52 protein-coding genes and 1 pseudogene (2 of these 53 cut by a window edge) are annotated in these 57,671 nt (G+C 42.1%); 27 read left to right on the forward strand and 26 right to left on the reverse strand.

The features are described 5' to 3' along the window. Positions 1–668 carry the 5' portion of an EamA family transporter gene (locus RR876_RS07480; RefSeq protein ID WP_332476415.1) on the reverse strand. It extends 208 nt beyond the left edge of the window, so 668 of the gene's 876 nt are visible here — the first part of the coding sequence; it begins with the start codon at positions 666–668; its stop codon lies off the left edge, out of view. A 138-nt stretch (positions 669–806) separates the two neighbouring features. Further along, positions 807–2,039, reverse strand: a complete 1,233-nt coding sequence (serA, locus tag RR876_RS07485) for a phosphoglycerate dehydrogenase (RefSeq protein ID WP_094148681.1) — start codon at positions 2,037–2,039, stop codon at positions 807–809. Between the two features lie 364 nt (positions 2,040–2,403). Between serA and RR876_RS07490 the strand changes: the two genes are divergently transcribed. The 5 genes from RR876_RS07490 (at position 2,404) to RR876_RS07510 (ending at position 7,713) form a co-directional block, all read left to right on the forward strand. Then, positions 2,404–3,813, forward strand: a complete 1,410-nt coding sequence (locus RR876_RS07490) for an FAD-binding oxidoreductase (protein WP_332476416.1) — start codon at positions 2,404–2,406, stop codon at positions 3,811–3,813. A 140-nt stretch (positions 3,814–3,953) separates the two neighbouring features. Next, positions 3,954–4,325, forward strand: a complete 372-nt coding sequence (locus RR876_RS07495) for a hypothetical protein (RefSeq protein ID WP_078389157.1) — start codon at positions 3,954–3,956, stop codon at positions 4,323–4,325. A gap of 227 nt (positions 4,326–4,552) precedes the next feature. Next, positions 4,553–5,320, forward strand: a complete 768-nt coding sequence (locus RR876_RS07500) for a nucleotidyltransferase domain-containing protein (protein ID WP_332476418.1) — start codon at positions 4,553–4,555, stop codon at positions 5,318–5,320. 23 nt (positions 5,321–5,343) lie between these two features. Then, complete coding sequence (locus tag RR876_RS07505) at positions 5,344–6,234, forward strand: pirin family protein (protein WP_332476419.1); 891 nt, start codon at positions 5,344–5,346, stop codon at positions 6,232–6,234. A gap of 249 nt (positions 6,235–6,483) precedes the next feature. Beyond that, the gene (locus RR876_RS07510; protein ID WP_332476420.1) at positions 6,484–7,713 is read left to right on the forward strand and encodes an MFS transporter; all 1,230 of its coding nucleotides are present in this window, start codon (positions 6,484–6,486) and stop codon (positions 7,711–7,713) included. A gap of 103 nt (positions 7,714–7,816) precedes the next feature. Here RR876_RS07510 and RR876_RS07515 read toward each other — a convergent pair whose 3' ends face one another. The 5 genes from RR876_RS07515 to RR876_RS07535 all read right to left on the reverse strand — a co-directional run bounded on the left by RR876_RS07515 (position 7,817) and on the right by RR876_RS07535 (position 13,199). Then, on the reverse strand, positions 7,817–8,116 hold the full coding sequence (locus tag RR876_RS07515) for a DUF3817 domain-containing protein (RefSeq protein WP_004977999.1): 300 nt from the start codon (positions 8,114–8,116) through the stop codon (positions 7,817–7,819). Positions 8,117–8,230: 114 nt separating this feature from the next. Then, positions 8,231–10,381, reverse strand: coding sequence for a YccS family putative transporter (yccS, locus tag RR876_RS07520; protein ID WP_332476421.1), 2,151 nt, complete (start codon positions 10,379–10,381; stop codon positions 8,231–8,233). A gap of 217 nt (positions 10,382–10,598) precedes the next feature. Next, positions 10,599–11,150 (reverse strand): superoxide dismutase [Cu-Zn] SodC, encoded by a 552-nt coding sequence (gene sodC, locus RR876_RS07525; protein ID WP_332476422.1) that lies wholly within the window; start codon positions 11,148–11,150, stop codon positions 10,599–10,601. Positions 11,151–11,295: 145 nt separating this feature from the next. Next, positions 11,296–12,417, reverse strand: coding sequence for an AI-2E family transporter (locus RR876_RS07530; protein ID WP_332476485.1), 1,122 nt, complete (start codon positions 12,415–12,417; stop codon positions 11,296–11,298). A 137-nt stretch (positions 12,418–12,554) separates the two neighbouring features. After that, positions 12,555–13,199 carry a ParA family protein gene (locus RR876_RS07535; protein WP_004977991.1) on the reverse strand — a complete coding sequence of 215 codons (645 nt, stop codon included), beginning with the start codon at positions 13,197–13,199 and terminating at the stop codon, positions 12,555–12,557. 123 nt (positions 13,200–13,322) lie between these two features. On the opposite strand from RR876_RS07535, the gene RR876_RS07540 reads away from it, so the two are divergent. Continuing rightward, a complete protein-coding gene (locus tag RR876_RS07540) occupies positions 13,323–13,796 on the forward strand; it encodes a Holliday junction resolvase-like protein (protein WP_004691414.1) in 474 nt (157 codons plus the stop codon). A 64-nt stretch (positions 13,797–13,860) separates the two neighbouring features. Here RR876_RS07540 and RR876_RS07545 read toward each other — a convergent pair whose 3' ends face one another. After that, the gene (locus tag RR876_RS07545; RefSeq protein WP_332476423.1) at positions 13,861–14,502 is read right to left on the reverse strand and encodes a class I SAM-dependent methyltransferase; all 642 of its coding nucleotides are present in this window, start codon (positions 14,500–14,502) and stop codon (positions 13,861–13,863) included. Between the two features lie 173 nt (positions 14,503–14,675). Here RR876_RS07545 and RR876_RS07550 point away from each other — a divergent pair, with 173 nt between their 5' ends. Beyond that, positions 14,676–15,236, forward strand: a complete 561-nt coding sequence (locus RR876_RS07550) for a hypothetical protein (protein ID WP_332476424.1) — start codon at positions 14,676–14,678, stop codon at positions 15,234–15,236. Between the two features lie 218 nt (positions 15,237–15,454). On the opposite strand, the gene RR876_RS07555 is transcribed toward RR876_RS07550, so the two are convergent. After that, positions 15,455–15,787 carry a HopJ type III effector protein gene (locus RR876_RS07555; RefSeq protein ID WP_004691410.1) on the reverse strand — a complete coding sequence of 111 codons (333 nt, stop codon included), beginning with the start codon at positions 15,785–15,787 and terminating at the stop codon, positions 15,455–15,457. A gap of 388 nt (positions 15,788–16,175) precedes the next feature. Here RR876_RS07555 and crcB point away from each other — a divergent pair, with 388 nt between their 5' ends. Continuing rightward, entirely contained in the window at positions 16,176–16,553 is a 378-nt protein-coding gene (gene crcB / locus RR876_RS07560) for a fluoride efflux transporter CrcB (RefSeq protein ID WP_332476425.1), read from the forward strand. Positions 16,554–16,675: 122 nt separating this feature from the next. Here the strand turns inward: crcB and RR876_RS07565 are convergent, their stop codons facing one another. Together RR876_RS07565 and RR876_RS07570 are read right to left on the reverse strand one after the other, a co-directional pair. Next, entirely contained in the window at positions 16,676–16,930 is a 255-nt protein-coding gene (locus RR876_RS07565) for a type B 50S ribosomal protein L31 (protein WP_332476426.1), read from the reverse strand. Between the two features lie 129 nt (positions 16,931–17,059). Then, positions 17,060–18,358 (reverse strand): AarF/ABC1/UbiB kinase family protein, encoded by a 1,299-nt coding sequence (locus RR876_RS07570; RefSeq protein ID WP_332476427.1) that lies wholly within the window; start codon positions 18,356–18,358, stop codon positions 17,060–17,062. A gap of 192 nt (positions 18,359–18,550) precedes the next feature. Here RR876_RS07570 and RR876_RS07575 point away from each other — a divergent pair, with 192 nt between their 5' ends. Continuing rightward, entirely contained in the window at positions 18,551–18,760 is a 210-nt protein-coding gene (locus tag RR876_RS07575) for a DUF1737 domain-containing protein (RefSeq protein ID WP_004691402.1), read from the forward strand. Between the two features lie 55 nt (positions 18,761–18,815). On the opposite strand, the gene RR876_RS07580 is transcribed toward RR876_RS07575, so the two are convergent. Both RR876_RS07580 and RR876_RS07585 read right to left on the reverse strand, forming a co-directional pair. Next, entirely contained in the window at positions 18,816–20,177 is a 1,362-nt protein-coding gene (locus RR876_RS07580; protein ID WP_332476428.1) for an MATE family efflux transporter, read from the reverse strand. A 41-nt stretch (positions 20,178–20,218) separates the two neighbouring features. After that, positions 20,219–20,680, reverse strand: a complete 462-nt coding sequence (locus RR876_RS07585; protein WP_035326225.1) for a DMT family transporter — start codon at positions 20,678–20,680, stop codon at positions 20,219–20,221. Between the two features lie 124 nt (positions 20,681–20,804). Between RR876_RS07585 and hemW the strand changes: the two genes are divergently transcribed. Further along, positions 20,805–21,959, forward strand: coding sequence for a radical SAM family heme chaperone HemW (gene hemW / locus RR876_RS07590; RefSeq protein ID WP_332476429.1), 1,155 nt, complete (start codon positions 20,805–20,807; stop codon positions 21,957–21,959). A gap of 252 nt (positions 21,960–22,211) precedes the next feature. Here the strand turns inward: hemW and RR876_RS07595 are convergent, their stop codons facing one another. Further along, positions 22,212–22,589, reverse strand: coding sequence for a hypothetical protein (locus RR876_RS07595; RefSeq protein WP_332476430.1), 378 nt, complete (start codon positions 22,587–22,589; stop codon positions 22,212–22,214). A 501-nt stretch (positions 22,590–23,090) separates the two neighbouring features. On the opposite strand from RR876_RS07595, the gene hchA reads away from it, so the two are divergent. Next, entirely contained in the window at positions 23,091–23,960 is an 870-nt protein-coding gene (hchA, locus tag RR876_RS07600) for a glyoxalase III HchA (RefSeq protein ID WP_332476431.1), read from the forward strand. A 124-nt stretch (positions 23,961–24,084) separates the two neighbouring features. Here hchA and RR876_RS07605 read toward each other — a convergent pair whose 3' ends face one another. Continuing rightward, positions 24,085–24,846: a substrate-binding domain-containing protein gene (locus tag RR876_RS07605; protein WP_332476432.1), complete on the reverse strand. Its 762-nt coding sequence runs from the start codon at positions 24,844–24,846 to the stop codon at positions 24,085–24,087. Positions 24,847–26,351: 1,505 nt separating this feature from the next. Between RR876_RS07605 and RR876_RS07610 the strand changes: the two genes are divergently transcribed. The 3 genes from RR876_RS07610 to RR876_RS07620 all read left to right on the forward strand — a co-directional run bounded on the left by RR876_RS07610 (position 26,352) and on the right by RR876_RS07620 (position 28,880). Next, positions 26,352–26,732, forward strand: coding sequence for a hypothetical protein (locus tag RR876_RS07610; RefSeq protein WP_151836644.1), 381 nt, complete (start codon positions 26,352–26,354; stop codon positions 26,730–26,732). Next, positions 26,726–27,949: a CsgG/HfaB family protein gene (locus RR876_RS07615; protein WP_332476433.1), complete on the forward strand. Its 1,224-nt coding sequence runs from the start codon at positions 26,726–26,728 to the stop codon at positions 27,947–27,949. The genes RR876_RS07610 and RR876_RS07615 overlap by 7 nt, the downstream gene beginning before the upstream one ends. 121 nt (positions 27,950–28,070) lie before the next feature. Beyond that, entirely contained in the window at positions 28,071–28,880 is an 810-nt protein-coding gene (locus RR876_RS07620) for a hypothetical protein (RefSeq protein ID WP_332476434.1), read from the forward strand. Between the two features lie 121 nt (positions 28,881–29,001). On the opposite strand, the gene RR876_RS07625 is transcribed toward RR876_RS07620, so the two are convergent. After that, positions 29,002–30,825, reverse strand: a complete 1,824-nt coding sequence (locus tag RR876_RS07625; RefSeq protein ID WP_332476435.1) for an acyl-CoA dehydrogenase C-terminal domain-containing protein — start codon at positions 30,823–30,825, stop codon at positions 29,002–29,004. Positions 30,826–31,056: 231 nt separating this feature from the next. On the opposite strand from RR876_RS07625, the gene RR876_RS07630 reads away from it, so the two are divergent. Continuing rightward, positions 31,057–33,486 (forward strand): hypothetical protein, encoded by a 2,430-nt coding sequence (locus RR876_RS07630; RefSeq protein WP_332481901.1) that lies wholly within the window; start codon positions 31,057–31,059, stop codon positions 33,484–33,486. A 43-nt stretch (positions 33,487–33,529) separates the two neighbouring features. Here the strand turns inward: RR876_RS07630 and aroE are convergent, their stop codons facing one another. The 3 genes from aroE to hemF all read right to left on the reverse strand — a co-directional run bounded on the left by aroE (position 33,530) and on the right by hemF (position 35,852). Then, positions 33,530–34,318: a shikimate dehydrogenase gene (gene aroE, locus RR876_RS07635; RefSeq protein ID WP_332476437.1), complete on the reverse strand. Its 789-nt coding sequence runs from the start codon at positions 34,316–34,318 to the stop codon at positions 33,530–33,532. Between the two features lie 100 nt (positions 34,319–34,418). Further along, positions 34,419–34,625 (reverse strand): hypothetical protein, encoded by a 207-nt coding sequence (locus tag RR876_RS07640; RefSeq protein WP_010327619.1) that lies wholly within the window; start codon positions 34,623–34,625, stop codon positions 34,419–34,421. A 285-nt stretch (positions 34,626–34,910) separates the two neighbouring features. Beyond that, complete coding sequence (gene hemF, locus RR876_RS07645; RefSeq protein WP_125281028.1) at positions 34,911–35,852, reverse strand: oxygen-dependent coproporphyrinogen oxidase; 942 nt, start codon at positions 35,850–35,852, stop codon at positions 34,911–34,913. A 259-nt stretch (positions 35,853–36,111) separates the two neighbouring features. Here hemF and hemN point away from each other — a divergent pair, with 259 nt between their 5' ends. Beyond that, a complete protein-coding gene (gene hemN, locus RR876_RS07650) occupies positions 36,112–37,485 on the forward strand; it encodes an oxygen-independent coproporphyrinogen III oxidase (RefSeq protein ID WP_332476440.1) in 1,374 nt (457 codons plus the stop codon). A 59-nt stretch (positions 37,486–37,544) separates the two neighbouring features. On the opposite strand, the gene ribA is transcribed toward hemN, so the two are convergent. Then, a complete protein-coding gene (gene ribA, locus RR876_RS07655) occupies positions 37,545–38,147 on the reverse strand; it encodes a GTP cyclohydrolase II (RefSeq protein WP_058870370.1) in 603 nt (200 codons plus the stop codon). Positions 38,148–38,452: 305 nt separating this feature from the next. On the opposite strand from ribA, the gene dxs reads away from it, so the two are divergent. The 8 genes from dxs to RR876_RS07695 all read left to right on the forward strand — a co-directional run bounded on the left by dxs (position 38,453) and on the right by RR876_RS07695 (position 47,606). Continuing rightward, positions 38,453–40,354 carry a 1-deoxy-D-xylulose-5-phosphate synthase gene (gene dxs / locus RR876_RS07660; RefSeq protein ID WP_332481902.1) on the forward strand — a complete coding sequence of 634 codons (1,902 nt, stop codon included), beginning with the start codon at positions 38,453–38,455 and terminating at the stop codon, positions 40,352–40,354. A gap of 115 nt (positions 40,355–40,469) precedes the next feature. Continuing rightward, entirely contained in the window at positions 40,470–41,300 is an 831-nt protein-coding gene (locus RR876_RS07665; protein WP_332476442.1) for an inositol monophosphatase family protein, read from the forward strand. 751 nt (positions 41,301–42,051) lie between these two features. Further along, on the forward strand, positions 42,052–43,980 hold the full coding sequence (locus tag RR876_RS07670; protein ID WP_078426686.1) for a DEAD/DEAH box helicase: 1,929 nt from the start codon (positions 42,052–42,054) through the stop codon (positions 43,978–43,980). Between the two features lie 402 nt (positions 43,981–44,382). Then, positions 44,383–45,201, forward strand: coding sequence for an ABC transporter ATP-binding protein (locus RR876_RS07675; RefSeq protein WP_062032560.1), 819 nt, complete (start codon positions 44,383–44,385; stop codon positions 45,199–45,201). Next, a complete protein-coding gene (mlaE, locus tag RR876_RS07680; protein ID WP_332476443.1) occupies positions 45,198–45,977 on the forward strand; it encodes a lipid asymmetry maintenance ABC transporter permease subunit MlaE in 780 nt (259 codons plus the stop codon). Before RR876_RS07675 ends, mlaE begins: the two co-directional genes overlap by 4 nt. Further along, positions 45,977–46,651 carry an outer membrane lipid asymmetry maintenance protein MlaD gene (locus RR876_RS07685; protein WP_159127892.1) on the forward strand — a complete coding sequence of 225 codons (675 nt, stop codon included), beginning with the start codon at positions 45,977–45,979 and terminating at the stop codon, positions 46,649–46,651. The genes mlaE and RR876_RS07685 overlap by 1 nt, the downstream gene beginning before the upstream one ends. Before the next feature lie 20 nt (positions 46,652–46,671). Continuing rightward, complete coding sequence (locus RR876_RS07690; RefSeq protein WP_332476444.1) at positions 46,672–47,307, forward strand: ABC transporter substrate-binding protein; 636 nt, start codon at positions 46,672–46,674, stop codon at positions 47,305–47,307. Between the two features lie 11 nt (positions 47,308–47,318). Next, positions 47,319–47,606: an STAS domain-containing protein gene (locus tag RR876_RS07695; protein ID WP_332481903.1), complete on the forward strand. Its 288-nt coding sequence runs from the start codon at positions 47,319–47,321 to the stop codon at positions 47,604–47,606. An 81-nt stretch (positions 47,607–47,687) separates the two neighbouring features. Here RR876_RS07695 and RR876_RS07700 read toward each other — a convergent pair whose 3' ends face one another. Then, a complete protein-coding gene (locus RR876_RS07700) occupies positions 47,688–48,701 on the reverse strand; it encodes a CorA family divalent cation transporter (RefSeq protein ID WP_004691361.1) in 1,014 nt (337 codons plus the stop codon). 152 nt (positions 48,702–48,853) lie between these two features. On the opposite strand from RR876_RS07700, the gene RR876_RS07705 reads away from it, so the two are divergent. Together RR876_RS07705 and RR876_RS07710 are read left to right on the forward strand one after the other, a co-directional pair. Beyond that, positions 48,854–49,453, forward strand: a complete 600-nt coding sequence (locus RR876_RS07705) for a TIGR00730 family Rossman fold protein (protein ID WP_279678739.1) — start codon at positions 48,854–48,856, stop codon at positions 49,451–49,453. Continuing rightward, positions 49,450–49,854 carry an NUDIX domain-containing protein gene (locus RR876_RS07710; protein ID WP_332476445.1) on the forward strand — a complete coding sequence of 135 codons (405 nt, stop codon included), beginning with the start codon at positions 49,450–49,452 and terminating at the stop codon, positions 49,852–49,854. Before RR876_RS07705 ends, RR876_RS07710 begins: the two co-directional genes overlap by 4 nt. On the opposite strand, the gene RR876_RS07715 is transcribed toward RR876_RS07710, so the two are convergent. Both RR876_RS07715 and recG read right to left on the reverse strand, forming a co-directional pair. After that, complete coding sequence (locus RR876_RS07715; RefSeq protein ID WP_332476446.1) at positions 49,855–50,502, reverse strand: ComF family protein; 648 nt, start codon at positions 50,500–50,502, stop codon at positions 49,855–49,857. After that, the gene (gene recG / locus RR876_RS07720; RefSeq protein ID WP_332476447.1) at positions 50,489–52,534 is read right to left on the reverse strand and encodes an ATP-dependent DNA helicase RecG; all 2,046 of its coding nucleotides are present in this window, start codon (positions 52,532–52,534) and stop codon (positions 50,489–50,491) included. The genes RR876_RS07715 and recG overlap by 14 nt, the downstream gene beginning before the upstream one ends. A 33-nt stretch (positions 52,535–52,567) precedes the next feature. Between recG and RR876_RS07725 the strand changes: the two genes are divergently transcribed. Then, complete coding sequence (locus RR876_RS07725; RefSeq protein ID WP_332481904.1) at positions 52,568–53,374, forward strand: NAD-dependent epimerase/dehydratase family protein; 807 nt, start codon at positions 52,568–52,570, stop codon at positions 53,372–53,374. Positions 53,375–54,132: 758 nt separating this feature from the next. On the opposite strand, the pseudogene RR876_RS07730 reads toward RR876_RS07725, so the two are convergent. The 3 genes and pseudogenes from RR876_RS07730 to plsB all read right to left on the reverse strand — a co-directional run. Further along, positions 54,133–54,495 (reverse strand): annotated as a pseudogene (locus tag RR876_RS07730) (tetratricopeptide repeat protein); the annotation flags it as partial. Between the two features lie 183 nt (positions 54,496–54,678). Then, on the reverse strand, positions 54,679–54,948 hold the full coding sequence (locus RR876_RS07735) for a hypothetical protein (protein WP_332476449.1): 270 nt from the start codon (positions 54,946–54,948) through the stop codon (positions 54,679–54,681). Positions 54,949–55,427: 479 nt separating this feature from the next. After that, positions 55,428–57,671 carry the 3' portion of a glycerol-3-phosphate 1-O-acyltransferase PlsB gene (gene plsB / locus RR876_RS07740; RefSeq protein ID WP_332476450.1) on the reverse strand. The gene runs 330 nt beyond the window's last position, so the window shows 2,244 of its 2,574 coding nt (coding positions 331–2,574); its start codon lies off the right edge, out of view; the stop codon is at positions 55,428–55,430.

Below are 57,671 nucleotides of genomic sequence, written 5' to 3' on the forward strand. Positions count from 1 at the left end.
AAAGGCAAAGCGCTGGCCAAAACTGCCAAAGCCACGAAATAGATCAGGTTTGAGGGTTCAAACACATTTGTGGGTAAACCACTGAACAGAGCGAGCGGCATTAATATCAGCATGCCGACAAACATGCCTAAGCACACGGTATGGTTTCCCGACACACCCGATGGACGCTGCCCCGCCACGATATACAAGGCCCAACATGCACCTGCACCTAGTGCAAATGCAATCCCAAGAGGGTCTAAAGGTTGAGCTGCTTGGTTGAATGGAAATAGTAAAACCAAGCCTAAAATAGCCAGTCCGACCCAAACAAAGTCAAAGCGCTGTTTGGCATAAAACAGAGCAACACTGAGCGGGCCAATAAACTCAAACGACACTGCAATGCCGAGCGGCAGGCGAGCAATGGATAAATAAAACAATAGGTTCATGCCTGCCAAAGCAAAACCATAGCTGAGAATGGCTTTATATTTGACTTGCTTAAAATCAACCTGCCAAATTTTAAAGAGCACAGCCAAAATGATTGATCCCAACAGCAAGCGCATGGCGGAAACGGTTAAAATAGGAAATTGATCGAACAGCACTTTGGCCAGTGAACCACTACTTTGCAAGCTGAGCATCGCAATCAGCAATAAAAAGGTTGCTTGGAGGTGGGGAGTGCTTTTTAGATTTGGCATTATTAGAATACTAGATAGAGAAGTGAATACTTGCAAAAAGTAGCGGAGAATGTGCTCAGATTACACATAAAATTTTAACAAGTATTCAAAAATAAAAAAACCACAGCTTGGCAGCTGTGGTTTTTAAATAGAGTCGAATTAGAACAATACGCGAACGCGGATTGTGCCTTCAACGTCTTGTAGAGTATCTAAAGCTTCTTGAGATGCTGTTGCGTCTACATCCATCACCAAGTAACCCACATCACCTTTGGTCATTAAAGACTGACCAGAAATGTTGATGCCGTGTTCAGCAAACAGGTTGTTGATTTTTGACAACACGCCTGGCACGTTTTTGTGGATGTGAAGTAAACGGTGTTTGCCTTCGGTCAACGGTAACGCGATTTCTGGGAAGTTCACCGCAGATAAAGTCATGCCTTTATCTGAATAAGAAACGAATTTCTCAGCCACTTCTAAACCAATGTTCGCTTGCGCTTCCATGGTCGAACCGCCCACGTGAGGAGTTAAGATCACGTTTGGAATGTTACGTAGTGGAGAAATGAACTCTTCACCATTGGCTTTTGGTTCTTTCGGGAATACGTCAACCGCAGCACCAGCAACATGACCTGATTTCAAGGCATCTGCTAAGTCTTCAATTACTACGCATGTACCACGTGCAGCATTGATGAAGATTGCACCTTCTTTCATTTGTGCAAATTTTTCTTTGGTCATGAAGTTACGTGTAGACGGAACATCAGGTACATGCAAAGAAACGACGTCAGCAGTTGCTAAAAGTTCGTTTAAGCTACCGACTTGACGTGCATTACCTAAAGGTAATTTCGTTACTGTGTCGAAGTAGATTACTTTCATACCTAAGCTTTCAGCAAGGACAGAAAGTTGTGAACCGATTGAACCGTAACCGACAATCCCTAAAGTTTTGCCACGAGTTTCGAACGAACCAACAGCTGACTTGTTCCAACCGCCTGCATGTGTATCTGTCGATTTTTCAGGTACACGGCGAAGAAGAAGAATAGCTTCAGCAAGTACAAGTTCAGCCACTGAACGTGTATTTGAGTATGGTGCGTTAAATACTGGAATACCACGAACCATCGCAGCATTTAAGTTCACTTGGTTGGTACCAATACAGAAACAACCAACAGCGATTAATTTATTCGCTGCTTCAAACACTTCTTCAGTGAGTTGTGTACGGGAACGAATACCAATGAAATGTGCATCTTTAATCGCTTCTTTCAACGCTTCACCTTCAAGCGCTGTTTTACGATAATCGATGTTGGTGTATCCGGCAGCATTTAGTGTGTCGATTGCGTTTTGGTGAACGCCTTCTAACAACAAGAAACGAATTTTATCTTTAGGAAGTGAAAGATGTTGGCTCATTACGGCTCCGCTACAAAGGCCAAATTTAGTGGCGATATAATAGCACGTACCGCGCCCGATATACATTTCCTTTATGCGGACTCTGCTGGGTATTTTTAGCCTCTATAGTGCGTAAAAAAGTCTTTTTGGTCTAATTAAACTAATCATTTCAAAGGTATCCTGAATAAAACAGCTTTTTCTGCGGGAAACAGAAAAAATGCCTTATAATATGACTCCGTGAAAATAAGCCAGTTGCACACTGCTGCTTAAATCCTCACGAACTGCCTGAGCCTTAGGGCATGGAAAGACTGAAATGAAGCGCTTTTCATGCAGAGAACCCTAGCGCCACAAACAACTTGTTTACTTCTTGCAAGGTCTGAAAACGATGAATGCTCCAGTCGCTTTAACCCCAGAGTTATTGACCCAATTGACAGCAATTGTAGGTGAAACCCGCATTAAAACCGATGCGGATAGCCTTGAAAATTGGGGACGCGATCATACCAAACATTTTGATCCAAACCCGTCAGTCATCGTTTTTCCATCGAGCACGGAACAAGTGCAAGCGGTTGTGAAACTTGCAAATGAGTTTAATGTTGCGATTACACCATCAGGTGGTCGTACTGGTTTATCTGCCGGTGCAGTCGCGGCCAACGGTGAAATTGTGGTAAGCATGGACAAGATGAACCAAATCTTGGAATTCTTCCCAGCAGACCGTATGGTTCGCGTCCAAGCAGGCGTGGTGACTGAACAGCTACAAAACTATGCTGAAGAGCAAGGCATGTATTACCCCGTCGATTTTGCTTCTGCGGGTTCGAGTCAAATTGGTGGAAACATCGGTACCAATGCAGGCGGTATTAAAGTCATTAAATACGGCATGACGCGTAACTGGGTACTCGGTTTAACTGTAGTCACGGGTAAGGGTGATGTGCTGCGTCTAAACAAAGGCATGATCAAAAACGCGACTGGTTATGCGCTGCAACATTTATTCATTGGTGGTGAAGGGACACTGGGCTTAGTGACTGAAGCTGAAATCAAACTGGAACGCCAACCGCAAGACCTTCAAGTAATGGTGTTGGGCGTACCTGACTTTGATGCTGTGATGCCTGTACTGCATGCTTTCCAAGCAAAAATTGATCTGACTGCATTTGAGTTCTTTGGTGAGCTGGCAATGCAAAAAGTGTTGGCACATGGTCATGTACAACGTCCATTCGAAACCGAATGTCCATTCTATGTATTGTTAGAATTTGAAGCGCCATTTGAGCCAATTATGGACAAGGCGATGGAAATTTTTGAGCACTGTATGGAACAAGGCTGGGTACTGGATGGCGTGTTGAGCCAAAGCCTCGATCAAGTGGAAAGTTTATGGCGTTTACGTGAAGACATTTCTGAGTCGATTGCTCCATTTACACCGTACAAAAACGACATTTCAGTTTTGATTACCCACGTTCCTGCATTCATTAAAGAAATTGATGCGATTGTGGCAGGTAACTATCCAGACTTTGAAATTTGTTGGTTCGGTCATATCGGTGACGGTAATTTACACTTAAATATTTTAAAACCGGCTGACTTAAGCAAAGACGAATTCTTTGCCAAATGTCAGGTGGTGAATAAATATGTCTTCGAAACTGTGAAAAAATATGACGGTTCAATTTCTGCGGAGCACGGTGTCGGTATGACCAAAAAGCCATACCTTGACTACACCCGTTCGGCGGAAGAGATTGAATATATGAAGGCATTGAAGCAAGTTTTCGATCCAAATGGCATTATGAACCCAGGTAAATTATTCGATCTTTAAGCTCGAATTGAGTTTTTAAAGCGCATCCATCGTGATGCGCTTTTTTATGGCTGAAGGAACTGAATTACATTTACTAAATAGTGTAATAGGCCTAAAAAAGGCATGATGGACTGATAAATAATGAATTTTGGGTGGGATTTATGTTGCGTCTTATTTTAGCTTCAGCTGTATGTGTGGGACTATTGTCAGGTTGTGCGACGACCAAAGAGTTAGTGAATAAAGTCGGTTCGTCAGATACGCCGTTGGCTCAGGTACTTAAAGAGCGTCCAGATTTGCGTAATGAGTTGGCTACGGTTGAAATCCGTCAGTACTTTAATACGGTGGAGTCCCCGACTGCGGCAGAAGTCAAAGTGACTGAAACAGGTTTGCTAGATGACTCGGTGAAGTCGGTGCGTACTGTGTATAACTTTAAGTTGGTCGATGGTGATTGGGAAAAAACTGCGACGAAAACCTCTTACCAATGTGCGCGTGGTAAAAATACCAAGAACTTCCAAACAGCGAAGTGTGCATAATAAATCTTTGATTTATGGTTGAAATGTAGGCGAGTCTGCCTCATAAAAAGCGTATCCGTTGATGCGCTTTTTTGTTTTTTGAGGCGGTATAAGCAAAAACCTTTTCTATTTTTTGTTGAGCTGTGGATGAAAAAAAGACAAGATAGTTTCTGAGAAAAAACCTGATTTTACTGAAATTAATGATATAAAAGCTTTAGATTGCCCCCCCAAAAAAAAATGTGAACAAAATGAACATCCAACAAGAAATTAAAAACTTATTCGAAAACAGAGATGAACATCCATTATTTTATATTGAAAGCGGTAGCCGTCTATGGGGGATGGAAAGTCCCGATAGTGATTATGATGTAAGAGGTGTTCATCTGCCGTCTAAGGCGCAATATTATGATTATCGCCAACATCGTGATCTTATCGAAATCATGGATGGCGATTTCGATTTTGTCTCATTTGATTTGAACAAAATGTTTGGTTTAATTGCCAAAAGTAACCCAACAGTTTTGGAATGGGTACGCGCTCATATTGTTTATTTTAATGCATTTCCAGAATGGGAAAATTTTAGAGATGGATTATTGAATCGAGTAGATTATAAAGCATTGTATTATCACTATTTATCCTTTGCAAAAGGTGGGATGCAAGTGATGCAGACAGCAGATAATTTTACTTATAAGAAAGTGTTTTACTCAATTCGAGGTTTAATGTCAGCTGAATTAGCAACTCAACAAATCATGCCCGAGTTACAGATTACAGAGTTGTTTGATCAAATTAGTGTAGATGACCCCTTACGGCATTGGGCTGAAGACTATTTAGAAATTAAGAAACAACAAAAAGAAAAAGCACAGTTACCAGAGGTTGAGCAAACTAAAATTTTAAAGTTATTAGAATGTAAAATTGAAGTGCTCAATACACAGCCGATTCAGTCGACCAATGATTTAGAAAAGTTACAACAATATCTTACAGAGTATAGTTTCAGTTTAAAACAACACTTCTATGGTGCTTAGTTTGGTTGGTGGATCATTAAATCATGAAAACCCTTGCCTTTATCCACTCAGAAAGTACTCGTACCGCTGTAGGCGACTTTGCCCCAGTCGTCTCTGTGTTTTCACACTATGAACTAGGGAACTCGGTTTCACCTTTTCTATTGCTGGATCATATAGGCCCGAGTTATTTACAGCCAACTCGCTTAAAAAAGGGCGTGAGTGAACATCCGCATCGTGGCTTTGAAACGGTAACTATCGTTTATCAAGGTGAGCTCGCCCATCAGGACTCTACAGGCGGCGGCGGTGTGATTGGTGCAGGGGATGTACAGTGGATGACGGCAGGAACTGGGGTACTGCACGAAGAAGTATTTAGTGAGGCATTTTCCAAAACAGGTGGGGCATTTGAAATGATCCAACTGTGGGTCAATTTGCTTGCCAAAGATAAAATGAATCCTGCACGTTACCAACACTTAAGTCATGCAGCCATTCCAAAGCTTGAGTTGGCGCAAGCTCAAGGAACGGTCAGGGTGATTGCAGGGACGTATGAAAACCAGACAGGGCCTGCTCAAACGCATAGCTCTATGACCATGTTGGATGTTCAGCTTATAGCGGGTACGAAAACAGTTTTACCTGCATTGGAAGGCGAAACGACACTGCTGTATATCCGTAGGGGTCGTATTCAACTCAATAGTGGCGAAATTGTTGAAGCACAGCAGATGGCAGTCATGTCCAATCATGGCGAGCACCTTGAAATACAAGCGGTACAAGACAGCGCTTTTTTATTACTCAGTGGGAAGCCTTTAAATGAACCGATTTATGGACGAGGTTATTTTGTCATGAACACCTTCACCGAAGTTTTACAGGCGTATGAGGACTTAAAACAAGGGTATTTTATTGCGCCTAATACAAAACCAAATGCGACAGATGAAACTTAAAAAAGTAACAATACAAACAGATGCAACACTGCTAAAATAGCTTAACTGAGCTTTGTCGGTGTCACCGCTCGGTCTATTTTAATAACACCTTTTCTAAAAACGCTTTGTGAATACAGCGTAAAACCAGTGTGCATTTCTCGCACCCATTACATTTTTTATTTAATTTTACAGTGCTTGCCATTGGGCTTAGTCGTCTCTCCCTCCAACGGACTTCGCTCAGGCTTGTACGCATTTTATATGTAGATAACAATGCAAAACGTACAAACTTTAAAGTTAAGCCGTGCCACATTGATGTTTCCTTTGGCATTGGTTTTATTCGAATTTTCGGTCTATATCGGTAACGATTTAGTCCAGCCTGCCATGCTCGCGATTACCCAAGACTTTGGGGTAAGTAGTGCGTGGGCACCATCGTCTATGTCCTTTTATTTACTGGGCGGTGCTTGTGTCGCGTGGCTGCTTGGACCACTCTCAGACCGTTTAGGCCGTAAAAAAGTGTTGCTCGCAGGTGTGGCATTTTTCGTGCTGACCTGCCTCGCGATTTTACTCACTCAAAATATTGAGTCTTTTTTGGCGCTCCGCTTTTTACAAGGCGTGGGGCTATCGATGATTTCTGCGGTGGGTTATGCCGCAGTACAGGAAAGTTTTGAAGAGCGTGATGCCATTAAAGTCATGGCACTCATGGCCAATATTTCTTTGCTGGCACCGCTGCTTGGCCCCGTAGTGGGCGCGTTCATGATTGACCATGTGTCATGGCATTGGGGCTTTATTGGCATCGCCTTTTTGGCTTTTTTAAGTTGGTTTGGTTTAAAAGCCAAAATGCCTGCGACACAGCAGCACCATCCCAAAAAGCCGCTGCGCTATATTTGGGATGACTATAAAACGGTCTATAAAAATAAGACCTTTTTGGCGCTCACCTTTGGTTTGCCTATGGTCGCGATGCCTTTGATGCTGTGGATTGCGCTGTCGCCTGTGATCCTGGTGGAAGAACTTGGCTTGAGCAGTATGCAATACGGCTTGGCACAGTTCCCCGTCTTGGGCGGTCTCATTCTGGGCAACATTGTATTGATTAAAGTCATCGACAAAATGGCACTGGGTAAAACTGTGTTACTCGGTTTGCCTTTAATGTTCATCGGTACGCTGTTGGTGGTGCTCGGCACCATTTTCCAAAGCTATTTCTTGCCGTTACTGATTGTGGGGATGACTTTGGTGAGCTTCGGCGAAGGTATCAGTTTTTCTGTGTTATATCGCTTTGCGTTGATGTCATCGGAAGTGTCCAAAGGGACGGTTGCTGCAGCCGTTTCGGTATTGATGATGTTTACGTTCTTCTTCGTGATTGAACTGGTGCGTATGGCTTATGTGGCATTTGGTCTTTGGGCCTACAGTTTGGTCTGCCTAATATTGATTGCTCTTTGGTTTAGCTTTCCACGTGCGACCGTGAAAAAAGTGATGCAAAAACGTCTTGAGAGTGGTGTTTACTAAGATTGAATTCAGCTAAGTTCACATCATAAAAAAGCGCGCATTCATTTGAATGGGCGCTTTTTATTACTGCTCTAAAAAATCCTTTTAAAGCCAGTTTTTTAACTCAGGCTTCAGCTTGCTCAGGTTCTAGTTTTTTAATTTTGGCATCAAACACAAAAGGCCCAAAAGGCAAGATTGAAGCAATCAAACCTAAAATAAACATCTTCAAAGACCATTTTTGCTTTTCACAGACCACAAACAGCACAATGAGAAATAAGATAAATAATACACCATGCCCCATACCCACGTATTTGACTAGGATGGGGTTATCAAAGATGTATTTCATTGGCATCGCAACGAATAACAACAGTAAAAAAGAAATCCCTTCTAAAAATCCTACAACACGTAATGTCTGAATGTTCATGGTCAAAAAATCTATGAGAATGAAGCTCGAGTGTACGCAAGAACCAGATAAAAATGAACCACAATACACCCGTACATCATGAAGCTTTTAAAGATCGTCGATGTGTAGTCTGTTTTATTTAATGTCTCGGGCGAGCAGTTCAGTTTTTAACTTCAGCAATTCGGGCAGAGTTTCCAGTAGTAGACTGATTTGTTTGAGGACCAAGTGTAAATTCTGATTCATTGTTTCTTGCGCATTTAAGCGTTTAATCTCGGCCAGTTTCTGCTGGATGTCGAGTTCAGGTAATGCCTGCTGATGGAGCAGTACATGATTCAGCGTATTTTGACACCAGAGCATGAGTTCCAGTACTTGCGTATCCTGCACCAATTCTCGGTGACTTCCCAAAGCAGAAATATAACTGAGTTGACTGTGGCTATATACCAAGTAGCGAAAAGCATGATGCACCAGTTCTGGGTTTGGATTGGGCTCGGTACTGAGACTGGAGATCATGTTCGCCAGTTCGGTTTGGGCATTATGCGCAGTACGTCGCGCACTGCGGTAAGCCAGACTATTATTTTTGCCGTGTTGATATTGCTCACAGATGGCATTGAAATAGTTGAGGGTTGCATCAGATGCTTTTTTAATGGTGTTGGAAATATTGCGGAAGTCCCAATCGGGCCAAATAAAACTCACTGCGAACCAAGCAATGGCACAGCCAATGAGCGTATCTATAATTCGCGGTAAAATAATGGCATAACCTGCACCTTTTAAATTAAAAATCAGCAGTACCATGAGTGTTGCCATCAGGGTCGCCATGGCATATTTCTTGGAACTGAGATAGAAAAAGCACACGCCAAAAATAATGGTCAGTAACAGTTGTCCTTCAATACTTGGGACGAAATACAGCAGCGGAATCCCTAAAACAACGCCCAAAATAGTGCCCAAGGTTCGCATTTTTAAGCGGCTTTTGGTGGCGAAATAACGCATTTGGCAAACAAATAAACTGGTGAGCAAAATCCAATAGCCATGTTGCGCAAAGGGTAGAAGTGAGATGCCATAACCTACAGTAAAGACAAAGGCGATGCGTACCGCATGTCGAAACAGTGCGGATTGGGGGGTGAGATGTTGACTGAGTTTGAGCCACAGATCATGCCAATCATGGATATCATCATCATATAAGTTGAGGTTATCAATATGCTGTTGATAACGCTGTTCTTGGCGCGATTGTAGTTCGTTGAGGTGCTGAAAACGTTCATGCACACTGTCCAAATTATTTAAAATCAGTTGTAGATTTTTGACTTCAATATTGTGTGGATGATCTCGAATCCAGTCCTGCATGGAACTGTGTAAATTCAGCAACGCCTGAGTAGTCGTTGGATCTGATACATAGGTTTGATTGGCTAAGATACACCGTGCCAAAGCCTGACAGGCAAGGGCTTGCAGCCGAATATTTTTTTGAATACGAAAAATGAGGTCAGTACGGCTAAAGTTTTGATGTAACTGCTCATAGTGTAAATAATTAGAGCTGGCTTGTTCATGAATGTCTTGAACGAGAAAGTAGAGATTGAGCCAATAAATGGTATTTTGGTTGGCGCGAGATGCTTTTAGTCGCGTCAGTAGTGAGCTTTTGGTGTGGTTAAAACTTTGCACCACAGTACTATTTTGTAAGGATAAATCGTAGAGCAGCGCTTCTACATTGTCTCGATTGTCTGGGTCGAATAGACGTGCTTTTGCGTTGAGCAAATCGGCGACTTGATTAAAACAGCGGGCTAAGTTGTCTTGAACGGCCAAGGTGGGTTTAAGGATATAAAACACAATGGCGGTACAGCCATACCATAATGCTCCCAAGACAAAACAACTAGGTTGAAAGTACCACACCGAATATTCACCTAGGCCAAACATACTGTATAGGGAAAGTAAAATGGTACCAAAGCTCATTGCTGCATAGCGTTGCCCCAGTGCCCCCAGTAAAATAAAACAAGCACTAGACAGTGATAAATATAAGATGAAGAGGAATTTATAAGGATGTAAAAAATCTAAAATGCTGCTGACACTAAAGAACAAGACACAGACATAGGCAAGGTTTCTGAGACGAATACTGAGCCGATCGTCGAAGTCGGTCAGGGCTGTTGCAATTGCACCTAATGTGGTCGGAACAATAAGCTGTTGTAGTCCTAAAAAATATAAACCTAAGGTTGTGCCACTCAGCACAATCAAGATTTGCAAGCAATACATAAAAATTGCATTGGACTGAAAGGACTGAAACCACTGACGAAGATTGTTCACGATGTAATAGTCTAGGCCTAGTTTTATTTTGGTTTTAGCCTGAACTTTTTTCAGGGCACTGTCAATTTAATGCTGTGGTCCATTGCATGAAAAATTCACCTATGACAATAAAAATGCAGCGGAACATGGCTCCGCTGCATTGTGTGTATAAGTCGAAACTTATCCACAGGTGAGAAGGGGAAACACTGCTTTATTCACAGTGCAAGGGACAATAAACTTATTTAATCACACCACATGCGATACGGTCACCACCACCGCCAAGTGGTTTAGGGGTGTCTGAATAATTATCACCACCTGCATGTACCATCACCGCTAAGCCCTCAACGTCAGCTAAACTTAAGCGAGGAGCGAGTAAATTGACTTTTGCATTGCCTGCTGAGTTGACATTCAAGATCGGTAAATCCCCCATATGGCCATTGAGTGGTGTGCCGTGGTTTGGTGCTTTTTCTGGGTTAAAGTGTCCCCCAGCGGCTAAAGCAGCCACAGGTTTTCCTTCTTTTTCAGCTACATCACACGAACCTTTTTCATGGATATGAAAACCGTGTGGGCCGGGTGGAAGTTGAGTTAAATTGGTTTGAATCGCTAAGCCAACAGGGCTATCAATAAAACGAATGGTGCCAATTTTTTGTCCCACACCTGCAGTTGAAACGGTGTGTACATCGACATCTTTAACCATCGTATTGGTTTCAGTAGGTGTCGTGGTACATGCCACAGTCCCTAAACCGATTAAAGTCACAAGTGCGCTTAGTTTGAAAGCAGAAGACAACATGTTGGATCCTTTTTTCCTTAAAATTCAGAACCATTCAAACAAAGGCAGGGCTTCGGTTCAATGTTGTCCGTAGAGTGTTTTTGTATCTGATATAAAAAAACGCATGCTTTCGAGGAAAGTATGCGTTCAAGTCATTTCACTGAACTTATTTTTTGAGTGTATCTAAAGGCTCTTCAGGTGGATCATAAGCCAATGTCGCTTTCGGCATCATTAGGGGTTCATTCACTTGTTCATGTAACCATTCACGCCAAATGGCTAACAGTACCGCTAGAATCACAGGCCCGACAAATAAGCCGACCATACCAAAGCTGGCTAAACCACCCAATACACCAAACATGATGAGTAAGAATGGAATTTGCGTTGCACCTGAGATCACTAATGGGCGAATCACATTGTCTGCTGTACTGACCACACAAACCCCCCACGCCATCACTCCAATCGCTTCAATGGTTTGCCCTTGAGAGAATAACCATAAAGACACGGCGCTATATGCCACAGGTGGACCAAAAGGAATGAGTGCAAAGATAAAGGTCACAATGGTCAGTACCATTGGGTTTGGGACACCAGCAACAAAATAGCTCAGGCCTGCCAAGAGTGCTTGCGCAATTGCAGTCAGGCCAACCCCATAGACTACAGCACGTGTTGTTTCAGAAATGGTGTCTAAATAATGGTGGATCCGTGGGCCAATCACCATCTCCAAAGCTTTACTGACCTGATTTAAAATGGTCTGGCCATCACGATAGAAGAAGAATAACGACATCACCGCAAAACAGAGTTTAAAAATATTCTTACTGATTTCACTCAGCACCAAACGACCATAGTTTAAGTGGCTTTGGAACCAGCCCGAGACATTTTGCACAATACTGTTTGGATCGGTATTGATTTCTTTTAAAGTGCGGGTGACTTCTTTGCCAATAATGGGCAAGTCCCGAATAAATTGAGGGACATCTAAATGACCTGAGAACACTTGTCTTTGTAGTTCATAAAATAGATTACGGCCTTCATGCTGCAGCATAAAGATGGCAAAGGTCAGCGGGATACCGACAACTAAAACCACCATACTGATCATGATGGTGGCGCTTAAGGTTGGACGTGGTCCACAGAGCTTCTGCACTGAGTGATATAAAGGCCATGTGATGTAGGCAATAATCGCAGCCCAAAGCACAGGTACAATAAAGTATTTCAGGACTTGAAAGCTCAAATAGAACAGAATAAAAATCAGTCCAAATAACAATACTTTTTGTAAGGCTGGTGCGTATCGTTGCACGGTATTCACTGCTATATCTCTAAGGTCAAAGTCATATTAACTGAAAAAAATGCGCACGAGAACGTACCCTTGGTAAGTTCTCGTGAATAACCGACTATAAATAGGGAATAGTCCCATTTTATCTATAGCAAAATATTTTAGAACCAAGCACTTGGGTCATCGACAATGGCGTTGAGCAGCGGTTGCCATTGGCTTTGAATGGAGAGGTAATTCTTTTGTGTTTTATCAAATACGCTTAAACCCTGCATTGCCAATTGGCCATACGCGGTACGTTCTGAAATCCATGCTACAGGTTGTTGTTCAATTTTCGCAAAAAAATCTTGGATGTCTTTGGCACTGGCGCTGTTGGCTTTGACCCGATTGGCCAAAAGCAAAATTTGTACTTTGCCTTTACGAATGCGTTTAATGTCTTGTAAATGTTTTAAAAAACGACGGGTACTGTCAATATCAAAAAACGAGGGTTGCAGTGGCGTCACAATCGCATGCGCTTCACTGACCAGCTGTTCGGCATGCTCACCAGACAGCGCACCCGGCGCATCGATAATTAAATATTCAATGTTTTTAGGCACTTCACCAATCGATTTCTCATGGCGCCAATCTAGACTTTGAATATGCGCCACTTGCTCTGGACGCTGTTTTAACCACTGACGAGCAGATTTTTGATTATCGGCATCGGCCAAAGCCACTTTATAACCTTTTTGTGCAAGTGCCGAAGCTAAATTGATTGCGGTTATCGTTTTGCCACAGCCACCTTTTTGGTTGGCGATTAATATCGTTTTCATGACCTTAAATGATTTTATTCTGCTCACCCCTAGCATATCATTCTTTTGTGTGTCGCATATGACACCAAACCAAAGTTGTAAGTTTAAATCTTGCTACCTGTAGCACAAAATTAGGAAAGAACCATGTCCATATGGATGGCAATGTTGATCGGTGCAGCAATTGGTGTGGTCTTGACCACCCTTATTTTAAGTCACAGCCGAAATGGACGCATCAAAGCAGAATATGAGCGCTACATTGCCGAATTAGAATTAGAGCATCAGCAGGCTTTGGCTCAGGCACAAAAGCGTAGTGTCAATACCAGTCGTGCGGTGCTCAAAGGAAAAATGGCGGAGCAACTGGCACCGATTATGCCGCAGTTTGAATACTTACCTAGTGATGCTAAGTTTTTGGGTGATCCTGTCGACTATGTTGTGTTTGATGGCTATACCGACCTGCGTGATGGTGAGGGGAGAGCGGAAGATATTGAAATTGTTCTCATTGATATTAAAAGCGGTGGGGCGAGGTTAACCAAAGGACAAGTTGCCATTGCGCAAGCGATTCAAGCTGGGCGGGTTCGTTTTGAAACGGTCCGCATTGACTTTGATACGATTGAATAAGCTTGGCGATGTGCACCCATGAAAGCATCTACTTTATATAGAATAGATACCTTCTACATGACTATCATGACCCATCGCTTGAGTGTGGCTTTTGAGCACGTGCAAAAAACATCAGTTGTCCGAGTTTCGGAATACCTTCGGCATAAAAGTAGTGTTGTTCTATCACATTAAAACCTGCTGCTTTTAAGGCCTGTTCAATGTTTCGATTGAGATGGCAGCCATCGGCTAAACGCTTTTGCACAGGCGTGAGTAAGTGTTGTAGGCGCTGAATATAAAGGTTATTTGTATTTAATACATGCTCCACCACATGTAAGGTGCCGCCGGGTTTGAGCACCCGTAATATTTCCGCCAAAGCTTGTTCTAGCTCAGTAATACTACACAGTGTCCATGTACTGACTACATGCTCAAGGCTCTGGTCAGCAAAAGGCAGTTTTTCCGCACGGGCTTGTACATGATGCACTTCAAATGCTGCTGCTTGTACCCGATCTAAAGCCAAATGATAAATTTCAGGACTGGGTTCAAGGGCAAAGACAGTATCGACATTTTGATAAAAGGGAAGATTCAGCCCTGTACCAAAACCAATTTCCAATACTTCTCCCTGAATTGGCAAAAGCAGTTCGCGGCGCTTGTCCATTAAGCTTGGTACTTGCATGACCTGATTCAGGACATGGGGAAAGATGTGTTGTTGATAGTATTTATAAAGCATGTTTGTTTTTGGGCTCTGTTCTTCAGCTCTAGCCTAACTGAAAAGTGCTGTGGCTAAAAGTAGACTGCATAATTCGTTCACAATGTTACTAAGTTCATAAGCTTCTTTTCAGGAAACTGGACTAAGATGAAATTGGTTCGTATTTTCCTAGGTCGATGGGAATGAGGTTTGCAATGAAGTCTAAATTTATCCTGCTCAGTTTACTCAGCAGTTTGCTGTTGCCCATCAGTGCAAGTGCCACTGTGGATTACAACATTGCCAAAGGTTTAGCGCCGACCTCTAAAGATCAATCGATTTCGGTATTGAAACCGTTTAAAGGTGATTTTCGAATTTTAGGTTCTAAAATGTATTCGGATGATCTACAAGCGAAATTCTCCCCGATTGACTATGCCGTGAGTTGGGGCTTGTTTGCTGAACCTGAAATTGCACGCCATATTACGGTGAATCAATACGACCGTTATCTCAACTGGAAAATCGATCGTTTGCCTGTGCCTGCCGAGCAAGCCATGCAAATGGTGTCGAATATGCATATTATTCCAGCCAACCCAGAAATTGCTAAACAAATTAAACACGTGAAACGTGGTGATTTGGTTCGTTTAAAAGGTGAGTTGGTTGAAGTTAAAGACAAAGATATGGTCTGGACCTCATCCTTAACCCCAACCGATACTGGGGATGGTGCGTGTGAAGTATTTCGTGTCAGCTCAATTCAATGGATCGAACGGGTAAAGGGGTAATGTGGAAGTAGCGCGTAGTTACTTCATCGTGCTATTTTAATGTTTTCTAGGCGATTAACACCCATATGACGTCTTGCTCCACGTGAAACCTATTTATCAAATCTGTGGATGCTTATAGGTGTATCAATGTTAATAGTGTTTATAAATATCTGATAATAAAATTAATATTGTATTTGTTTAAAACCACGTTCAAGTAACTTGAACGTGGTTTTTTATCTTTATTTTGCAGTTAATGCCGTACCATCAAATTCAATACCATCCCATCCATTCAACATAAATTGACGAATATTTTGATGATCTGTTGCATCAGGTGTGGCTAAAACAGAAGCATAGTGTTCTGCAAATAGGCTTAAAGTTTGCGTTTGATCGAGGCCTTGAAGCTGTGCAAACGAAAACACTTTTGCACTGCCTTGGTTTTCAGTTGCTGCATTGTGCTGTAAACCATTTTTAAATGCAGTTGGTGTATGTGTATAGGCTGCTTCAATAAAAGCCAATACGTCTGAAAATTTTGCTTCGCCCGCTGCAAGCTGAGCCAATAGTACCTGTGCCATGCGTCTATTTCCGACTAAATTTATTTCCATATCATACCCAAAAAGTGTGCTCTTGTGAGTTTTTGCCTGTGAGAAAACCTTCTGTTTTACATGAAGAACGAGTGCTAGTGATTTTGGGAATCTATGTTGTATTGGCCATAGAGCACACTAGGGTGAAGTAAAGATATTCGGCGATGTTGGGTTCAATATCCAATGTAAAGCATGTGTGAGTTTGAATGCTAATGTTCACTTTTGAGAGTGAGACAAGAAGATATATAAGGATCAACAACCGATGTTGAAAAACCTTGAAGTGCGAGGATTGATTCAGGTTTAATAGCGTTATAGTTGATGAACTGTGGATAACTTTGGATTTATCCATACCGCATTTTGTAAAGAATAGGATAGGTCAATGAATTGGATCTTGGTGGCAATGGGGGGCGGAATAGGTGCCTGTTTACGCTACGGTGCAGGATTATGGTTGTTTAAACCGAGTATGAGTTTTCCATGGCCGACATGGTGGATCAACATCATGGGTTGTTTTGCTGCGGGTGTTTTCTTTGCATTTAGCCAGAAGTTTCCAGTACTGCAACAAGAAGCGCGTTTATTTTTGATGGTGGGCATATTGGGCGGTTTTACGACATTTTCGAGTTTTGGCCTCGAAACTTTTCAGTTATTTAGACAGGGACAAACAGTGCTAGCTTTGAGTTATGCACTGTCGAGTTTAGTGGTGGGCGTCATCGTGCTTGGGATCGGATTTTATCTGTTGGATAGTGTGCTTAAACATTAAGAAAAAAAGATGGTCAAAATAGGAACCAGAAAAGAACGTATAAAAAAGAAGCCTAAGCTGGAGGAGGTCTTAGGCTTCTTGATATCTTTACTATAACGCGTATAGCTTAAAGAAAAATGAAATTATTGTGAGCGTTTGAAACGCGCGAAACGTTTATTGAAGCTTGCAACACGACCTTCATTACTGGTTTGGCGTTGTTCACCTGTATAAAACGGATGTGAAGCACTTGAGATATCTAAACTGACGTAAGGATATGTCTTGCCGTCATGCTCACGAGTTTGATGACTTTGTAAGGTACTGCCGATAACGAAAAACGCGTCGGCATTTGTGTCGTGGAACAGAACTTCACGATACTCTGGATGAATATTGGCACGCATAGACTTCTCCTTAAATGTATTATTTTGAAATGTTATAATATAACAATAGAGAGGTCAAAATAAACCCAGTGACTTTATGTAACTGGGTTTATTGAGTTGTAGCGATTTTATCGTGCTCGCAGTTCTTATTTAGGCAGGCGGTGGCACCAACTCTTCAAATAGATCATTGAGGTTGTCGTGTACTTTGAGATGAATCAGGTTCCAATAATGTCCTGAGACTGTTCGATTGACCATTAGTGTATCGGGTGATGGTTTAAATACATCCCAGTATTTTAGCGATGGCTTGACCAGTTCAATGCCATCATGATGCGCTGAGTTTTCGGCAAAGTCATACAAAGTGGTCAGTGGACGCATGAGCACTTCTAACCATGCTTTATACAGTTCGGCAGGAAATTTGCCTTGTTCGGACATGGAGTGCAAAGCGGTCAGTTGCTGCTCCATGGCCAAGATATCACTGTCGCGCGCCGCTTGAATCAGCTGCTTAAAATGCATCACGATTTCAGTCGATAGGGTTTTGACACCGCCGTAGTCATACACGATCACGCTGCCATCTTCACGAAAGGCAAAGTTGCCCGGGTGAGGGTCGCAGTGAAAGCGTTTTAGAAAGAAAATCTCACGACCAATGGCACGGAATAAACGACGGCCCAGTTCATTGCGCGTTTCTTGTGACCATGTACTGGCAGTTTCAATACTTTCGCCGTGCTCTAAGCTTAAGGTCAAAATATGGCGGCTTGAATAGTCTTTGTAGACTTGAGGAATAATAATTTTAGGGTCTAAAGCTTGATGAAAGGTGCGTGCGACCTCTAAGTTTTGGGCCTCTATTTGATAGTTTAGCTCATTGTCCAAACTGTCCTGAATTTCTTTAAAGAGTTGATCTTGCAGCTTACGGTCAATTTTAAGTACACCCATTAGGCGTAGCGCTAAACGGACTTGTTTTAAGTCGCTTTCACAGGCTTCTTCTACACCCGGATATTGAACTTTAACCACAACTTGCTCACCACTAGGTAACGTGGCTTTATGTACTTGGCCAATGGAGGCTGCGGCAAAGGGTTGTTCATCAAAAGAGGTAAAAATTTGATTGAGCGGTTTGCCGAGTTCTTTTTCAACTTGAGCTTTGATCTCTTGAAAAGGCATCGCTGGCGCTTGGCGTTGTAATTTACTAATTGCACGTGCCACTTCAGGCGGGAAAATGTCTTTGTATTGAGATGCAATTTGCCCGACTTTCATCACCGCGCCTTTCATTTCACCTAAGGTGTCTGCAATTTGAAGTCCAATGTCCTGAAAAAGCTGACTGCGCGCCGCATTTTTTTTATCTTCATCGGCATTGAAGTTTTTAATTGAATTGGTCACAGTCTTGGTTGCGATACTTGCCGTCATGCTGGCAAGTTTCATAAAGCGACGACTGGGCGTACGAGTCGTATTTGCCATGCGATATTCCTCGGGGCATCTTATTACATCTCAGATTTGATCATAGGCGACAAATGCAAAACTGCCTACTTTAAATTGTTAAGCTGATGTTTCTATTTAAATAATAGTGGTCAATTGAGTGAATTGCACACAGGATGCTTTTGTATTGAAAAATCACGTTACACTGTGCGAAGAATTTTGAGTATGAAATAAATGAAAGTTTATCGTTATTTTACAGGCAAGGACGATGTGCATTTTTGTGCGCGCGTCACCAAAGCACTCAATGAAGGCTATAGTTTGTATGGTTCACCCACCATGACCTTTAATGGCAGTGAGGTGATCGTGGGGCAGGTGGTGGTTAAAGATGTTGAGGATGAAAGTGAAGTGCCACAAGGTCTGAAAGACGCTTTGGCACAGCAGTAAAATAGCTGGAATAGGAGAAGAAACTGACTTCTTCCTATTCATTGCCATGCATCACTTATGGATAGTCTTGGCTGAGGCGTTTATTGTTGTTATAAAGTCTGAGCAAGAGCAGGGCACATGCCACGCTTAAACCGACAATCAGTCCAATCCAAACACCTGCTGCACCTATGTTGGTGTAGCGCGCCAAATAGATACTGACTGGGAAAGCCACGATCCAATAGGCAACCATTGTGATCCACATTGGGCCTTTGGTATCTTGCATGCCGCGTAAACAGCCTGCGGCACTAATTTGCCAAGCGTCCATCAGTTGGTAGGCGAGTGCGAACAGCAGTAAATACATCGCAACTTCCGATACTTCATGATCCGAGGTATAAATCGCCACAATTTCAGGACGAAACAGTGCAATCAGTAGCATGGTCATCAGCGCCAAAACCGTACCTGTAGCCAGTCCGAGCTTTTGTACCTTTCTCATCGCGATCCAGTTTTTTTCGCCATAGTAAGTCCCAACACGAATAGTCAGGGCGATGGCAAGAGACATCGGAATCATAAACAGCTGAGAGGTGACCGACATTGCAATTTGATGCGCCGCCACAATGGTTTCACCCAATGGACTCAGAATAATCGCAGCGGTACTAAAAATACTGACTTCGAAGAAAATCGCTAAGCCAATGGGTAAACCAAGTTTTAAAATACGTTCGATCCAGTAGCGATCCATCTTCTCCCAAGTGCTAAATACTTGAGTTTTTTGATATGCCGAGGCTTTAAAAATGTAAGTGGCTAAGGTGAAAAACATGATCCACTGTAAAATTGCAGTGGCAAATCCGCAGCCTGCCGAACCGAGCGCTGGAATTGGGCCGAAACCATACATAAAGACAAAGTTCAGTGGAACCAAAAGGACCAAGGCGGCTAAGCTAATGACGGTCACAGGACGTGGATGGCCGAGTGCCTCAGAATATCCACGCAGTGCTGCATACATCGTTACCGCAGGCATGCCAAAGCCAATGGCATGTAAAAATAGGCTGGCTTTCGGCAGTAAGTTTGCAGGTACACCCATGAGTGGCAGTAATAGCGGCATGCTTTGTAAAATTAAACCCGCAATGCTCCCCAAAATAAAGGCCACCCAAAGGGACTGACGAGCAATAGTGGCGATTTTTTCAGGGGTGCGTGCGCCATTGGCTTCTGCCACCAATGGCGTTGTCGCAATCATGATGCCGCTGAACAGCAACATGATCGGTATCCATAAACCGACACCGACGGCAATCGAGGCTAAATCGGTAGGAGATAAATGTCCCGCCATGATGGTATCAATTAACCCGAGACCCGCTTGAGAAAACTGCGTGATCAGGATGGGCAACATTAACACCAATAACTTTTTTAATTCGAAACGATGGGACGTGATTTTACTTGTAGTCGACACAAAAATTACTCATATTCATCATGTGCTTGGTCTAAATAAATTCAGCGTTGTAAAGTGAGAAGCACACCAATAAAAATTACGACGCCACCAAGTAAACGCTGCCAATTTACAGGCGTTTTTTCGGTACCAAGTAGACCATAGTGGTCAAAAATCACGGAGGTCAGGATTTGTCCAAAAATAACCAAACCTGAAAACGTGAGAAAGCCTAATTTAGGCGCAGTATAGATGCTTATACTGATGGCATAAACCCCTAAGCAACCACCGAGCCATAAGTACCATGGAATATTGGAAAAATCATGTAACTGTGGTTTGTCGACGGGCTGGAGGACAACCAAAAGTGCTAAAACGCAGGTTCCAATGAAGAAGGATAACAATGCGGCTTGTAGTGGAGAGTAAAAATATTCTCTGAGTTGTGTATTTAGTGCCGTTTGAAAAGTCATAGCAATGCCAATACCAAAGGCCAGTGGTAGCATAAACAGCAAGTGGCTCGATATTTTCATCATTTTAAACCATTCATTCTTCTTGTCTTTTTATCAGTCTAATCCAAATAAACACAGATTTCATAAGTGTCTTGATGCAGTCATGTTAAAATATGCAAGATTATCGCTGTGCTTTAGAGTCTCTTCCTTGACTGATTTACATCCTGCAAATATTCCGTTGTCTTTATATATTCACATGCCGTGGTGTGTGCGTAAGTGTCCTTATTGCGACTTTAACTCGCATGCGGTGCCAGATGGCAAACTGTCTTTAGATTTAGAGCAAGAATATTTACATGCTTTGGTGGAAGACTTTAAAACTCAACTTGAGTTTGCTCAAGGGCGTCACATTCATAGTGTGTTCATTGGCGGCGGAACACCGTCTTTGATTTCAGCGCAAGGGTATCAATGGTTATTTGCCCAGTTAAAAGGACTACTACCTTTTGAGGTGGATTGTGAAATTACCTTAGAAGCCAATCCTGGTACAGTCGAACATGATCCTTTTGCCGATTATTTGGCGGCTGGTATCAATCGGTTATCGATCGGGGTTCAAAGTTATAACACTGAACATTTAACCAAGTTGGGACGAATTCACAGTAACGCCGATGCAATTTCAGCGATTGGTCTTGCGCGTGATGCAGGCTTTAAACGCATTAATGTCGACCTGATGCATGGTCTGCCTGAGCAAACTTTAGAGCAAGCTTTACTTGATTTGAAGCTTGCCGTGGACAATGGTGCAACCCATATTTCATGGTATCAACTCACGATTGAACCGAATACCGTGTTCTTTAGAACCAAGCCTGTCTTACCTGTGGACGATGTGCTTGAAGAGATTCAAGCCCAAGGCGAAGCTTATTTAAAAGCGCAGGGTTTTATTAATTATGAAGTTTCAGCATGGCGTAAAGAGCTACCCTCGGCACATAATTTGAATTATTGGCAATTTGGTGATTACTTAGCAATTGGGGCAGGTGCACATGCCAAAGTTACTCAGCCAGATGGGGTCTATCGTTTCCAGAAAACTCGTTTACCCAAAGATTATTTGGCTAAAGTCCCTGCGGAGCATGTGCAGTGGAAACGCATTGAAGCCGACGAACTTCCATTTGAGTTTATGATGAATGCTTTGCGTTTAAATGATGGGGTTGCAGTTGAAAATTATGCGCAGCGGACAGGTTTGAATCTGGATAGTTTGGCTGAAACGTTGGACTCACTACGCAGTCGAAAATTAATGGTAGATGATGCCACGCGCTTAGCATGTACCGAGCAAGGGCATGTGTTTTTAAACTCAGTGTTAGAAGAATTTATCTAAGTTTTATAAAGCCATGCTTGTGTGATTTGCAATCATGGCTTTGAATTGAGCTTGAAAGCGATATACGATTTTGTATATCCACAATTTGAATAGATATTTTCTTTTAAGTTCACTTAAGTTCTAGTTCAAACGTTGAACAATAAAAAATTATGATTCAATCGGCCTTTTTACATAAAGACTCATTCAAAGCCCAATCTGTGATTAGTGTTTCATGTATCTATATCGTTTTGATTTAAAAAATGACTGAATGATTTAATCATCATAGATCAGATCATCTTCATGCACATTGATAAAGTCAGGTTGCGGATTTGTATCAAATTGAACCGCAGCAATGGACTCTTTGCCTAAAATCTTTGCTTTTCCCACTCTGTGCATACCATCCATTAAGCGACCTTGAGCACATAAAATGATGGGATAAGATAAATCTGCCTCGAGAGTGAGTTGCATATGCGCAATAATGTCTTGAGTGGTTGGGTGAGTATCTGGATACCAATAAGCTTCGTCTAATTCCTTGATGTCTGATAGCGGAACTTGCCTGACTTGAAAAGATTGAGTGAGTTCGACCAAGTGATCGACATCCCAAATATAGGTATCGTTTTCAACCTTTCTAAAATGATATTGCTTTCTCATCAGGATTAAACCCAGCTAAAAATACAAAAGAATTAAAACATAAAGTCTAAAAGAATATTTGTGTGTGAAATTAAGCGAGTTAATAATCGTCAGACATTAAATAGCCAGTCATTTTTGATCCAGCCGATAATGAATAGCGTTGATTCATTTGTACGAATTAGCTTACATCAATTCCCGCTTTTTGCGCATATACGCCTGCCTGTAAGTTTTCTAATATAGAACCATAGAGAGCAGGATGCTCCAATAGAATAACAATAAAGATCAGCTCAAGGACGAAGGTACGACAGGAGTCATACCTCAGCACTTAATACGAAAAACCCCGACAGGATGTCGGGGTTTTTTATTGTCCAAATTTTTATCTTGTTATACAGGCAAGCTTATATTTACATCTTAAAACAGAGCCACTTTGAAACTTTGTTATGCTGAATAAATGAGCTGTGGTACAGAACTCTAGGTTTCGTAAAACTGAAAATAACCAAGTAATAATAAAGGAGAATCAGCATGGCACAGACTAGCCAAGACCGTAATCCCACCCCTGATTTAGCTGAAGATAATGCCTTTTTTCCATCACCTTATTCACTTTCCCAATACACCGCCAGTAAAACTGACTTCGATGGAACCGACTATCCAACACCCTATATTGGGCATAAAAAAGTTTTGATGGTCGCAAGCGATGAGCGTTATTTACTGATGAAAAATGGCAAGTTCTTCTCCACAGGCAACCACCCAGTAGAAACTTTACTGCCTATGTATCATTTAGATCGCGCAGGCTTTGACATTGATATTGCTACGTTATCGGGCAATCCCGTTAAACTGGAAATGTGGGCGATGCCCCATGAAGATGCTGTCGTGCCTGCAACATTTCAAAAATACTTAGCCCAATTTAAGAAACCCTTAAAACTGGCAGATGTATTGAAAAACAGTTTGGGTGATGACTCTCCCTATTTGGCTGTTCTTATTCCTGGTGGGCATGGTGCTTTAATTGGTCTACCTGACAGTGAAGACTTAAAAACCTTATTGAAGTGGGCGGTGGCAAAAGATAAATTTGTCATTTCGTTATGTCATGGGCCAGCAGGTTTATTGGCAGCCGCGGTTAATGAAGCGCCTGAAAACTATATTTTTAAAGGCTATAAAATGTGTGTTTTCCCCGATGCACTTGATCAGGGGGCAAACCTAGAGATTGGTTATATGCCGGGGGAATTACCATGGTTGCTGGCAGATCGCTTAGAAAAGTTGGGTGTTGAAGTGGTCAATAAAGAGATGTCGGGACAGTGTATTCAAGACCGTAAGTTAATTACGGGAGATAGTCCTTTGGCCTCAAATAGTTTGGGTAAAATGGCAGCACAGGCACTTTTGGCTGAGGTCCAGTAGTTATATTTTCTTCAATCAAGAGCGCCGTGGCGCTCTTTTTTATGTCCAATTTGCTTGTTAAAAGTTCGATTTTTTAAGCTTGGAAGCTTATCTTTAATGTGGATAAAAGATTAAATTTAAGCACTCATTTGCTCCAACCAAACTGTTTAAAAATCGCATGGCCTTGTGGAGAACTTAAAAACGTAATAAAACTTTTTGCTTCAGGATTTTTTAGACTGTGTTGAGTCAGTGCAACACCTGCATCACGGTAAATCACCAGTTCAGGTTCAATCGGGATAATTTGCCCAATGTCTGGATTGCTGACTCCCCAAATATTGAACACCAACCATGCATCATAGCTGCTGTCCGCTTCCCATGCCTTTTTTGCTGCGCCAGTATTGGGTGCATACATGCCGATATTTTTACGGAAGGATTTTGTGAGCTGAATGTTGCCCGTTCTACCGGCAATATCTTCCCACATGCCGACTTGGCCTGCGCCATGGGTGACTAAAACTTTAGTGTTTGGTTTGCTTAGGTCTTTAAATCCTTGAATATGTTTGGGGTTACCTTTTCTGACTAAAATGGCAGCAGGGCGTAAGTAGAGTGGCTCAATTGAATCCTTTAGGATTTTGTCGGCGAATACGCTTTCGAAATCAGACATCATCGCTTCCGAACCGCTATAGATGACGTCGGCATCGAGTTTGGCTTTGTCTGCCCATTGTGACGTAGGGCCAGCGGTTACATGGACATCAATTCCTGTCTTATTTTTAAATTGTTTCGATGCTTCATGCATCGCTGGCGCTGGCCCACCTGGACCATAAACATTGATTGCCGCCATAGCATCCATTGATAAAAAGCCCAGCATGAGCGGAAAGATATAGTGGCTGAGCTTATACTTATTTGACATTTTTATTTACTTTATTGATATTTGAATGCTGATAATATTTGTTTTTCTGATGTATTTAAATATTTATATGATTTTTTCTATTAAATAATTTTTTAAATATGAACGCCATTTTCTTACTTAAATTTAAGGTGTAGAAAGACAGAGCCATGACAAAATTTTTAACGCACTAACTCTAAAAAAACTATCAGGGAGTGTAGAGAACTGCTTCTAACTCTAGGGGGCACTCTTTTTATTGGTCTGACACTTTTACTTAGTAGTCAAATCTAAAGTGTTCTCATTGTTTTTGATGGATTGACCATTGCTTCAGCGTGACCTTGGGTACGCGGTAACATGCGTTCAAAGTAGAACTTATCCAGCAAATACCATTACGTACAAGGTTTAGTTAAGGCCAAAAAATAACGAATGTATTTGCTACGTGTATTTCGACGATTAAATAAAATTTTGAGATTTATATATATGCGTGTTGTTAAATATAAAATAGATATTATTTATTAATTGGTTTTTTGAAATAAAATTTATTTTTTCTATTTATATTTTTGTGTATTTTTTAATTTGGTTGGAGTAGTGTTTTGATATCATGAGTAATGCAAAAAATTGGTTATATGGAATTTTGTTAATTAAATTGAATTTGTTTTTTATTTTTATAATAATTTATTTATAGTTTTTTTAAAATATTTTATTTAAGATATATATGTTTTTTTATTGTTTTAAAATAATAATGTTACGCTTATTTTTCAAAATCTTGTTAAATTTTCACATGATTAAGAATTACGAAATTGATAAGGGAGATTTGGTGCTGTCGACATTTCTACTTAATAAAGCTAAAAAGTTGAAGGAAAGTTATAGCACTAAGAAAAAAGGATAGGCTTAAAGTACAAGCCACTTTTCATACCTAAATGCAAAGAATACTGAACTTACGCATGTACAGTGGCGAAGCCCATAACTTCCAGTGATTCCTAACTTGCATCAATTCCATCTGGTGGCCTTGTTTTAATTGCTAAAGCCTGTAGTGAGTAGAAGCTTGGTGTCCAAATAGCATAACTGGCCAAAGCCTAGACATTTTGTAAATGAGATTTATTGCCAACATTTACAATCGTGGAAAAATTCAAAGTAGGTATTGGGAACTATCAAAGAAAAGCTAAAATATTTGACCTAATGTTTAATTTAATTATAGGAATTCACATTATTTAATTGAGAAATAAGATCTATATTGGATTATGGTTTATTAATTATTTTTGAAATTTTTTAATATTTTAAAATAAGATTAATTATATTTTTTTTGGATGTGAAATTTTTTTTTACATTTAAATTTATATACCAAGTTTCAGTCATTAAAAAGAAAAACAATAGGATGCATTTTATTAATTTTTATTCTGGTTTATCTGCTTTGTGTTGGTCGGTTTTTTGATTTGTTGTGTGTTTTAATGATGTGAGATTAATTTAGGGTTGAATTTTATTAAGCTAATAGTGTGAGAATAATATGGGTTAAAGGGATGATTAAGGTCATGAAAATATCAGCAATCAATATAGGGTTATGTTGCTTGTTTTTTTTACATAATACCTATGCGTCAGATGATTGGAGTCAACGCTGGGAGTCGTCGAGAACACGTACAGCAGAGCATTTGGCTCAAGCCAATCTAATTGAGCTCATGGATTCAGATTATTATGATGGGCTAGGAAAAACCACAGTTTATAGCAATACAACATCGACGAGTTCGATCGGTACCGTTAACACATCGACGAGTAACGTTAATCTTACGGGTTCAGACAATAGTGTGGGTATTTCTAGCGATGCTACGAATACGTCAGAAGTGAACTCAACGACCAATAAAGCCAATCAAGCCTGTCCTAATTTAGGCACCCTAACGGGAGCCACGCTATGCTAAATCGTCAAATTAGAAAAAACATATCATCTGTGAGTGCTGTGCTTGTACTGACTCAGATTTTGACAGGCTGCACAGGACTCGCATCTTCCAACAAGAAACCTGTGACTTTGGTACAAGGTCCCCCTATTACAGATATTTTTACCCCTTTTGATATGGCTTTGTCGTGTTTAAAAGGGCAGTTACGTCATGATGTAAATTTCTCTGTAGGTGCGATTTTAGACCAAACAGGGAAAGATTTAGTCACTGATGGGGGAACAGGCAAAATGGTCACCCAAGGTGCAGGGGACATGGTGCAGTCTGCCTTGTTCCAAGCGGGTGTCAGCCTATTAAACCGTCGCGATCCCCGCATTATTGAAAGTGAGGCGAAATGGGGCATTCGTGATTCGAGAAACATTCAGGCTTCAGATTATTATGTCACGGGCAGTATTAATAGTTTGGATTTTATTCCTGGTGGCGGTTTGGATATGCAAATTGCGGGTGTTGGGCCATCGTATAGTCAAACTCGGATTATGGTTGGACTTGATTTGTCTCTCACCGATACACGTACCAGCCGAGTTGTGGCGAATGTATCCCTGCAAAAGCAAATCGTTGCGCAGGATTATGGGATTAATGCAGGTCGTTTTGCTGGACACACGTTACTCAATATTCAAATAGGCAAGGGGGAGCGCGAGGCGACCAATTTTGCCTTACGTCAAATGTTGAATTTAGCGACCTTTGAGTTGTTAAGTCAGGTGATTCCACCGAATGCATTTGAAGGTTGCCGAACCGTCATTCCACCTGAATATGGACAGCTAAACTTAACGCGAAGCGCGGTAGCGTTGCATAAGTATCAAACGAGTCAGCAGCTCAAACCTCAAGTCTCAAATACATCTCCACAGGTATCTTCGACAAATCAAACGACAGCCGTGACTGACCCCAATAAGCCTGCCAATCTAAGCAATAAAAGTACGACAGTAACGGATAAAAATAAATTAACAGATACGCCGAATAAAGATACGCAGCCGCCCAAGCAGAAAGAATCTGATTTGATTAAGGACCCTGATGCTGAGCCTGAGATGAGTAAACAAGATCTAATCAAATATATCAGTAAAAATCCGCCGGCCCCAGTTAAGCCGACAAAGGTTGAAGATAAAAAAGAAGATGAGCAACCCCAACAGCTTTGGAGTGCAAACCCCGCAGTTGTTGAAAATTATTGGTCTACCACCCAGCGTGATTAAAAAATATTAAATGGGCTCGCTCCTATTGCAATAAAAAGAAGTACTTAGCGAGGAGTATTTCAGTATAAACAAGGAAATAATTATGAATACGCCAATTAAAACAATCGTCTTATCCGTATCAATGGCTTGTCTATCCAGTGTGGCTATGGCTGGTGGTAATCATGGTTCAGGAGGAGGTACAGTCGTATCAGTTGATACCAATTTAACAAATACTCTAAATGCAATCTCTGAACAAGGTCTAAACGGTGTTGCATTGAATCTTGCAGTGAATACTGGTGACGTGGATGCAAGCGTCAATACAGTGGGCACAGGTTTTGGTATGAGCAGCCATCCTTTTGAACTTGATGCACAGTCGTTAAATGAATTGCAGGGAGATATCAAAACGACTGCAATCGGTGCAGTTAACAACGGGACTATCACGCTTCAACAAGGGAATATGACTTCAGGAAGTGGAGGGCAATTTGCTGGAAGTCTTTCAGGTTATGTGAAGGGTTCAGTAAGCTCGGCTACCTCAGAAACTGCTTCTGGAGCAGAACAAGCCTCAGCAGCGGAACAAGCTGCAGCAGCTGAACAGGCCGCAGAATCTGCATATTCTGAAGGATGGCATCATAGTGTTTCTGATGAGGCCGCTAGCCACAGTAGTAGTGCGAGTAATAGCGCCAGTAATAGCAGTGCAAGTAATTATTACTCAAATGCTACGACCGCTTTCTCAGCAGCAGCTGAGGCTGGAACTAATGCAGCAATCAGCGGTAGTAATTATGAATACTATACAAGCACTTTAAGCAACTATGCCGCTGCGAATGTTGCCTTTAACTCAGGTTCTATTGATGCTTCAGTAAATACCACCGGCTTCACAAATACGCTTGGTGATATAACAACAACAGCGATTGGTGCTGCGAATACAGGAACAATTTCTGTTACTGTAAAATAAATCCCACTCAATCATTAAAAAAGAATCTAACGATCTGCCGATGGTTAGATTCTTTATTTTTGATAATGGTCATCCTATTTTTTAAGGTACATAAATAGGATGATACATTCAGTTTTTTAGCTTAGTAGTCAAAGCTAAAGTGTTCAGGTGCTAAAGAAGTCATGGTTTTTGAAGGATTGACCATTGCTTCGGCATGACCTTGGGTACGTGGTAATAAACGTTCGAAGTAGAAGTCTGCAACTTTAATTTTTGCTTTATAGAATTCAGCAGATTCTTTGCCATCACCAGAAGCCAATTTTTCTGAAGCCACAGCCGCTTGTTGTGCCCAGAAATACGCCATCATTACATAGCCAGAGAACATCAAGAAATCGACAGAAGCTGAAGATACCACGTCACGGTCTTTACGAGCTGCCAGCATAATACGAACAGTTAAAGCATTCCACTGTGCGCATACTTTGGTTAAGTCCCATGCAAAACGACGCATGTATTTGTTGCGTGCCTGTTGACCACAGAATTTTAAAATTTCAGTGGTGTAGTCGCGAATCACTTTACCTTTAGAGGTCAGAAGTACTTTACGACCAATTAAGTCCAGTGCTTGAACACCAGTTGTGCCTTCATACAGTGTTGCAATACGTGCATCACGTGCAATTTGCTCCATGCCCCATTCTTTAATGTAGCCATGACCGCCATAGACTTGCATACCGTGGTTTGCAGCTTCCAAGCCCAATTCAGTTAAGAAGCCTTTTAAAATTGGGGTATAGAATCCTAAGTGATCATCATGTGCTTCAAATGCAGCAGTATCGCCACGTTCAAGCGCATCTGCCATTTTGTCGGCAATTTGCGCTGCATAATAAATCATTGAACGACCGCCTTCAGCAATCGCTTTTTGAGTTAACAACATACGACGAACGTCAGCATGGTGAATGATGGCATCCGCCACTTTTTCAGGGTCTTTCTTGCCAGAAAGTGCACGCATCGACATACGTTCTTTGGCATATGGAAGTGCACCTTGGAATGAAAGCTCAGCATGTGCTATACCTTGAATTGCCGTACCGATACGTGCGGTGTTCATAAAGGTAAACATGGCATGTAAGCCTTTGTTTGGCTCACCAATTAAGTAACCGACAGCATTGTCAAAGTTCAGCACTGCGGTTGCAGAAGCGCGAATCCCCATCTTATGTTCAATTGAACCACAGGTCACAGGGTTACGTTCACCAAGGCTGCTGTCTGCATTGACCAAGAATTTAGGCACAATGAACAGTGAAATTCCTTTGGTGCCTGCAGGTGCATCTGGAAGACGAGCAAGTACGATATGAATGATGTTTTCAGTTAAATCTTGTTCACCCGCAGAGATGAAGATTTTGGTGCCTGAGATGTTATAAGTGCCATCGGCATTTAATTCTGCTTTGGTCTTCACTTGCCCTAAGTCGGTACCACACTGAGGCTCAGTTAAACACATGGTGCCTGACCATGTACCTGCCACTAAGTTCGGCATATACAGATTTTTTTGTTCGTCTGTACCAAACTGTAAGATGGTGTTCATACAGCCAACACTTAAGCCTGGGTACATTTGGAAAGACCAGTTTGCTGTCCCCATCATTTCCGATTTGATCAGATTTAAAGATTGAGGCAGGTTCTGACCGCCAAACTCTTCAGGGAAAGACAAACCTTGCCAGCCACCTTGGACAAACTGGTCATAAGCGTCTTTGAAGCCTTTTGGTGTTTTCACTTCACCATTGTCGAAGGTACAGCCTTCTTCATCGCCCGATTGGTTTAAAGGAGATAAAATATTTTCACAAAAATCTGCTGCGCCTTCTAAGATCATATCTACCGTATCAGTGTCGGCAGCTTCACCATTAGATAGGGTTTGATAATGTGCAGGATAGTCAAGCACTTCATTCATTAAGAAGCGAATATCATGTAAGGGAGCTTTATATGCAGGCATGTGTGTAATCCTAATTTAGAAATAGTATTGGATTATTTAAATCGATCATTTCATTATTCATACATCGTATCAAAATACATTGATAGATCCGACTTGAGAAAATGTCAGAAAGGCGAATTGGTAGATAAAATCATCAATCTAAAAAGACAGTTCTGTTACACTGACTCGATGGTCTTTTGATCATGTACTTTTTTAATAAACTATAATTAACTCAGGTTTTCAGCAAGTATTATGCGCTTAAAATATATAACACTTTGTTTATTGGGTTTGAGTATCAGTGGGTGTACTCAGCATGTCATTAAATCCAATGCCTCTTCAGATCAGCAGCTCGGGCAACAAGCCACGCATGGCCTTAATGCCATGTTTGAAAATGCTAGCTATGATTTTAAAGGTCAGTTCTCTATTCAATCTGACTTTAATTTTAATGAGTCCAAGCCAAAGACTCAGTCAAATTCCAAGTCCAATGCTCAGTCAAATGGGACGAATTTAGATCCAGAGTTGAAAAAGCAATTAGATCAGTTATTAAAAAATCAAAAGATTTCCTTTACCGCCAAAGAAAAACAAGCTTTATATGATGCACTTGCGCGTGAACAAAATCCGTATGCATCGCTGTATGGCAGTGGTGAATCCCGTTCTGCTAAGGTTCAAATCGCAGAATCTTTGGTGAATTTACTCAATGACTTACAGTTTAGTTATCAAGGCTCTGTGCATTTCCGTCAAAAATTGGCAGCATTGACTTTACAGTTAAGTTATCAAAAACCAACCCTACAAGTGCAAGCACAGTTGCCGATGGTGGTTGATTTTAATGACTATAAATTTTACACCAACTACTTTGCCTTTATGCCGTTCATGGTGAATCGTGAAAGTCAGGATCGTTTTGCCTACATTGACTTTTCTAAGCATAAAGAAGCATTCGGTAATATTGATTTTAAAAAGTTTGCTGAATATTTGAAGCAGATGAATGCACTGCCATATGCTTTGGCAGAGCCAAATCAGGTGCATAGTGTTGATTTAAGCAAGTCAGAAAAAGAAGCAGGGCTAAGCAAGAAAATTCGCTATATGGGTGACTTAGAAACAGCACAAGTACAATTGGGCTTATTTGAATACGTCAATAAACTGCACTATACCCAGCAGATACAAGCTTTTGATGCTGAGAGTCTGATTGAGGATGCTGCAAAAACACCAAGCGCCGCGGAAGATACAATGCAGGCAGCGAAAGAAGCAGAGATTGCTGCAAGTAGCGCAAGTGAAGACCCGGCCTATGATTCACTCGAACGTGTCAGTCATTTGGTGAACCAAAAAATGCAGAACCTGAGTGGTTATGGGCAGAGCGATGAACAAGACATTGTTGTAGATGCCGCTGCCGATGCTACGGTTGATGCAGCAGCAGATGTGGCTTATGCGCAGGCCGTGACAGAAGATGCTGATGAGACAGCAACTGAAGTGTCTGCTTCTGCAGCACCAAATACACTATCTGAAGAAGCTTGCGATGCTCTCATCAACAGCAAGAACATTCCTATTGGTAAAGTGACCGCATGCCGTGATTATCAAGATATTGATGTACTTGCACCTAAAGTAACCAATGAAGTTGTAGATGAAGAGAGCTTTGGACAAGCAGCGACCAATGTTTTGGAAGAGTTGAAACCACTCTTTACCGCGTATCAAACAGAGCAACTGGTAGACGCACAAAGCTTTAAACAACTTTGGCAAAAACATCAGGCTGAAATTACACCGATCATGGCACAGCTGGGTAACGAGCGTTCACCGTTTGTGATGGATGTTGGACTCGACCAAAAAGGTCGTGTGCAAAACATGGATTACAACATTGTGATTAGCGATGAGCAAATTGGTAAGCTACAAATTAAGAGCACCAATCAGGTGTTTAATTATGGCAGTGCGACCGCCATTGACCGTCAAGCTTTAAGAAATGCCAAATCGATTGAGGAAGTGTCTAAAGGTTCATTGCTGGAAAATGTAGTGAAAGGCATGCTGGGTCCGTTAGGTGCAGACTCATCAAATACAGAGAGCGCATCATCAAGCACAACAGAATTACCTAAGGCTATTTCAGATTATTACCAGCAGGCAGCGCAGCAAAGCTATGCACGTCAGCATTCTGAAGTCAGAGCCTATCAAGCGGTATTTGCTTTGATGTTTGCCGTACAGCGTCCAGAGTATATTCGTTACTATAGCTCAGCGACCATCAATGAAATTTCAGAAGTGTATGCCTATGAGTTCATGGATGTTGCAGAGCCGAAGGGTGCAGCACTTAAACGTCTGACTCAGTTACGTCAAAAACATGCTTTACAACATGAACAAGACTTTGATGAGCTGGGAGAAAGTATCGCCAATATCGTTAATGATGCGTTGGAAAATGTACAAGAAAATCAGCATTGGAAGGATTTGGCGAAGAAATACAAAACCAAGCAAGCGGTTTTTGCTCAGGTCTATCAAGACAAATTTACCGATACTTATGAGATTGACCAAGAGCAGAGCGCATATTTGACTCAGTCTGCACAAGTCTTTGCTAAAGCATTTGCAGATGACTTAAAGGGTCAATTGACAGAAAAATCGTTGCAAGGTTTGAAGCTTGAACATGATGACTTCTTTAGCGATTCGACCTATTACGAGACCTATAAAGCCGTACAGAAACACATGAACTAATCTGAAAAAAAGAACCTCTGCGGAGGTTCTTTTTTATTTGTGCTTATAAAAAATCTTTCAGGTTGGGTTTGATGCCATTCCAAATGGAAAAAGATTCAATCGCCTGACCAACCAGCATACCGTAGCCTTCCGAGGTGGGTACGCCGCGAGCTTTGGCTTGATCTAAAAAGGTTGAGGGTTTGCCATAGGCCATTTCATAGGCATGTTGAAATTGCAGGGCTTCAGGCAGAATGAGGGCATCGCCACTTAGGCTGGCAGAAGTTGCATTAATCACCAAGTCAAACTGACCTTCGAGCGCATCTAAGCCGATGGCTTGCAATGTCGCTTGCGGTACAGCTGCTTTTAAGTCACTCACCAGTTGCTCTGCACGGGCAAGAGTACGATTGGCAATCACAATTTTCTTCACCCCTGCTTGGACCAGTGGATAAATGACGCCGCGAGTTGCACCACCTGCACCGATGATCAGTACATCAGTCTGGTCTAAACTCCAGTCCAACGCACGAATAGCATCGACTAAGCCTTGTCCGTCGGTGTTGTCACCATGTAATTGATCATCGACCATCCACAGCGTATTGACTGCCTTTGCGATTTTAGCGCGTTCAGTGAGGACTGCGCAGGCTGCAAAGGCTTGTTCTTTAAACGGGACAGTGACATTAAGACCAATGCCACCCTGTGAGAAGAATTCTTGGATGTTGGCGAGGAAGCCATCGAGTGGCGCAAGACGTTTACTGTAGTTGAGGTTGAGCCCCATTTTTTGTGCAAACGCATGGTGAAGTTCAGGTGAGCGAGACTGCTCAATCGGGTTGCCAATGACAGCGAATTGTTTGCTCATCGCACCAACTCCATGTGAGAAATGCTATTCAATATACGGCAAATTACACGCAGGCTAAAGCGTTCAGTGGTTTTTTATCAACAGAGAAAAGAAAGGCGGCTTATGGATTACAGATGCTATGAATCGCATCAAACAATAATTTTGCTGCGGTCAGGGTTAAGCCGATACCTGCAAATACGGTGATGCTGATGGATGCATTGTCATTAAACGCACTTTCAGAAAAAATAGTGGTACTGATCGAGCTTAGCAACACAATAGCAAAGCAGAAAAGAACCATGGTGGTTGAGCTAACTCTTTTTGCGAACATGTTTGGGACCTCAGAGAACAGCAAAGGAGGATACTAAATATTGATGTCATTAAAATGAATACATTGAAAATGACTTAATTTAGCTTACGGTTTTTGCGAACTTAAAAGAACCCAATTGCTGTTTTAAACCTGTGACAATGCTTTAATAAATGCAAAGAAATGACGCTTTGTGTAGTGGTCATTCTACGGGGAATTCATTGGGAAATATATAAACTTTAATGTATAAGCTGCCCCAATCTAGTGAAAAGGGCATGCGCGGAGAAATAGAATTGTAAGACTGTGTGTCTATTTTAGCAGCTTGAGCCAATCTTGGGGTTTCAGGTAAAAGTCGGTCAATTTTTTCTCAGCAGAATCGGCCTCCCATTCAGGTCGATATGACCAACCCGCCAAATTCGGCAAGCTCACTAAAATCGATTCAATCCGGCCACCTGTTTGTAAACCAAAGAGTGTGCCGCGGTCATAAACTAAGTTATATTCGACATAACGACCACGACGATAGATTTGAAAGTCGCGTTGCGCCTCACTATAAGGCTTGTCTTGGTTATGCTGGAAAATCGGAAGAATGGCATTCAGATAGCCATTGCCGACGGCTTGGATATATTGGAAACAGGTTTCAAAGTCCCATTGATTGAGATCATCAAAGAACAGCCCGCCGACGCCACGTTGTTCATCACGGTGTTTTAAATAGAAATAGTCATCACACCATTGTTTATGTTCGGCATAGACTTCAGCGCCAAAGGGAGCACACAAGTCGTGTGCTGTCTGATGCCATGACAGCACATCTTCATCATTTGGGTAAAATGGAGTGAGATCGAAGCCCCCCCCAAACCACCAAATCGGATCTTGGCCTTCTTTTTCAGCCACGAATAAGCGCACATTGGCATGTGAAGTCGGGACATTCGGGTTTTTCGGATGGATCACTAGAGACACGCCCATGGCCTGTGCTTTGGCGCCTGCAATTTGCGGATGGCGTTCAGTCGCTGAAGCAGGGAGTTTAGATATGTTGATGTGTGAGAACATCACTCCGCCTTTTTCGATCACCGTGCCATTTTGCAGTACGCGTGAACGACCCCCACCGCCTTCAGGACGCTCCCAATCATCTATTTCAAACTGCGCAGTCCCGCCACCAGCACACTCTTGTTGTTCAAGTGCGGCACAAATACGAGCCTGTAAGTCGAGGAGAAATTCGCGAACGCGTTGGATATCCGCAGACGTTGGGTGCTGCATGAAAAGCCTCATGGGAAAAGATGAAAACTGCTTACATCAAAACATAAAACAGTAAAAAGATTAAGAATATTTTCCTTTGGGTTGTTTATTAGGATTCGGGCTAGCGATAAGTCAATAAAAATGAAATACAGCCATGTGAAAAATAATCTGACTAATTCACTAGGTTGAATTCTGATTCTAAGCTCAGCAGAATAACTACAGTACAGACCCGAGTTTGGCGATGCAGAATAGGCTGCATCTTCTGAATGCGGAAAAGCTGATGGTAAATATGAGCGATTCATTGATTCAAAAATACAATGTTCCTGGTCCACGTTATACCAGTTACCCAACGGTGCCGTATTGGGAAGAGGCGCAGTTTTCCTTAGATCAATGGAAACAGACGCTGAAAACATCGTTTGCTGAATCTAACTCGACTGAAGGCATGAGCTTGTATATTCATCTGCCTTTTTGCGAAAGTCTTTGTACTTTTTGTGGCTGCCACAAACGCGTGACCAAAAAACATGAGATGGAACAGCCCTATATTCAGGCCGTTTTAAAGGAATGGTCTCTTTATTGTGAATTACTTGAAGAAAAGCCGCGCATTAAAGAAATTCATTTGGGTGGGGGAACGCCAACCTTCTTTTCTCCAGCGCATTTAATTCAACTGATTGAAGGTATCCTCGCGCAGGCAGAGATTGCCGAGCAGCATGAGTTTAGCTTTGAAGGGCATCCGAATAATACTACGCGGGAGCATTTGCAAGCCTTGTATGACTTGGGCTTTCGCCGTGTTAGTTATGGGGTACAGGATTATAATGAAACCGTACAAAAAGCCATTCATCGGATACAGCCTTTTGAACATGTCGAGCAAGTGACGCAGTGGGCACGTGAAATAGGCTATAGCTCAATTTCACATGATTTGGTCTTTGGTCTGCCTTTTCAAAACTTGGATGATGTGCTCAATACCATTGATCAAACCAATCGTTTACGCCCAGATCGTCTGGCATTTTATAGTTATGCGCATGTGCCATGGATCAAAGGCAATGGACAGCGTGGGTTTAAAGACCATGATGTGCCGAAAGATGAAATAAAACGCCAGTGCTATGAAGAAGGGAAAAAGAAGCTGCTTGCACAGGGGTATCATGAAATTGGTATGGATCATTTTGCTTTAGAAAATGATGCGATGTACCAATCATTTCAGGCAGGCACTCTGCATCGCAATTTTATGGGTTATACCGCATCGAAAACCCAAGTGATGATAGGTTTGGGTATTTCATCCATCAGCGACAGTTGGTATAGCTTTGCGCAAAATGAAAAAAAACTCGAAGATTATTATGCGCGACTCGAGAACAATGAGCTTCCCGTCTATCGCGGGCATATTTTGAGTGCTGAAGATCTGATGATTCGTCGTCACATTTTAAATTTGATGTGTAATTTTCAGACGTCGTGGGCAGAGCCAGATATGCAATTTCCGGAATTGGCAGAGGTATTGGGACAACTGGAAGAAATGCGGGACGATGGTTTATTAGAGATTAAGTCACAAAGTATACGGGTGACTGAGCAGGGAAAAGCCTTTGTACGCAATATTTGTATGGCGTTCGATTTGCATTTAAAACGTCGTCGACCAGAGAGCCGTATTTTCTCCATGACGATCTAATTTGATTGAAGTGCTCTAAGCCGGCCTTTTTAAGCAGGCTTAGAGTATGTTTTCAAATTTTAAAAATCATCTTTCTTGTACAAGTGTGCCATGCGTTCATGTTTGGTTTTTAAATATTCTTCATTGAAAGGATTTAAACCGACCGTCAATGGTACACGATCCACCACATTGATCCCTTGCTCTTGCAGTGCTGCAATCTTTAACGGATTGTTAGTAATCAAACGGACTTGTTGAATATTGAGATGATCCAACATAATGCTGACCATGTCATAACGACGTGCATCGGCAGGGAGGTTGAGCATTAGGTTGGCATCGACCGTGTCATGCCCTTGGTCTTGTAGCGCATAAGCACGAATTTTATTGGTAAGCCCAATGCCACGACCTTCTTGACGCAAATACAGAATCACGCCTTGCCCAGCTTCATTGATCAGTTTTTGTGTGGCTTGCAATTGTGGACCACAGTCACACTTCAAGGACGCAAAGGCATCGCCCGTGAGACATTCGGAATGAACACGGACTAAAACGGGTTCTGTGATCGGCTGATCCAAACCTTTTGAGAGTGCAACATGTTCTTCACCGGTCTTAGGATCTTGAAATACGGTGATGTTAAACTCACCAAAAGCAGTCGGTAAACGGGATGTAGCAACAAATTCAATAGGCACAGCTAAACCTGTAAATAGTTCAGAAATTGGCTAAAGTATAGCGTAATGCATCGACATTGGTAGAATTGCATCCATGAATTTATGCAGAAGATTTTCTTTTTTGTATAAAGCGAACGATAATAGTTGATAAATAGTAAGATTATTCAGGATAATCACCTGCACTAAACGAACACCCAGTGAGAGCACTGCTCAAAACTGCATCGCTAGAAATATGGCTGATTGAAGGTGATAGCATTCGACGATATGATCGAATTACCCATTTGACCTAGCTAGATTTGCCAGGCTTTAGAAGGCTTTGCCATATTATGTTGTATACAGAAATACCAGCTCATCGCCCTGTAACACCGTTGTTGGATACGATTGATCATCCTCAACAACTTCGCTCGCTTGAGCAAAGTCAATTAGCACAAGTGGCAGACGAGCTACGTCAATTTATTCTGTATGCCGCAGGACAAAGTGGGGGACACTTTGGTGCAAACCTCGGTGTAGTCGAACTCACCGTGGCATTACATTATTGCTTTAACACACCGAATGACCGCTTAATTTGGGATGTTGGTCATCAAGCCTATCCGCATAAAGCCATGACTGGGCGCCGTGAACAGCTCACCACGATTCGTGCTAAAGATGGTTTGGCTGCCTTTCCTGCGCGTGATGAATCGGTGTTTGATACCTTTGGGGTCGGACATTCTTCGACTGCGATTTCAGCAGGCCTAGGTATGGCGCTGGCACGTCGTTATCAAAACAATCCATGTGAAGTGGTCGCGATCATTGGTGATGGGGCGATGACAGCGGGTATGGCCTTTGAAGCCATGAACGATGCAGTCGCGCATGATGCGGACTTGATGGTGGTGCTAAATGACAACGATATGTCGATTTCATGCAGCACAGGTGGTTTTGCTAAACATTTGGCTTCGATTTGGGAGAGTGGTCAGTCCATTAATATCTCAGCAGATGGCGAAGCTTATGTGCAGCCACACCCTGAATGGACCTATAACTCACGCTTACATAGCGCAGCGACAGATGCGGCTGACAACGTATTTAAAGCGATTGGTTTTGATTACTTTGGGCCTTTCGATGGACACGATGTCGAGCAGCTAACACAAGTCTTTACCGCATTGAAAAAACGTAAAGGGCCACGTTTAATTCATGTTTATACCAAAAAAGGCAAAGGCTTTGCCCCTGCTGAAGCTGACCAAATCAAATATCACGCGATTACAAAAATAAATGCCAAGTCTGCTCCACAAACAGCGCCCAAATATTCAGATGTCTTTGGTCAATGGTTATGTGATGAAGCCGCACAAGATGAGCGCTTACTGGCGATTACCCCTGCCATGTGCGAAGGCTCAGGTATGGTGGGTTTTGCCAAACAGTATCCACAGCGCTTTTTTGATGTCGCGATTGCAGAACAGCATGCTGTAACTTTGGCAGCGGGTATGGCATGTGAAGGCTTAAAACCTGTGGTTGCAATTTATTCGACTTTCTTGCAACGGGGCTATGATCAATTGATTCATGATGTGGCCCTGCAAAACCTCGATGTTACCTTTGGTATCGACCGTGCAGGCTTAGTGGGTGAAGATGGTCCGACTCATGCTGGGGCCTATGACTATGCCTTTATGCGCACCGTACCGAATTTGGTGATTATGGCGCCAAAAGACGAAAATGAATGTCGTCAAATGTTGCATACTGCTTATTTATACAATGGTCCTGCCGCCGTTCGTTACCCGCGTGGCAATGGTTTGGGTGTTGAGATTCAACAACAGATGACCCCGATGGAAATTGGCCAGGCTGAAATTGTAGCGAGCTTTAATGATGCCCAAGACGACGTTATTAGCATTCTTGCCTTTGGTAGTCGTGTTCAGGCTGCAGTAGAGGCAGCACAGAAATTGGCTGAGCAAGATTTAGCGGTTCGTGTGGTGAATATGCGCTTTGTTAAACCGCTTGATGAAAAGATGATAGCGACTTTAGCACCATCAACGGCTTTATTTGTTACGGTTGAAGAACATGCGGTGATGGCGGGTGCGGGCAGCGCAGTCAATGAATATTTGGCACAGGCTCAAATCGTGAAACCGATGTTAAATCTCGGTTTAGCGGATACATTTATGCATCAAGCCACGCATGCGCAAATGTTGCATCAGGCGGGACTAGATGCAGAAGGCATTGAAAGCTCGGTGCGCCAAGCGTGGTTAAAACTTGTACATATGGTTTAAGCACCGTTTTAAATTTTAGAAACATTTTTTCCCTAAAAGCCCCGATCTTTGATAAGATGAGCGGGCTTTTATGCATTATTCTTTATCAATATCTTCAAATTGTAGTGGGTGTTCAATGGAACCTATGGTGGTGATGGCTGCGCGTGCGGCTCAATTAGTCGGTCAAGAGCTTTTAAAAGCGCATCAAAATCGTCATAAGCTCGATCTACAAGTCGAAGAAAAAGGAATTGATGGTCCTGTAACGCGTGTAGACCGTTATTTGGAACAATTGGCTATCGATACCCTACGTAAAAGCTATAAAAATCACAGCTTCCTTGGTGAAGAGTTTGGTTTTCAAGAAGGTAAAGGTCACGACGCAGATTGGTGTTGGATCATCGACCCACTTGATGGCACTCTAAACTTCATTAACGGTGTTCCTCACTTCTGTATCTCTATTGCAGTTCAACATAAAGGCATTACTCAACACGGCGTAATTTACGACCCTGTGAAAGATGAGTTGTTCTCTGCAAGTCGTGGTCGTGGTGCCATGATGAACCAACGCCGTATTCGTGTAAATGTGAAAGACAGTCTTGAAAATACATTCATGTCTGTGGGTCATGCTTACCGTGCAAAACGTAATGGTGAAGTGATTTCTTATGCAAAAAATCATTTTGATTCGTTGTTAAATGTGACTGAAGCTGGTGCGCAATACCGTCGTACAGGTTCAGCAGCATTAGATTTGGCGTATGTGGCAGCAGGTCGTTTCGATGCGTATTTTGAACTCGGCTTAAAGCCTTGGGATATCGCAGCTGGTGAGTTGATCGTGAAAGAAGCGGGCGGCACAGTGGTTGATGCACGTGGTGGTAGCGAATCTATGGAAAATGGCCAAGTACTGGCATGTTCTATGAAAATGTTGAAACCTCTGATGAAAGCAGTTGTACCTGCTTGGGGTGAGGCTGTTAAGTAATAGCATGCAGATCGTGTTTTAAGACATTGAAAAAGCCCTCATAAGAGGGCTTTTCTTTGATGAGACATGAAAAAAGTAAAGGCCTTTGTGGTGATTTACTTTATGGCTTTGACCTCTATAGATTGTAAAACATAGGCTGTGCCAGATTCTGATCACCTCTGAATGAGGATCACGCTGTACAGAAATAAAGTGGGTTAAAATTAGCCAGCGTATAGACACCTATTTAAGCTTGCTGTGTGTAATGTTCATTACAGGTCAGATAGCATTTCAAATCGCGGTAGCATTAGAGCAAGAGCTAGTACAATTAATTGCGTTTTATGGCTGATAGTTGAGGGGTAGAACGTAGAATGCTATTCAATATTTTTCTAGATGGTCAAAAAAATTAAAGTGAAAACCTGCATTTATTCAATCTTTGAGGAAAATATTGTATCAATTTCACGAAAAGAGGTGACTTTTAAAAATATCCTGCTATACTCCGCCCACGCACTAAATTTCGTTCATTACCTGAACATTCTCTTCTATCATTGTGTATGCGCGTCCGGTCCAAAGAGAGGACATTATTTCGCGCCCCACCCAATCGCTTAAGCGATTCCTTCAGGTTGCGGCTGTAATCAAATGTGCGTTATACGCATCGTCGTTCTCGGATCGCCGCTGATTCTATATTTTCAGCGATTATTGCTGTGCCGCTTTTTGCCGATGTCCATCAGACCATATATTTAATGGAGCACCCATTTTTCGGGTGAAATACTCTATGAGCAAAACTTTTGCTGATTTTCCTTTACATGAATCGTTACAACAAGCTTTACAAAGCTTAGGTTTTACTTCTCCTACGCCTGTACAGGAACAATCGATTCCTGCAGCTTTGGAAGGTAAAGACCTTTTAGTATCTAGCCAAACAGGTTCAGGTAAAACTGCAGCGTTCTTACTTCCAACGTTAAACGCACTTGCAGCCCAAGAGACTTTCGTTCCGTTCAAAGAACGTATGAAAGCAATTACTCAACCAAATATTTTGGTTCTTTGCCCAACACGTGAGTTGGCGCAACAAGTAAGCCAAGATGCGATTGGGTTTGTCCGTCACATGAAAGGTGCACGTATTGCAGCGATCATGGGTGGTATGCCGTTTGGTAAGCAAATCCAACAGTTAAAAGGTGCGCAAGTTGTTGTTGCAACACCTGGTCGTTTACTTGACCTTGTAAACCGTCGTCAAATTAAATTAGACCAAGTTGATGCGCTTATTGTTGACGAAGCAGACCGTATGCTTGATCTAGGTTTCTCTGAAGACTTAGAAGCGATTAGCGATCTTGCTGCAAACCGTAAACAGACTTTAATGTTCTCTGCAACATTTGCTGGTCGTATCATTACACTTGCTGAACGCATGATGAATGATCCACAACGTATTGCAATCGAAACTGGTCACTCTACGAATACTGACATCACTCAGACTTTACACTGGACTGATGGCTTTGAGCACAAGAAAAAATTACTAACGCATTGGTTAAGTGCTGAAGATGTAGATCAAGCTGTTGTATTTGCTTCTACTCAAGAAGACACCGATATGTTGGCTGAAGAACTTGCTGAAGCAGGTTTATCAGTTGTAGCACTTCATGGTGCTATGCCACAAACTGTGCGTAACCGTCGTTTACGTAGCATCCGTGAAGGTCGTGCAAAAATTTTAGTTGCAACCGACGTTGCTGCACGTGGTCTTGACGTACCAACCATTTCACACGTAATTAACTTCGGTCTTCCAATGAAGAATGAAGACTATGTACACCGTATTGGTCGTACAGGTCGTGCGGGTCGTACTGGTAAAGCAATCACTTTAGCAACTTACCGTGAACGCGGTAAAATCCGTGCTTTAGAAGATTTCTTAGATGCGCGTTTGAATGTATCTGAAATTGAAGGTCTTGAGCCATCTCCACCTCCTGCACGCGGTAGTCGTGATGGCGGCGGTCGTGGTCGTGATGGCGGTGGTCGTGGTCGTGATGGCGGCGGTCGTGGTCGCGGTGGTTTCGGCGGTCGTGATGGCGGCGGTCGTGCTCGTTTCGAAGGTGAGTCTAACTTTAAACGTCGTGAAGGTGGTGATGACCGTCCACGTCGTAGCTACGATGACAAACCTCGTGGTGATCGTCCAGCATTTGGTGGTGAAGATCGTCCACGTCGTGAGTTTAATAATGATCGTCCACGTCGTGAAGGCGGTTTCGGTGATCGTCCACAACGTTCTTTTGATGACCGTCCAAAACGTGATTTTGGTGATCGTCCAGCGCCACGTCGTGAAGGTGGTTTCGGTGATCGTCCACAACGTTCGTTTGATGACCGTCCAAAGCGTGAATTCAACTCTGATCGTCCACGTCGCGAAGGTGGTTTCAACGATAAGCCACGTTTTGACTCGAATGATGACAACCGCGGTAACCGTGTAGACTACAAACCACGTCGTGAAGGTTCTTTTGGTGACCGTCCAAAACGTGATTTTGGTGATCGTCCAGCGCCACGTCGTGAAGGTGGTTTTGGCGACCGTCCACAACGTTCTTTTGGTGATGACCGTCCAAAACGCACTTTCGGTGGTGAAGACCGTCCTAAGCGTACTTTTGGTGGCGAAGACCGTCCTAAGCGTGAATTTAATTCAGATCGTCCACGTACTGAAGGTGGTTTTGACCGCCCACGTCGTAAGTTTAACGACTAAGTCTGAATGAATAAAAAAACCAGTGGAAACACTGGTTTTTTTTTGTCTACGGCTGTAAAAAAATAAATTAAAATGTATACTGAGTCATATTTTAATTGTATTGATAATAATGATGCACAATAATGAGGTTGAATCAATCGCCACACTCTCTGACGTGAAAGAGGTCAATATGGCACATTATCTCGGATTCTTTTTGCTGATTTGCAACATTCTTTTCTTTGTCTATAGTCGTTATGGATGAAGTATTTCATCTTATGTAGTTTGTTTTCGCTGTTCAAATAAATATAAATACAACCAACTGAAATCAATTCGTGCACAAAATTAGACACGGAATACGCTAACATATCGTTTTTTAATCCTTTATAGTATGCATGCTGAAAAAATGCAGGAAAACGCACAGCTATGAATAATCAAGCGCCTCTGACTGCTCAAGCCCTCATTGAGGTCAAAGACCTGAGCTTTAAGCGAGGGGAACGTGTCATTTATGATCAGGTCAATTTAAAAATTCGACAGGGTCAAATTACGGGCATTATGGGACCATCGGGTACGGGTAAAACTACTTTACTGCGTTTAATTGGAGGTCAATTGACCCCAGACCAAGGTGAAGTGCTTTTTGATGGGCAAAATATTGCGAAAATGTCACGCAAAGAGTTATTCGCTGCGCGTGCGCGTATGGGCATGCTTTTTCAAAGTGGCGCATTGTTTACCGATATGTCGGTGTATGAAAATGTGGCCTTTCCGATAAGAGCACATACCAAGCTGCCTGAGCATTTACTGTCAGAAATTATCTCTTTAAAACTTGAATCTGTCGGCTTACGTGGCGCAGAACAGATGATGCCTTCTGAGCTCTCAGGCGGGATGAACCGTCGTGTGGCTTTGGCACGTGCAATTGCACTGGATCCTGAGCTGATCATGTACGATGAGCCATTTGCAGGACAGGATCCAATTGTGAAGGGTGTACTCACACGTCTGATTCGCTCATTGCGAGAAGCTCTTGATTTAACAACAATTATTGTCTCACATGACGTGGCTGAAACCTTATCGATCGCAGACTATATATATGTTGTTGCTGAAGGTAAGGTGCAAGGTGAAGGCACGCCTGAACAATTACAGGCAAAAGCCTCTCCGTTTGTTAAACAGTTTTTAACAGGTGCAGTTGAAGGACCTGTCGATTATCAATTCAGCCATAAGGCATATCTAAATACTGAGGTGCAAGCATGAATGCGATAGCACTCTTAGGTCGACGCGTGATTGAACGGGTTCGCGGCATTGGTGTTGCCAGCCTGATGTTATTACAAATTTTATTTTCGATGCCCACTGCTTTAGGTGTTCGGTTATTTGTTTATCAAATGTACCGTGTTGGGGTGTTGTCGCTGCTCATTATTGTGGTGTCAGGGCTATTTATTGGTGCGGTACTGGGGTTACAGATGTATAGCATCTTGGTGACCTTTGGTAGTGAAGCGATGCTGGGTACAGCAGTTGCTTTGACCTTACTTCGTGAGTTAGCCCCTGTAGTTGCAGCATTGCTGTTTGCAGGTCGTGCGGGTTCTGCATTGACGGCTGAGATTGGCTTAATGAAAGCTACAGAGCAGTTGTCCAGTATGGAAATGATTGGGGTTGATCCACTTAAACGTGTGATTTCACCGCGACTTTGGGCCGGTATTTTTAGTTTGCCGATGTTGTCTGTCATCTTCGCTGCGGTGGGGATTATGGGCGGTAAAATGGTGGGTGTAGACTTCTTGGGTGCAGATGAAGGCTCTTACTGGAGTGGCATTCAAAGTAGCGTAGAGTTCTATAAAGATGTCCTGAATGGCACCATCGTTAAAAGTTTTGTTTTTGCTTTAATTTGTACATGGATTGCGGTGTATCAAGGCTATGCCTGTGAACCGACATCTGAAGGTATTGCGACATCAACCACACGCACTGTGGTGTATTCATCGCTCTGTGTTTTAGGTTTTGATTTTGTGTTGACTGCGGTCATGTTTGGAGGTGTTTAATGAAATCACGTGCAAGTGAGCTGGCAGTCGGCATATTTGTCATTTTGTTCGGTATCGCTTTGTTTTTTATTGCGATGCGAGTGAGTGGCTTGGTGGGATCAAATCTCAGTGATCGCTATGAAATGAGTGCAACCTTCGATAACGTAAATGGTTTAAAACCACGTGCTAAAGTGACGATGAGTGGGGTAAAAATTGGTCAAGTCGATCAAATAAGCTTAGACCCTGTGACACGTCTAGCGACTGTTTCTTTTTCTTTGGATGGTAAATTAACGACCTTTAATGCAGCACAACTCAAAGAAGTTGAAAAGAATGCACTTGAAGAGCTTCGTTACAGTAGCGACTATACCACTGCGGATGCTGCGCAACAAAAAGAAATGGAAAAGCAACTTATTGCGAACATGAAGTCCATCACCAGCATTGATGAAGATGCTTATATTATGGTGGCAACCAATGGTCTGCTAGGTGAGAAGTACTTGAAAATTGTTCCAGGGGGCGGTTTGAACTACGTAAAACGTGGTGAAAGCATTGGCAATACCCAAGGCACAATGGACCTAGAAGACTTAATTACTAAATTTATTACGGGTGGTGCAGGTAAATCGAAAGATGCTTCAGCAACAACTGAGCAACCTGAAACCGCTGAAACAGCAGATGCCAACGTGTCATTTGTTGAATGATTTGAAGAGGACCAATTGTAGTGAATACTTTATTGAAACAAACACTGACAGCTAGCATTTTAACTACAATGTTTGCAGGTACTGCTTTTGCAGCACCAAGTGAAGCACCACCTGCTTTTGTTAAAAAAGTGGCAGATGGTTTGATTGCGCGTTTAAAAGCGGATCATGCCAAGCTACAAAACAACCCAGCTGCTGTGAAAACGATTGTTCGTCAAAACTTAGACCCATATGTGGACTCACAAGCATTTTCTCGTATTGTGATGGGGACTTATGCAACCAATCAATACAGTACAGCTGCACAACGCGCAAAGTTTGAAAATAATTTCCGTGAAACACTGATTGAAAACTACGGTACCGCATTTGCGAAATTCAGCAATCAGACATATACCATCCGTCCGTATAAAGAAACCAATAGCAAAAACCCTGTGGTGACGATCGAATTTAATAACAAAGGCGAAAAAATCCCAGTGTCTTTCCAGTTGGCGGATAAAGGCAACCAATGGAAAATCCGTAATATCAATGTGTCGGGTATCGACCTTGGTTTACAGTTCCGTAATCAGTTCGCGGCAACGGTTAAACGTAATGGCGGCGATCTAGATAAAGCGATTGCAAATTTCCAACCTGATGCAGAAGCTGCAGTTGAAAAGAAAAAATAAGTAGGTGAAAGGTGATTAACTTTAGCAATCAGGAAATGCAGCTTTCAGGTCAGATTACATATGACAATGCTGAAAGCTACTATCAACAAGGTTTGAAGGTGATTCAGTCACAGTCTTACCCTGTGGTGGTGAATCTGGCCCAGCTTGAGCATGGAAGTACATTAGCATTAGCAGTATTGGTGCGTTGGTTGCGTCAAACACCCGATGCATATAGTTTACATTTTAAAGCTGTACCTGAAAAAATGATGAAGGTGATTCAAGCCTGTCATTTACAGGACGACTTAAAGTTAATCCCTTAAATAAAAAAAGCACCCTAAGGTGCTTTTTTTATATGTTGTATTTCTTAAATCTATGAGGAAAAGCCGTGTTTTAAACTGTACTTAAATCCATTTTTTCCAACGGAAGTAAATCAACGGGCCAATCAGGAACGCCATTAAGATCAGGCTCACCACGATAAAACTGGTGCCGCCTTTGGCAAAAGGCAACACGTCGGTGTTCATGCCGTAAATACTGGCAATCAGCATCGGTGGAGCAAGCATACTGGGTAAGATAGAGAAGCGACGAATCGTGTCATTCTGCTCGGTGTTAATGAAGCCTGAAGTGGTGTCCAGTAAGAATCGTACTTTTTGGAACAAGAAGGCATCGTGCTCAACCAGTGAGCGAACGTCTTCACTGAGCTCTCGAATGTCTGCATCATAAATATGACTGCCTAAAGCACGCGGGCGTGATAAAAAGGTCAGTACACGACGTAAGTCAATCAAACACAGCTGTGCTTTTCCAAGCATATCTTCCAAGTGGGCCAGACGGGTAATCATGTCATCTAAGTCGAGAATCATCTCACGGTGACGGTTATTCAGTACTTCTGTGGAATACTTTTCCAAGTCCTTGTGGATATCTTCTAAGATATCCGCAAGCTCGTCCAGCTTTGCCTCGAGTAAACCAAGTAAGATCCACGTTGGATCTTTATAGTCAATTTCGTAGTCATTGCGGCGCGCACGCGCACGAAAGGCACGGAACGCCACCAGTTTTTCCCCGCGAAGGGTAAACAGGCGTTCTTTATGCAAAATGAAAGCGACAGTTTGTACCGTGGCAAGGGCACCGCTGCTTTCTTCAGGCTCACCATCGACTTGATAGTTTTTATTTTTCGTTAAAAAATACGTACTGATATGCAAAATACCGTCGTCATCACGGTAGAATCGAGCTGAAGATGAAATGTCTTCGAGTGATTTTAGCGTAGGTAAATTTTGTTCATATGCATCTAAAATCCACTGTTGTTCTTCTTGGGAGGGAGCAATGAGGTCAAGCCAGACCAAATCGGGCTGAAGATCGAAATCGCCATTAATGGTGATGTCTTCTAAGCTACCGCGCTCTGTGGCGTAAAAGGCTTCAAGCATGCCGTCTTTCTCCTTTGCGCAGTAATGGTTGAAGTGGATGGGTGTATTTTAGACAAGGATTGCAATAAAAACACTGATCGAATGGTTAAATTGCTAAAAAATATCCATTCATTTTAGTGAAGTTGCATGACAATTAAATATCAGAGTAAAAAATGACAAATTCAATTGCGATCTTTTGTGGTTCCGCATTAGGTTCAGATCAAATCTTTTCCGAAACAGCACGTCAGGTTGGACACGCCATTGCAGAACAAGGCAAAACCTTGGTCTATGGTGGTGGTCGTTCAGGCTTAATGGGTATTGTGGCAGACAGTGCTTTAGAGGCAGGCGGTCAAGTGATTGGCGTGATTCCACACGTGTTGGTGGATCGTGAGTTGGCACATCAAGGCCTGACCGAGTTACATGTCGTAAAAGATATGCAAGAGCGTAAACTGAAAATGTCAGCCTTGTCGGATGGATTTATTGCAATGCCTGGCGGCGCAGGGACTTTAGAAGAGATTTTTGAACAATGGACGTGGGCTCAGCTCGGCATTCACCTTAAGCCGAATGCCTTTTTAAATGTAAATGGCTTTTATGATGATTTACTTAAATTTCTGAAGATGACCACCGACAAAGGCTTTACCCATGCACGCTTTACCGACAGTCTGATTGTATCGGATTCGGTCAGAGCAATTTTAAAGCAGATGGATCAGTTCCAAGCACCTGAGCCGAAGTGGGGCATGGTTGATCCTGAGTTGTTGGATGTCAAAGCATGAAGGTGATTACGGTCGCTGCGGCTATTATTGTGAATGAACAGCAGCAGCTTTTGTTGGTGCGTAAGCAGAATACCGCATGTTTTATGCAAGTGGGCGGTAAGCTTGAGCCCAATGAAGCACCTGAGCAAACCATGCTGCGTGAGATTCGGGAGGAAATTGGAAGTGATGCGATGATTGAACAGTTTGTCGGTCGTTTTGAAACAGCCACCGCTAATGAACCTGATTTTAAATTGGTCAGCTATGTTTACCATGTTCAGCTTCAGCAAGCGCCACAAATTGCGGCTGAAATTGCAGAAATGAAATGGATCACTTTGAATGACCAGCAGACTGTACTTGCACCGCTGACCACTGAGGTGGTCATGCCATGGGTACGTAAACACTTAGTGATTGAAGCAGTCTAATTATTCAAGCGCATAGGCAATACACACGGCGCTGACTTTATGACAACCTAATTGTTCAAGTTGTAAAGTCAGGGCCTGAATGGAGCTGCCTGTGGTCACGACATCATCCAAAATCAAAACACGTCGGTAGAGTTTTGCATACTGACGTTGCTGTGGATCGATTTTAAATTGTTGTTGAATTTGATCTAAGCGTTCCAGTCGACTGAGTCCTTTTTGTGAATGTTGATGCAGTCGTATCACAGGTTGCCAAATGGGAACATTTAACTGTTTGGCTAAGTCTTTGGCGAGGATCATTGATTGGTTATAGCCACGTTCCGCTAAACGCTGAGTCGAAATCGGCATAGGAACAATTGCTTGCACTTTCGGTAAGCGAATTTGCTGAAGAATGCCTGACAGTAGAGGCTGCCAATGCAGTTGTTGTTCGTATTTGAACTGCTGAATAAGATGATCTAAAGGATATTGATACTGTCCTGCGACATGAATGCTCAGCTCTTGTTTTTCAATGGTCTGTGGATGCAGTGGGAGTTGTTGCCAGCAATCCAGACAGACCGAATGCAGATCTGCGCGGACAATGCCACACAACTGACAAGGCTGAGCTTTGCGTAGCAACTGTTTGGCGGTGTACAGCAGATGACTAAACATAGGCATAGCGTGGTGCTTCAGGCAGCCAGCGTTTTAGTAAGGCTTCAGCATTTCTAGGATAGTCTTTTAAAATCTGCGCTGCGACAAAATGGGCTTGATTGAGCAAATGATCATCGCGCTCCAGTTTGGCTACGCGAAAGCCCATATCACCCGTTTGTTTGGTACCGAGCAATTCACCGGGGCCGCGGATTTCCAAATCTTTTTCGGCAATTAAAAAGCCATCATTGGTTTCACGCATGATGCGTAGGCGTTCTTGTCCATTTTGAGACAGCGGGCTTTTATATAGCAGGGCGCAAAAGCTGGCCTTGGCGCCTCGACCAACACGACCACGTAATTGGTGTAATTGAGAGAGTCCTAAACGCTCCGCATTTTCAATCACCATGATCGAGGCATTTGGTACATCGACCCCCACTTCAATCACTGTGGTCGCAATCAAGAGTTGTAATTCATTGGCTTTAAACTGTTGCATCACTGCTTGTTTTTCGTCGGCTTTCATTTTGCCATGTACAAGACCAATGTTGAGTTCGGGGAAACGTTCTTTAATTTCTAAATAGGTCGCTTCAGCGGCTTGAGCATCTAAGGTTTCAGACTCTTCAACTAAGGTGCAGACCCAGTAAGCTTGTTTGCCTTCTAGGCAGTTACTGGCAATACGTTGTAGGACTTCTTCTCGGCGGTCGAGTGGAATGGTCACGGTTTGAATTGGCGTTCGTCCAGGTGGAAGTTCATCAATCACGGACGTGTCCAAGTCTCCATAGGCAGACATGGCTAAAGTTCGTGGAATAGGCGTTGCGGTCATCACCAATTGATGTGGGGTCATATTCTGCGCTCCTTTATTGCGTAAGGCTAAGCGCTGATCGACCCCGAAGCGGTGCTGCTCATCAATAATTACTAATCCAAGTTTGGCAAAGCGGACATTGTCTTGAAACAGGGCGTGTGTACCCACCACCAGATGCGCTGTGCCATCAACTATGGCTTGTTCGGCTGCGGCACGGGCTTTGCCTTTTTGTTTGCCTGAAAGCCAAGACACACTGAGTCCCAAAGGCTCAAACCATTTTTTAAAATTGAGATAATGTTGTTCCGCCAAAATTTCAGTCGGTGCCATTAACGCCACTTGCCAACCTTCTTCTAAGGCATGGCAGGCTGCGACTCCTGCGACCAAGGTTTTGCCTGCGCCGACATCGCCTTGAACCAAACGTAGCATTGGTTTATTGAGTTTTAAGTCTTGTACGATTTCTTTGGAGACACGCTTTTGTGCATTGGTCATTTCAAAAGGTAGGCTGCTGAGCAGTTGTTTGGCAAACTGATGACTGGCAGAAATACGCGGCGCTTCAATTTGTTGGATATAGGCGCGACGACTTAATAGACTGACTTGATGCGCAACCAACTCTTCAAAAATCAAACGTTGCTGGGCCGGGTGTGAGCCTTGGCTCAGTTGCAGCATATTGGCATCTACAGGAGGATGATGGATGTAGTCCAACGCCTGTTTAAGTGCATAGCCATTGGTAAATTTTGCGGGCAGCAGTTCAGGTAAATCATCACTGTGCTTGGCTAAAGCCTGTTTGATGTATTCACGAAACTTAGGCTGCGTCAGACCTTCTGTGCTGGGGTAAATTGCAGTCAGTTGGGTTTGTGGAAGCGGCGTATGTTCTGTAATGAGTTGAATTTCAGGATGATACATTTCCAAGCCACGCGCACCCACACGGACTTCACCAAAAATGCGTAGACGATTACCGATCTTTGCGCGGTCCGTTAAGCCTTTATAAATATGGTAAAAGCGCAAAGTCACTTTGCCAAAGTCGTCTTGCAGTCCAATCGCCATCGATTTACGTTTACCCGGCGGGAAGTCCACGCCTTGAATCGTGCCTTCGAGTAGGTAGCTACGCCCAACCGTTAATTGGTTCATCGGGATGATCGTGCTACGATCTTCATAGTCTCGTGGCAGATGAAACAGTAGATCATCTGTGGTGAAGAGATTCAACTTTTCAAGTAGTGCAGCAGAGGCAGCTCCGACCCCCTGCAACTGATGGACTGCAGCCATGTCCCCTCAACTTTGTCTGTGATTTGGTGCTAAATGCATATTTTATTTATAGGTTATGGTAAAACATCTCAGCGTGTTGCTAAACAGTTATTTCAGCAAGGCCACCAAATTACCACAATTAGCAGAAGTCCGAAATCAGATGATTGGGCTGAGCATTTGACTCAAGATATTCATCATTTGGATTTGTCCCAAGTCGCACCGATTGATGCCATATATGTCTTACTCTCGCCTGAGGTCAGTACGGTGGAGTCGTATCAGCGAACTTTTGTAGACTCGATTGCCCCCATGCTACAAGCCTTAGAAAGTCATCCTTTAAAAAAAGTGATCGTGGTTTCTTCCACACGTGTTTATGGTGAAAATGCAGGTGAACGAATTGATGATGATACGTGTCCCCAGCCGAACGATGCGCAAGGGCAGGTGCTATTGAACATGGAAACTTTGTGGCAACAGGCTTATCCATCTGCATGTGTGATTGTACGTCCAACAGGCATTTATGGAACCTCAGTTAGTCGTATGGTTAAACTTGCAGAAACCACAAAAACTTATCCCAAACTGCATTGGTCAAACCGAATTCATGTTGAGGATTTGGCTGTTTTTCTAGTGCACTTGCTTCACGTGGAACATACCGAAAAATCGTATATTTGTAGCAATAGCCAACCATTGCCTTTACATGAAATCATGAAATGGTTTCAACAACAGTTAGGACTGCCAGCTTTGATCTTGGAAAGCGATGTGCCATCAGGCAAGAAAATTTATGCTTCACGTATGCAGCAGATGAATTTTGAATTACAGCATCCACATTGTTTTGATGACTATTTGGTGTTGTTAGCAGGGTGTTAGCCAAAATAATTTGCTACTTTCACTAATGGAAAATGTGAAACGTAGCTGAAAAAATGACTACGGAGCGTGAAGAATCATAAAAAAGCCGTTCTATTGCGCTGAACTCTAGAACGGATTTAACTAAGATGTTGATGCTTATAGTAAAATTTTAAGAATTTCGTATAAGGTGTATTATGTTAATTTTAAAAGTATTGATAATCCCCTAAATTATGTACTACTCAAAATTCAAAAATTGATGATAGGAAAAAGATGAGAAATTACAAATTTTATCTAATGTTTATTTTATCGACATTGATACTTATTATTTTTATAACATCATCGCCACTATTAAAAAATAATTTTTTTTAATGACTCATAGTAATTGGGTTAAAGTTAATAATTTTAAGATTATAGAAACATATACTTATTGTTCAAGTGAACCTTGGAGGAGGGGCATCGATAGAGCTGCTTATCGATACATCAAGTATGAGTACTCTTTTGATAAAAGGAAATATATTGGAGAAAACGAAAAACTTTTTGGAGTGTATAGAATCAATCTTTTAGATAACTGTGAAAAACTTAAAGAAAAAAATGAAGTGCTATGGAATGAATACAATAAGAATAATTATCCATTATATGTAAATATAAGCAATAGTAAAATACTAATTTCAAATGATTTATTTAAAATTGATACATCTTCATTTTTATCTATACTATTTGAAATACAAGGAGTAATTATTACTCTAGTTATAGTTTTTTCATGTGCGTTATTCTATGATTTAATTAGAAGATAGTTCATTCAACTCTTTTAAAGCTTCACCTGCTGCCGCATTGCCATTTTCATATGATTTAGTAAACTAAAATTTTGCTTTTTCTAAATCATTATAAGTATTTGCATATATATATGCTGCATTAATCTGAGCTTCAGGTAGGTTTTGTTCTGCTGCTTTAAGATAAAGTTCTAGAGCCTTTTCTTCATTTTTCTGAACAACTACACCATCACGATAAGCATTAGCTAAATTATATTGAGCTTCGGGAAAATTTTGTTCCGCAGCTTTATTAAGCCAAAACAATACTTTCTCAGGATTCTTATCTGTACCTATTCCCTTAGTTAACATGGCAGCTAAATCATTTTGAATGACAGCATTTACATTGCTTTGATGATTATTTAGCGTTGTTAGTAAAAGCCCAGTAAAAACTGGTTTTAGTGAGATGAGCTCTTGGGTATATTTTAATTAAAGTTTTGGTGTTTATATAAAAACTTAATAATATAGCGTAAGAGGTGTTATGTTAACTGTATGAGAAATAACATTATTAGCATACTTCTATATTTTCTTCTTTTCAATAAAATTAATTAAGTTATTATTTTTTATGCAAAAATAATTTTTAAATTCATATTGTCGAAAAGTTTTCCCTCTTTGTAGTTCAACTTGAATATACGTTTCTAAAAAATCTGATTTCAAACTACTTTTTGGAAAGCAAAAAATATATTTACTACTTGTATTGGATAGATTTTTTAAACTTTCTTTATAAATAGTTTCTGATAATTCATCATTAGGATTTCCATCCATATCTCTAAAAAATGTATCGAGCATTGAAAACTCTTTAGACTCAAAAATCTCCTTAGGTTTCAATGAACAAATACTTTCATTATTTACAATTTCGTATTGAAAGTAACGAACTCGTTTTTCTTTACAACCTATAATTGAGAATGATGCCAATAAAATACTTAAAAAACTATATATTTCATTATTGTATACTTTGGTAAATTAAAAAAAGCTGTGGAGCTACTGGAATTAGAGTTATATTTGAAACTAATCTATATCTTACTGGATCATTAATTATTGGTTGTACTAGCTTGTTGTTCAGTATTTAATTTTAAAGTTTATATTTCTTGCTAATTCATGGATATATGGATCATAAATAGAATTAGGTAAAGTCCAAATTTATAAAAAGTATTCCTTAACTATTTATCTATTTAACCTATATTGGCTTAAATTTTTTATTTAGTATTTTCTTGTTGAACAGCATAGGCACCTACATTGTGTAGATACCTATGCTTTAAAAAAAGAAATTACTTCTTCTTACGTTTCAAACGCTTCTTCGCTTGTTCAGCAGCCACTTTGTCTAGCGTGTCTTTCAGTTCTTCATCGCTGAAAGTGGTGATGTGTTGCAACATTTGTAGCGTGACATCATCCAACACCAAGTTGGCATATTGCGCAACGTTTTGGAAGTTCTCATCAAACACAATCGCGTTGTCTGAGTTGGTGCTGATATAACCCTGTTGCGTCAGCACTTTAATAAAGCTTTGGAACAGGGCTTTATCAAAGAATTCAGGCGAATTGAACTCATATAGGACAGATAGACGCTGACCCACCAAATGACTGAGTTCTTCAACTTGACGCGCTGAAATATTCCCAGAACCTCGCTGTGTAATCAGCGCAAGCGTCATGTAGTAACGCTCAAGACTCTGCATGACTGGCGCAGCCAATACCACCAACTGGTTATGATCTTCGCTGTTTGGAGCAGGAGAAATCAAGTGGCCTTCGGCATCTTCAGAAATCAGTTTGGCTTGAATCAAACCATCTACATAGGCACAGATTTGATCTTTGAGTTCAGCATCTTCCCATTTTAAAAACAGTTCTGCTTTTAAGAATGGATATAGCGTGCGAATTACATTGATTAAATCACCACGGCCAATGGTTCCATTGTGTTCAACCAAAGCGGCAACGAGTGATGGCAAGACAAAGGCATGCAAAATATTATTACGGAAGTAGGTCAGCAGTACCGCTTGATTGTCCGCAATTGCAATAATGTCACCGAGTACGTGATTGACGCGCTTGATCAGTTTCAGCTTTAAACCATAAGCAATGATTTCTTTACCTGATAATGGCGTGACCAAGAGGCGCTCATCATAAGGAAGTGTCGTCAATAACTTACGATAGGTATCGAGCTGTTTGATACAAATTTCTTCATCCAGCGTATGCTTCTCAGTGGCCAACAGAACCAAAGACAGTAATGAAACAGGATTCACGACAGCTGCGCGGTTAATATTTTCTAAAATTGCATGTGCTGAACTGTTGACTGCATCAGAGACTTCTTGCGGAATCGGATCATCATTTTTAGCAATTTGCACATTCTCAGCGCCATGCTTTTTCAGCATGTCATCGAGGAAAACGGGCTCACCAAAGTTGAGATGGACTTTACCGAAAATACGTTCAATTTTGCGTAAAGTTTGCAGAATTCCAAAGACAGACTCGGCTTCTTTGGGTTTACCGTTCATCTCACCAACGTAGGTTGCACCTTCCATCAAGCGTTCATAGCCGATATAGGTCGGAACAAAGACAATCGGTTTGGCACGACCACGTAAGTGGCTGTGCACTGTCATGGCTAACATACCTGTCTTTGGTGGTAGCAGACGACCTGTACGTGAACGACCACCTTCGATGAAGTATTCTAAAGGCGTGTTACGCGACAAAATGCTGTATAGGTATTCTTTAAAGACTGAAGTGTAGAGCGCATTACCGCGGAAAGTACGGCGAATAAAGAATGCACCGCCACCACGTAGGATTTGCCCAACAAATGGCATATTTAGGTTATCGCCCGCAGCAATATAAGGCACCATCAAACCACGGTTATACACCACATAAGACAGCAGTAAATAGTCGATATGACTGCGGTGACATGGGGTATACACAATTTCGTAGTCTTTAGCCAACTCACGAACTGTATTGAAGTTATGTACTTCAACCCCGTCATAGAGCTGGGTCCATAAACGTGCCAACGCCATTTCCGCAAAACGGATGGTCGAATGTGAGTAGTCCGATACGATTTCATTGACATAACCAATGGCGCGACGTTCTGCATCCAACATGCTAATTTTGCCGCGGATACTTTCGCGACGAATTGCATCTTGTACATCACTGGCTTTAATCAGTGAGTGCATCACGTTGCGGCGGTCTGAAAGGTCAGGGCCGAGTACTGCTTCACGGTGCGCATCGAGCTGATTATTTAAGGTGTTTAGAATATAAGTCGCAGGCGATAAATTCGGATAGGTGGTTTTTGCAAAGTTCACCAAGGCACGTAAAGACTGACTTTCATGAAACTCTAAAAATGACTGACGACCATGTAAACCAATATTCATCAGCTGCTTCACCGTACTTGGAGTTGCCCAAGTGTCGGTAAATAGCAATTTAAACCAAGAGTCTTCTTTATCTGGTGAACGTCCCCACAGTACCGTCACAGGCACCAACTCTACGTCTAAATCGGGTTGTTGCTCTAATGCTTCAACTAGACGTAACAGGCGCGGTGGAAAGGT

It is taken from the genome of Acinetobacter sp., from assembly GCF_036666595.1.
In the GTDB taxonomy this organism is placed as follows: Bacteria; Pseudomonadota; Gammaproteobacteria; order Pseudomonadales; family Moraxellaceae; genus Acinetobacter.

What these genes read in the sequence shown, in the direction of transcription:
- dxs (WP_332481902.1), top strand. Translation starts at nt 38,453, where the DNA reads ATGTTGTATACAGAAATACCAGCTCATCGCCCTGTAACACCGTTGTTG.
- RR876_RS07725 (WP_332481904.1), top strand. Translation starts at nt 52,568, where the DNA reads ATGCATATTTTATTTATAGGTTATGGTAAAACATCTCAGCGTGTTGCT.
- RR876_RS07575 (WP_004691402.1), top strand. Translation starts at nt 18,551, where the DNA reads ATGAAAGTTTATCGTTATTTTACAGGCAAGGACGATGTGCATTTTTGT.
- RR876_RS07550 (WP_332476424.1), top strand. Translation starts at nt 14,676, where the DNA reads ATGAAGTCTAAATTTATCCTGCTCAGTTTACTCAGCAGTTTGCTGTTG.
- RR876_RS07685 (WP_159127892.1), top strand. Translation starts at nt 45,977, where the DNA reads ATGAAATCACGTGCAAGTGAGCTGGCAGTCGGCATATTTGTCATTTTG.
- RR876_RS07615 (WP_332476433.1), top strand. Translation starts at nt 26,726, where the DNA reads ATGCTAAATCGTCAAATTAGAAAAAACATATCATCTGTGAGTGCTGTG.
- RR876_RS07605 (WP_332476432.1), bottom strand. Translation starts at nt 24,846, where the DNA reads ATGTCAAATAAGTATAAGCTCAGCCACTATATCTTTCCGCTCATGCTG.
- crcB (WP_332476425.1), top strand. Translation starts at nt 16,176, where the DNA reads ATGAATTGGATCTTGGTGGCAATGGGGGGCGGAATAGGTGCCTGTTTA.
- RR876_RS07585 (WP_035326225.1), bottom strand. Translation starts at nt 20,680, where the DNA reads ATGATGAAAATATCGAGCCACTTGCTGTTTATGCTACCACTGGCCTTT.
- RR876_RS07505 (WP_332476419.1), top strand. Translation starts at nt 5,344, where the DNA reads ATGAAAACCCTTGCCTTTATCCACTCAGAAAGTACTCGTACCGCTGTA.
- RR876_RS07675 (WP_062032560.1), top strand. Translation starts at nt 44,383, where the DNA reads ATGAATAATCAAGCGCCTCTGACTGCTCAAGCCCTCATTGAGGTCAAA.
- RR876_RS07715 (WP_332476446.1), bottom strand. Translation starts at nt 50,502, where the DNA reads ATGCCTATGTTTAGTCATCTGCTGTACACCGCCAAACAGTTGCTACGC.
- RR876_RS07705 (WP_279678739.1), top strand. Translation starts at nt 48,854, where the DNA reads ATGACAAATTCAATTGCGATCTTTTGTGGTTCCGCATTAGGTTCAGAT.
- RR876_RS07735 (WP_332476449.1), bottom strand. Translation starts at nt 54,948, where the DNA reads ATGCTCGATACATTTTTTAGAGATATGGATGGAAATCCTAATGATGAA.
- RR876_RS07510 (WP_332476420.1), top strand. Translation starts at nt 6,484, where the DNA reads ATGCAAAACGTACAAACTTTAAAGTTAAGCCGTGCCACATTGATGTTT.
- RR876_RS07670 (WP_078426686.1), top strand. Translation starts at nt 42,052, where the DNA reads ATGAGCAAAACTTTTGCTGATTTTCCTTTACATGAATCGTTACAACAA.
- RR876_RS07610 (WP_151836644.1), top strand. Translation starts at nt 26,352, where the DNA reads ATGAAAATATCAGCAATCAATATAGGGTTATGTTGCTTGTTTTTTTTA.
- hchA (WP_332476431.1), top strand. Translation starts at nt 23,091, where the DNA reads ATGGCACAGACTAGCCAAGACCGTAATCCCACCCCTGATTTAGCTGAA.
- hemN (WP_332476440.1), top strand. Translation starts at nt 36,112, where the DNA reads ATGGTAAATATGAGCGATTCATTGATTCAAAAATACAATGTTCCTGGT.
- RR876_RS07495 (WP_078389157.1), top strand. Translation starts at nt 3,954, where the DNA reads ATGTTGCGTCTTATTTTAGCTTCAGCTGTATGTGTGGGACTATTGTCA.
- aroE (WP_332476437.1), bottom strand. Translation starts at nt 34,318, where the DNA reads ATGAGCAAACAATTCGCTGTCATTGGCAACCCGATTGAGCAGTCTCGC.
- RR876_RS07665 (WP_332476442.1), top strand. Translation starts at nt 40,470, where the DNA reads ATGGAACCTATGGTGGTGATGGCTGCGCGTGCGGCTCAATTAGTCGGT.
- RR876_RS07540 (WP_004691414.1), top strand. Translation starts at nt 13,323, where the DNA reads ATGTCCATATGGATGGCAATGTTGATCGGTGCAGCAATTGGTGTGGTC.
- RR876_RS07565 (WP_332476426.1), bottom strand. Translation starts at nt 16,930, where the DNA reads ATGCGTGCCAATATTCATCCAGAGTATCGTGAAGTTCTGTTCCACGAC.
- RR876_RS07570 (WP_332476427.1), bottom strand. Translation starts at nt 18,358, where the DNA reads ATGGCAAATACGACTCGTACGCCCAGTCGTCGCTTTATGAAACTTGCC.
- RR876_RS07595 (WP_332476430.1), bottom strand. Translation starts at nt 22,589, where the DNA reads ATGAGAAAGCAATATCATTTTAGAAAGGTTGAAAACGATACCTATATT.
- RR876_RS07500 (WP_332476418.1), top strand. Translation starts at nt 4,553, where the DNA reads ATGAACATCCAACAAGAAATTAAAAACTTATTCGAAAACAGAGATGAA.
- RR876_RS07535 (WP_004977991.1), bottom strand. Translation starts at nt 13,199, where the DNA reads ATGAAAACGATATTAATCGCCAACCAAAAAGGTGGCTGTGGCAAAACG.
- recG (WP_332476447.1), bottom strand. Translation starts at nt 52,534, where the DNA reads ATGGCTGCAGTCCATCAGTTGCAGGGGGTCGGAGCTGCCTCTGCTGCA.
- RR876_RS07555 (WP_004691410.1), bottom strand. Translation starts at nt 15,787, where the DNA reads ATGGCACAGGTACTATTGGCTCAGCTTGCAGCGGGCGAAGCAAAATTT.
- RR876_RS07700 (WP_004691361.1), bottom strand. Translation starts at nt 48,701, where the DNA reads ATGCTTGAAGCCTTTTACGCCACAGAGCGCGGTAGCTTAGAAGACATC.
- serA (WP_094148681.1), bottom strand. Translation starts at nt 2,039, where the DNA reads ATGAGCCAACATCTTTCACTTCCTAAAGATAAAATTCGTTTCTTGTTG.
- RR876_RS07490 (WP_332476416.1), top strand. Translation starts at nt 2,404, where the DNA reads ATGAATGCTCCAGTCGCTTTAACCCCAGAGTTATTGACCCAATTGACA.
- RR876_RS07640 (WP_010327619.1), bottom strand. Translation starts at nt 34,625, where the DNA reads ATGTTCGCAAAAAGAGTTAGCTCAACCACCATGGTTCTTTTCTGCTTT.
- RR876_RS07630 (WP_332481901.1), top strand. Translation starts at nt 31,057, where the DNA reads ATGCGCTTAAAATATATAACACTTTGTTTATTGGGTTTGAGTATCAGT.
- hemF (WP_125281028.1), bottom strand. Translation starts at nt 35,852, where the DNA reads ATGCAGCACCCAACGTCTGCGGATATCCAACGCGTTCGCGAATTTCTC.
- RR876_RS07625 (WP_332476435.1), bottom strand. Translation starts at nt 30,825, where the DNA reads ATGCCTGCATATAAAGCTCCCTTACATGATATTCGCTTCTTAATGAAT.
- RR876_RS07710 (WP_332476445.1), top strand. Translation starts at nt 49,450, where the DNA reads ATGAAGGTGATTACGGTCGCTGCGGCTATTATTGTGAATGAACAGCAG.
- RR876_RS07620 (WP_332476434.1), top strand. Translation starts at nt 28,071, where the DNA reads ATGGCTTGTCTATCCAGTGTGGCTATGGCTGGTGGTAATCATGGTTCA.
- RR876_RS07545 (WP_332476423.1), bottom strand. Translation starts at nt 14,502, where the DNA reads ATGCTTTATAAATACTATCAACAACACATCTTTCCCCATGTCCTGAAT.
- RR876_RS07515 (WP_004977999.1), bottom strand. Translation starts at nt 8,116, where the DNA reads ATGAACATTCAGACATTACGTGTTGTAGGATTTTTAGAAGGGATTTCT.
- sodC (WP_332476422.1), bottom strand. Translation starts at nt 11,150, where the DNA reads ATGTTGTCTTCTGCTTTCAAACTAAGCGCACTTGTGACTTTAATCGGT.
- mlaE (WP_332476443.1), top strand. Translation starts at nt 45,198, where the DNA reads ATGAATGCGATAGCACTCTTAGGTCGACGCGTGATTGAACGGGTTCGC.